The organism is Neisseria sp. RH3002v2f, from assembly GCF_014596375.1.
Taxonomy (GTDB): Bacteria; Pseudomonadota; Gammaproteobacteria; order Burkholderiales; family Neisseriaceae; genus Neisseria; species Neisseria cinerea.
In genome coordinates this window covers 1-55,468 of sequence record NZ_MAYZ01000023.1, presented here as the reverse complement: position 1 = coordinate 55,468, position 55,468 = coordinate 1, and the positions used below count along the sequence as shown (strand labels likewise).

General features: G+C 46.7%; 60 protein-coding genes, 5 tRNA genes and 7 pseudogenes. 28 read left to right on the top strand and 44 right to left on the bottom strand.

From position 1 onward, the window contains the following. Positions 1-5 precede the first annotated feature (5 nt). On the bottom strand, positions 6-458 hold the full coding sequence (gene dut / locus BBW69_RS07365) for a dUTP diphosphatase (protein ID WP_188210895.1): 453 nt from the start codon (positions 456-458) through the stop codon (positions 6-8). Positions 459-936: 478 nt separating this feature from the next. On the opposite strand from dut, the gene BBW69_RS07360 reads away from it, so the two are divergent. Together BBW69_RS07360 and BBW69_RS07355 are read left to right on the top strand one after the other, a co-directional pair. Further along, positions 937-1,647 carry an AzlC family ABC transporter permease gene (locus tag BBW69_RS07360; RefSeq protein WP_188210894.1) on the top strand — a complete coding sequence of 237 codons (711 nt, stop codon included), beginning with the start codon at positions 937-939 and terminating at the stop codon, positions 1,645-1,647. Next, positions 1,644-1,952: an AzlD family protein gene (locus BBW69_RS07355; protein WP_188210893.1), complete on the top strand. Its 309-nt coding sequence runs from the start codon at positions 1,644-1,646 to the stop codon at positions 1,950-1,952. Before BBW69_RS07360 ends, BBW69_RS07355 begins: the two co-directional genes overlap by 4 nt. Positions 1,953-2,020: 68 nt before the next feature. Here BBW69_RS07355 and BBW69_RS07350 read toward each other — a convergent pair whose 3' ends face one another. The 6 genes from BBW69_RS07350 to dnaB all read right to left on the bottom strand — a co-directional run bounded on the left by BBW69_RS07350 (position 2,021) and on the right by dnaB (position 6,843). Further along, entirely contained in the window at positions 2,021-2,494 is a 474-nt protein-coding gene (locus BBW69_RS07350) for a PilX family type IV pilin (protein WP_188210982.1), read from the bottom strand. A gap of 8 nt (positions 2,495-2,502) precedes the next feature. Then, entirely contained in the window at positions 2,503-3,078 is a 576-nt protein-coding gene (locus tag BBW69_RS07345) for a PilX N-terminal domain-containing pilus assembly protein (RefSeq protein WP_188210892.1), read from the bottom strand. Continuing rightward, positions 3,057-3,983, bottom strand: coding sequence for a PilW family protein (locus BBW69_RS07340; protein ID WP_188210891.1), 927 nt, complete (start codon positions 3,981-3,983; stop codon positions 3,057-3,059). The genes BBW69_RS07345 and BBW69_RS07340 overlap by 22 nt, the downstream gene beginning before the upstream one ends. After that, positions 3,980-4,588 carry a type IV pilus modification protein PilV gene (gene pilV / locus BBW69_RS07335; RefSeq protein ID WP_188210890.1) on the bottom strand — a complete coding sequence of 203 codons (609 nt, stop codon included), beginning with the start codon at positions 4,586-4,588 and terminating at the stop codon, positions 3,980-3,982. The genes BBW69_RS07340 and pilV overlap by 4 nt, the downstream gene beginning before the upstream one ends. Before the next feature lie 23 nt (positions 4,589-4,611). Beyond that, on the bottom strand, positions 4,612-5,280 hold the full coding sequence (locus BBW69_RS07330; RefSeq protein ID WP_188210981.1) for a Tfp pilus assembly protein FimT/FimU: 669 nt from the start codon (positions 5,278-5,280) through the stop codon (positions 4,612-4,614). A gap of 156 nt (positions 5,281-5,436) precedes the next feature. Further along, a complete protein-coding gene (gene dnaB, locus BBW69_RS07325) occupies positions 5,437-6,843 on the bottom strand; it encodes a replicative DNA helicase (RefSeq protein WP_188210889.1) in 1,407 nt (468 codons plus the stop codon). Positions 6,844-7,006: 163 nt separating this feature from the next. Here dnaB and BBW69_RS07320 point away from each other — a divergent pair, with 163 nt between their 5' ends. Then, positions 7,007-7,588: a superoxide dismutase gene (locus BBW69_RS07320; protein WP_188210888.1), complete on the top strand. Its 582-nt coding sequence runs from the start codon at positions 7,007-7,009 to the stop codon at positions 7,586-7,588. 112 nt (positions 7,589-7,700) lie between these two features. Here the strand turns inward: BBW69_RS07320 and BBW69_RS07315 are convergent, their stop codons facing one another. Continuing rightward, the gene (locus BBW69_RS07315; protein ID WP_188210887.1) at positions 7,701-8,036 is read right to left on the bottom strand and encodes a general secretion pathway protein GspG; all 336 of its coding nucleotides are present in this window, start codon (positions 8,034-8,036) and stop codon (positions 7,701-7,703) included. Positions 8,037-8,220: 184 nt separating this feature from the next. Here BBW69_RS07315 and cysT point away from each other — a divergent pair, with 184 nt between their 5' ends. The 3 genes from cysT (at position 8,221) to BBW69_RS07300 (ending at position 11,072) form a co-directional block, all read left to right on the top strand. Further along, complete coding sequence (cysT, locus tag BBW69_RS07310; protein ID WP_188210886.1) at positions 8,221-9,057, top strand: sulfate ABC transporter permease subunit CysT; 837 nt, start codon at positions 8,221-8,223, stop codon at positions 9,055-9,057. 84 nt (positions 9,058-9,141) lie between these two features. Continuing rightward, positions 9,142-10,002, top strand: coding sequence for a sulfate ABC transporter permease subunit CysW (cysW, locus tag BBW69_RS07305; RefSeq protein ID WP_188210885.1), 861 nt, complete (start codon positions 9,142-9,144; stop codon positions 10,000-10,002). Then, positions 9,999-11,072, top strand: coding sequence for a sulfate/molybdate ABC transporter ATP-binding protein (locus BBW69_RS07300; protein ID WP_188210884.1), 1,074 nt, complete (start codon positions 9,999-10,001; stop codon positions 11,070-11,072). Before cysW ends, BBW69_RS07300 begins: the two co-directional genes overlap by 4 nt. 55 nt (positions 11,073-11,127) lie before the next feature. Here BBW69_RS07300 and ilvA read toward each other — a convergent pair whose 3' ends face one another. Then, on the bottom strand, positions 11,128-12,654 hold the full coding sequence (ilvA, locus tag BBW69_RS07295) for a threonine ammonia-lyase, biosynthetic (RefSeq protein WP_003674966.1): 1,527 nt from the start codon (positions 12,652-12,654) through the stop codon (positions 11,128-11,130). Positions 12,655-12,802: 148 nt separating this feature from the next. On the opposite strand from ilvA, the gene BBW69_RS07290 reads away from it, so the two are divergent. Continuing rightward, positions 12,803-13,969 (top strand): D-alanyl-D-alanine carboxypeptidase family protein, encoded by a 1,167-nt coding sequence (locus BBW69_RS07290; protein ID WP_188210883.1) that lies wholly within the window; start codon positions 12,803-12,805, stop codon positions 13,967-13,969. A 336-nt stretch (positions 13,970-14,305) separates the two neighbouring features. Here the strand turns inward: BBW69_RS07290 and BBW69_RS07285 are convergent, their stop codons facing one another. The 24 genes from BBW69_RS07285 to BBW69_RS07170 all read right to left on the bottom strand — a co-directional run bounded on the left by BBW69_RS07285 (position 14,306) and on the right by BBW69_RS07170 (position 30,451). Next, positions 14,306-15,256 (bottom strand): transposase, encoded by a 951-nt coding sequence (locus BBW69_RS07285; RefSeq protein WP_188210882.1) that lies wholly within the window; start codon positions 15,254-15,256, stop codon positions 14,306-14,308. 563 nt (positions 15,257-15,819) lie between these two features. Beyond that, positions 15,820-16,983: a zonular occludens toxin domain-containing protein gene (locus BBW69_RS07280; RefSeq protein WP_188210881.1), complete on the bottom strand. Its 1,164-nt coding sequence runs from the start codon at positions 16,981-16,983 to the stop codon at positions 15,820-15,822. A gap of 9 nt (positions 16,984-16,992) precedes the next feature. Next, positions 16,993-17,283 (bottom strand): DUF2523 domain-containing protein, encoded by a 291-nt coding sequence (locus tag BBW69_RS07275; protein ID WP_101126030.1) that lies wholly within the window; start codon positions 17,281-17,283, stop codon positions 16,993-16,995. Continuing rightward, on the bottom strand, positions 17,283-18,779 hold the full coding sequence (locus BBW69_RS07270) for an IgG-binding virulence factor TspB family protein (protein ID WP_188210880.1): 1,497 nt from the start codon (positions 18,777-18,779) through the stop codon (positions 17,283-17,285). Before BBW69_RS07270 ends, BBW69_RS07275 begins: the two co-directional genes overlap by 1 nt. Next, a complete protein-coding gene (locus BBW69_RS07265; RefSeq protein ID WP_188210879.1) occupies positions 18,763-19,080 on the bottom strand; it encodes a DUF1132 family protein in 318 nt (105 codons plus the stop codon). Before BBW69_RS07265 ends, BBW69_RS07270 begins: the two co-directional genes overlap by 17 nt. 126 nt (positions 19,081-19,206) lie before the next feature. Beyond that, positions 19,207-19,485, bottom strand: a complete 279-nt coding sequence (locus tag BBW69_RS07260) for a hypothetical protein (protein WP_188210878.1) — start codon at positions 19,483-19,485, stop codon at positions 19,207-19,209. Positions 19,486-19,491: 6 nt separating this feature from the next. Beyond that, positions 19,492-19,710 carry a major capsid protein gene (locus BBW69_RS07255; RefSeq protein ID WP_188210877.1) on the bottom strand — a complete coding sequence of 73 codons (219 nt, stop codon included), beginning with the start codon at positions 19,708-19,710 and terminating at the stop codon, positions 19,492-19,494. Positions 19,711-19,771: 61 nt separating this feature from the next. Then, on the bottom strand, positions 19,772-19,969 hold the full coding sequence (locus BBW69_RS07250) for a hypothetical protein (protein ID WP_002231484.1): 198 nt from the start codon (positions 19,967-19,969) through the stop codon (positions 19,772-19,774). Between the two features lie 4 nt (positions 19,970-19,973). Beyond that, positions 19,974-20,264 (bottom strand): hypothetical protein, encoded by a 291-nt coding sequence (locus BBW69_RS07245; RefSeq protein WP_107996759.1) that lies wholly within the window; start codon positions 20,262-20,264, stop codon positions 19,974-19,976. A 45-nt stretch (positions 20,265-20,309) separates the two neighbouring features. Continuing rightward, on the bottom strand, positions 20,310-21,653 hold the full coding sequence (locus tag BBW69_RS07240; RefSeq protein WP_188210876.1) for a replication initiation factor domain-containing protein: 1,344 nt from the start codon (positions 21,651-21,653) through the stop codon (positions 20,310-20,312). A gap of 151 nt (positions 21,654-21,804) precedes the next feature. Then, positions 21,805-22,152, bottom strand: coding sequence for a hypothetical protein (locus BBW69_RS07235; protein ID WP_188210875.1), 348 nt, complete (start codon positions 22,150-22,152; stop codon positions 21,805-21,807). A gap of 74 nt (positions 22,153-22,226) precedes the next feature. Continuing rightward, a complete protein-coding gene (locus BBW69_RS07230) occupies positions 22,227-22,391 on the bottom strand; it encodes a hypothetical protein (protein ID WP_188210874.1) in 165 nt (54 codons plus the stop codon). A gap of 352 nt (positions 22,392-22,743) precedes the next feature. Then, on the bottom strand, positions 22,744-23,316 hold the full coding sequence (locus BBW69_RS07225; RefSeq protein ID WP_003678083.1) for a 50S ribosomal protein L25/general stress protein Ctc: 573 nt from the start codon (positions 23,314-23,316) through the stop codon (positions 22,744-22,746). 66 nt (positions 23,317-23,382) lie between these two features. Further along, positions 23,383-24,366: a ribose-phosphate pyrophosphokinase gene (locus BBW69_RS07220; RefSeq protein WP_107859805.1), complete on the bottom strand. Its 984-nt coding sequence runs from the start codon at positions 24,364-24,366 to the stop codon at positions 23,383-23,385. Positions 24,367-24,530: 164 nt separating this feature from the next. Further along, positions 24,531-24,606: transfer RNA gene (locus tag BBW69_RS07215), tRNA-Gln, on the bottom strand. 8 nt (positions 24,607-24,614) lie between these two features. Beyond that, positions 24,615-24,690, bottom strand: a tRNA-Gln gene (locus BBW69_RS07210). Positions 24,691-24,702: 12 nt separating this feature from the next. After that, positions 24,703-24,778: transfer RNA gene (locus tag BBW69_RS07205), tRNA-Gln, on the bottom strand. A 7-nt stretch (positions 24,779-24,785) separates the two neighbouring features. After that, positions 24,786-25,631 (bottom strand): 4-(cytidine 5'-diphospho)-2-C-methyl-D-erythritol kinase, encoded by an 846-nt coding sequence (gene ispE, locus BBW69_RS07200; RefSeq protein ID WP_107859804.1) that lies wholly within the window; start codon positions 25,629-25,631, stop codon positions 24,786-24,788. Between the two features lie 9 nt (positions 25,632-25,640). After that, a complete protein-coding gene (gene lolB / locus BBW69_RS07195; RefSeq protein ID WP_188210873.1) occupies positions 25,641-26,222 on the bottom strand; it encodes a lipoprotein insertase outer membrane protein LolB in 582 nt (193 codons plus the stop codon). A 154-nt stretch (positions 26,223-26,376) separates the two neighbouring features. Beyond that, positions 26,377-28,221, bottom strand: a complete 1,845-nt coding sequence (locus BBW69_RS07190) for a hypothetical protein (RefSeq protein WP_188210980.1) — start codon at positions 28,219-28,221, stop codon at positions 26,377-26,379. Positions 28,222-28,380: 159 nt separating this feature from the next. After that, positions 28,381-29,217, bottom strand: a complete 837-nt coding sequence (panC, locus tag BBW69_RS07185; RefSeq protein WP_003678092.1) for a pantoate--beta-alanine ligase — start codon at positions 29,215-29,217, stop codon at positions 28,381-28,383. A 122-nt stretch (positions 29,218-29,339) separates the two neighbouring features. Then, positions 29,340-30,131, bottom strand: coding sequence for a 3-methyl-2-oxobutanoate hydroxymethyltransferase (gene panB, locus BBW69_RS07180; protein ID WP_188210872.1), 792 nt, complete (start codon positions 30,129-30,131; stop codon positions 29,340-29,342). A 134-nt stretch (positions 30,132-30,265) separates the two neighbouring features. Continuing rightward, positions 30,266-30,341 (bottom strand) — tRNA-Thr (locus BBW69_RS07175). Between the two features lie 34 nt (positions 30,342-30,375). Further along, a tRNA-Thr gene (locus tag BBW69_RS07170) sits at positions 30,376-30,451 on the bottom strand. Between the two features lie 167 nt (positions 30,452-30,618). Here BBW69_RS07170 and BBW69_RS07165 point away from each other — a divergent pair. Both BBW69_RS07165 and BBW69_RS07160 read left to right on the top strand, forming a co-directional pair. Continuing rightward, positions 30,619-31,410 carry a polyamine aminopropyltransferase gene (locus tag BBW69_RS07165; RefSeq protein WP_188210871.1) on the top strand — a complete coding sequence of 264 codons (792 nt, stop codon included), beginning with the start codon at positions 30,619-30,621 and terminating at the stop codon, positions 31,408-31,410. A 54-nt stretch (positions 31,411-31,464) separates the two neighbouring features. Beyond that, positions 31,465-32,106 (top strand): alpha/beta hydrolase, encoded by a 642-nt coding sequence (locus BBW69_RS07160; RefSeq protein WP_188210870.1) that lies wholly within the window; start codon positions 31,465-31,467, stop codon positions 32,104-32,106. 77 nt (positions 32,107-32,183) lie between these two features. On the opposite strand, the gene BBW69_RS07155 is transcribed toward BBW69_RS07160, so the two are convergent. Then, positions 32,184-33,107 (bottom strand): RluA family pseudouridine synthase, encoded by a 924-nt coding sequence (locus tag BBW69_RS07155; protein WP_188210869.1) that lies wholly within the window; start codon positions 33,105-33,107, stop codon positions 32,184-32,186. Positions 33,108-33,124: 17 nt separating this feature from the next. On the opposite strand from BBW69_RS07155, the pseudogene BBW69_RS07150 reads away from it, so the two are divergent. After that, positions 33,125-33,196 (top strand): annotated as a pseudogene (locus BBW69_RS07150) (peptidase C39); the annotation flags it as partial. 53 nt (positions 33,197-33,249) lie between these two features. On the opposite strand, the gene BBW69_RS10005 reads toward BBW69_RS07150, so the two are convergent. The 5 genes from BBW69_RS10005 to BBW69_RS07125 form a co-directional block, all read right to left on the bottom strand. Next, positions 33,250-33,552: a TrbM/KikA/MpfK family conjugal transfer protein gene (locus BBW69_RS10005; RefSeq protein ID WP_223169974.1), complete on the bottom strand. Its 303-nt coding sequence runs from the start codon at positions 33,550-33,552 to the stop codon at positions 33,250-33,252. 114 nt (positions 33,553-33,666) lie between these two features. Next, positions 33,667-34,194: a DUF4189 domain-containing protein gene (locus tag BBW69_RS07140; RefSeq protein WP_188210868.1), complete on the bottom strand. Its 528-nt coding sequence runs from the start codon at positions 34,192-34,194 to the stop codon at positions 33,667-33,669. Between the two features lie 57 nt (positions 34,195-34,251). After that, the gene (locus tag BBW69_RS07135) at positions 34,252-35,178 is read right to left on the bottom strand and encodes a type IV secretion system protein (protein WP_308019376.1); all 927 of its coding nucleotides are present in this window, start codon (positions 35,176-35,178) and stop codon (positions 34,252-34,254) included. A 29-nt stretch (positions 35,179-35,207) separates the two neighbouring features. Then, entirely contained in the window at positions 35,208-35,435 is a 228-nt protein-coding gene (locus BBW69_RS07130; protein ID WP_188210867.1) for a hypothetical protein, read from the bottom strand. 59 nt (positions 35,436-35,494) lie between these two features. Further along, a complete protein-coding gene (locus BBW69_RS07125; protein ID WP_188210866.1) occupies positions 35,495-35,971 on the bottom strand; it encodes a hypothetical protein in 477 nt (158 codons plus the stop codon). Between the two features lie 20 nt (positions 35,972-35,991). Between BBW69_RS07125 and BBW69_RS07120 the strand changes: the two genes are divergently transcribed. From BBW69_RS07120 to dcd, 7 genes are all read left to right on the top strand, one after another. Then, a complete protein-coding gene (locus BBW69_RS07120; RefSeq protein WP_188210865.1) occupies positions 35,992-36,243 on the top strand; it encodes a hypothetical protein in 252 nt (83 codons plus the stop codon). A 35-nt stretch (positions 36,244-36,278) separates the two neighbouring features. Further along, on the top strand, positions 36,279-37,574 hold the full coding sequence (gene hisS, locus BBW69_RS07115; RefSeq protein ID WP_188210864.1) for a histidine--tRNA ligase: 1,296 nt from the start codon (positions 36,279-36,281) through the stop codon (positions 37,572-37,574). After that, complete coding sequence (locus BBW69_RS07110) at positions 37,575-38,204, top strand: YfgM family protein (protein WP_111727159.1); 630 nt, start codon at positions 37,575-37,577, stop codon at positions 38,202-38,204. Positions 38,205-38,360: 156 nt separating this feature from the next. Continuing rightward, entirely contained in the window at positions 38,361-39,818 is a 1,458-nt protein-coding gene (gene der / locus BBW69_RS07105) for a ribosome biogenesis GTPase Der (protein ID WP_111727160.1), read from the top strand. Positions 39,819-39,848: 30 nt separating this feature from the next. Beyond that, positions 39,849-40,748 (top strand): recombination-associated protein RdgC, encoded by a 900-nt coding sequence (locus BBW69_RS07100; RefSeq protein WP_188210863.1) that lies wholly within the window; start codon positions 39,849-39,851, stop codon positions 40,746-40,748. 61 nt (positions 40,749-40,809) lie between these two features. Further along, complete coding sequence (locus BBW69_RS07095; RefSeq protein ID WP_188210862.1) at positions 40,810-41,226, top strand: MORN repeat-containing protein; 417 nt, start codon at positions 40,810-40,812, stop codon at positions 41,224-41,226. A 65-nt stretch (positions 41,227-41,291) separates the two neighbouring features. After that, positions 41,292-41,858: a dCTP deaminase gene (dcd, locus tag BBW69_RS07090; protein WP_039854796.1), complete on the top strand. Its 567-nt coding sequence runs from the start codon at positions 41,292-41,294 to the stop codon at positions 41,856-41,858. A 63-nt stretch (positions 41,859-41,921) separates the two neighbouring features. On the opposite strand, the gene BBW69_RS07085 is transcribed toward dcd, so the two are convergent. Next, positions 41,922-42,626 carry an SIMPL domain-containing protein gene (locus BBW69_RS07085; RefSeq protein ID WP_107862477.1) on the bottom strand — a complete coding sequence of 235 codons (705 nt, stop codon included), beginning with the start codon at positions 42,624-42,626 and terminating at the stop codon, positions 41,922-41,924. A 143-nt stretch (positions 42,627-42,769) separates the two neighbouring features. Between BBW69_RS07085 and BBW69_RS07080 the strand changes: the two genes are divergently transcribed. Next, positions 42,770-43,966, top strand: coding sequence for a glycosyltransferase (locus tag BBW69_RS07080; protein WP_188210979.1), 1,197 nt, complete (start codon positions 42,770-42,772; stop codon positions 43,964-43,966). 38 nt (positions 43,967-44,004) lie between these two features. Continuing rightward, entirely contained in the window at positions 44,005-44,958 is a 954-nt protein-coding gene (locus BBW69_RS07075; protein WP_188210861.1) for a PhoH family protein, read from the top strand. A 542-nt stretch (positions 44,959-45,500) separates the two neighbouring features. On the opposite strand, the gene BBW69_RS07070 is transcribed toward BBW69_RS07075, so the two are convergent. Together BBW69_RS07070 and BBW69_RS07065 are read right to left on the bottom strand one after the other, a co-directional pair. Beyond that, complete coding sequence (locus tag BBW69_RS07070) at positions 45,501-46,862, bottom strand: polynucleotide adenylyltransferase PcnB (RefSeq protein WP_188210860.1); 1,362 nt, start codon at positions 46,860-46,862, stop codon at positions 45,501-45,503. Positions 46,863-47,445: 583 nt separating this feature from the next. After that, entirely contained in the window at positions 47,446-47,703 is a 258-nt protein-coding gene (locus BBW69_RS07065; protein ID WP_255489359.1) for a MarR family winged helix-turn-helix transcriptional regulator, read from the bottom strand. A 34-nt stretch (positions 47,704-47,737) separates the two neighbouring features. Between BBW69_RS07065 and BBW69_RS07060 the strand changes: the two are divergent. The 8 genes and pseudogenes from BBW69_RS07060 to BBW69_RS07025 all read left to right on the top strand — a co-directional run. Beyond that, positions 47,738-47,968 (top strand): annotated as a pseudogene (locus BBW69_RS07060) (integrase core domain-containing protein); the annotation flags it as partial. Between the two features lie 215 nt (positions 47,969-48,183). Beyond that, positions 48,184-48,459, top strand: a complete 276-nt coding sequence (locus BBW69_RS07055) for a transposase (RefSeq protein ID WP_325047942.1) — start codon at positions 48,184-48,186, stop codon at positions 48,457-48,459. Between the two features lie 188 nt (positions 48,460-48,647). After that, positions 48,648-49,452, top strand: a pseudogene (locus tag BBW69_RS07050) (CRISPR-associated endonuclease Cas3''). Between the two features lie 68 nt (positions 49,453-49,520). Beyond that, on the top strand, positions 49,521-51,245 hold the full coding sequence (locus tag BBW69_RS07045) for an ATP-dependent endonuclease (RefSeq protein WP_188210859.1): 1,725 nt from the start codon (positions 49,521-49,523) through the stop codon (positions 51,243-51,245). Further along, positions 51,232-52,107, top strand: a complete 876-nt coding sequence (locus BBW69_RS07040) for a DNA adenine methylase (RefSeq protein WP_188210858.1) — start codon at positions 51,232-51,234, stop codon at positions 52,105-52,107. Before BBW69_RS07045 ends, BBW69_RS07040 begins: the two co-directional genes overlap by 14 nt. A gap of 188 nt (positions 52,108-52,295) precedes the next feature. After that, positions 52,296-52,971 (top strand): annotated as a pseudogene (cas5c, locus tag BBW69_RS07035) (type I-C CRISPR-associated protein Cas5c). Next, positions 52,968-53,745, top strand: a pseudogene (locus tag BBW69_RS07030) (type I-C CRISPR-associated protein Cas8c/Csd1); the annotation flags it as partial. The pseudogenes cas5c and BBW69_RS07030, both read left to right, overlap by 4 nt. A 64-nt stretch (positions 53,746-53,809) precedes the next feature. Next, positions 53,810-54,446 (top strand): annotated as a pseudogene (locus BBW69_RS07025) (transposase); the annotation flags it as partial. 285 nt (positions 54,447-54,731) lie between these two features. Here BBW69_RS07025 and BBW69_RS10000 read toward each other — a convergent pair. Together BBW69_RS10000 and BBW69_RS07015 are read right to left on the bottom strand one after the other, a co-directional pair. Beyond that, positions 54,732-54,986, bottom strand: a complete 255-nt coding sequence (locus BBW69_RS10000) for a hypothetical protein (RefSeq protein WP_223169972.1) — start codon at positions 54,984-54,986, stop codon at positions 54,732-54,734. After that, positions 54,973-55,281 carry a hypothetical protein gene (locus tag BBW69_RS07015; protein ID WP_223169971.1) on the bottom strand — a complete coding sequence of 103 codons (309 nt, stop codon included), beginning with the start codon at positions 55,279-55,281 and terminating at the stop codon, positions 54,973-54,975. The genes BBW69_RS10000 and BBW69_RS07015 overlap by 14 nt, the downstream gene beginning before the upstream one ends. Between BBW69_RS07015 and BBW69_RS07010 the strand changes: the two are divergent. After that, a pseudogene (locus BBW69_RS07010) lies at positions 55,270-55,468 on the top strand (IS5/IS1182 family transposase); the annotation flags it as partial. The gene BBW69_RS07015 and the pseudogene BBW69_RS07010 overlap by 12 nt on opposite strands.

Genomic DNA, 55,468 nt, shown 5'->3' with positions numbered 1-55,468 from the left:
TATATTCAATGCAAACCCGTACTGCCGAAACCGCCTTCTCCCCGGCTGCTTCCGACAAATTCTTCGACACGTTTGAAACGCGCCTGCACAACCGGCACGACAACCATCTGCGCGATACGCTCAAACGGCTTGACGGCAAACGGTTCACTACCCCTGTTCCATAACGACACCTTCAATTCCCCTTGATAATCGGAGTCAATCAAACCGACCAAGTTACCCAAGACAATACCGTGTTTATGCCCCAATCCGGAACGGGGCAGCAAAACGGCGGCATATGCAGGATTGGCCAAATAAATTGCCAAACCTGTCGGTACAAGAAACGTTTCACCCGGCTGCAAGACAACTTCCTCATCCAAACAGGCGCGCAAGTCCAAACCGGCAGAACCCGCTGTCGCATAGGTAGGGACAAAATCCGCCATCCGTTCGTCCAATACTTTCATTTCTACTTCAATATTCATTGCCTTACTCCCGCATACGGTCGGTCTGTCTAAAGATGGTGGATTATACACAAGCCGTGTTTACACTGAAACACAGCAAATAGGTTTTGTTTTGAAATACTCCGTCTGTGTATAATGCCCGACCTTAGACCGTCTCTTAAAAATGTGCATTGTTACAGCTCAAACACGCTGGCGTTCAAAATTTGAAATCGAATTACTTGGCTTGTAATATCCTGTTATAACAAATTTTATAATATGAAATTCTTAAAAGACAATCGTGATATCATTTTGGTTTTAGTCTTTACGATAGGTATAAATTTCTTCCCCAATACTGAATATAACCCAACAGGAACGGGGCAATATTGGTATATTGATGATCCTTTGCATACATATGCAAAAACTATTTTGCCTAGTATCATGGTTATCTGTCTCATTTATAACAGGTGGAGAAAAAAGTAATTCCATTAAGAGTTCTTACAGCCCCCTATTACATATCAATATGACACACATAAGCTCGCCCCGTAACGAATTTATACGTGGCATAAAAGAAAGCTCACCCATACTTATCGGACTTCTGCCTTGGGCATTAATACTCGGTATACAGGGCGGGCAAAAAGGCATGAGTTGGCTGGAGATGTTGCTGATGACCGGTATGAACTTTGCCGGAGGCTCCGAATTTGCAACGGTCAACCTGTGGGCGGAACCTCTGCCGATACTGCTTATCGCCACCATAACCTTCATGATTAATTCGCGACATATCCTGATGGGGGCGGCACTTGCCCCGCACATGAAAGAAATACCGCTAAAAAAAGCCGTACCCGCACTGTTTTTTATGTGCGATGAAAGCTGGGCTATGGCATTCTCCGAAATCCAAAAACGGAAAGCAGCCGGCTTGCCTGCATTCAATATGCCTTTTTATATGGGCGTATGCTTTATCCTCTACATTACTTGGATAGGGTTTGCCACTTTCGGCGCGGCAGTAGGACCTATGTTCGGCAATGTGGCCGCTTGGGGATTCGGCATGGCGTTTCCTGCCGTATTTCTGGTTTTATTGAGAGGGATGTGGAAAAGTTTTTCCGCATCAAGACCTTGGTTTGTCAGCCTGTTTGTTGCATCTGCCGTTTACCTAACCGTTGACAGCGCGTGGTATGTTCCTGCCGGCACACTATCCGGCCTGTTGTCCGCTTATTTTTGGAGTGGGCGGAAATGAAAGATTTATTGTCGTTCCAGTCATTCCTATTGTTTTCCTGTATGCTTGCCGTCACCTACTCTACCCGACTGATCGGCTTTTTTGCACTGCGTAACCGAACCTTAAGCCGCCGCGCCCAAACCATTATGGAAGCCGCGCCGGGCTGCGTCCTCATTTCCGTTATTGCCCCCTATTTTGTATCCGACAAGCCGCACGAACTTATTGCCATCGCATTAACCGCCTTGGCAGCCTGCCGCTTTTCTATGTTGGTTACCGTATTGATAGGGGTCGTATCATCAGGCATCTTGGGATGGTTGATGGCATAATTCATTTCAAAATACCCATAAAAATGCCGTCTGAAAATTAATTTTCAGACGGCATCGGCAAAACAGCCCTATTTTTTACGGTTAGAGAAAACCTCACAACCGGCATCCGCAGACAAGGTTTCCAAATGAGCCCGGGCAGAAGCGGCATCACGGCATTTGTATCCGTCGCCCACGCTGTTCACCCATACCGACAAGGTATAACCCGTCCCTGCCTTTGGAACACCGACCAACCTGTATGCCCTTGATTTTGCCGCATCGACAAACTCCCCCGAAACACTATATTTTTCGGCAATTTTCGGATTCATCTTATAGGCCGGTGCAAACTTTTTCAGTTCCGTATCAAGTTTCTGATTACTTTCCCCGGGATTTTTCAAAATAATCTGCTTGAAAGCATTGTTGATACTGACCATCTCTGTATAAAGCTGGGATTGGTAACCCCTCTCGATATAATCTTGATATGAAGGTATGGCAATGACACTGATGATACCGAGTATGGCCACGACAATCATCAGCTCAACCAATGTAAACCCGTTTTGCTTCATTTTCTTACTCATTCATTACTCACATAAGACTGAAGGATAACCACGGTATTAGAGTTTTTTCCCCACGCCTTAGCGGTAACGCGGTAAATATTCCGACTATTTTCTACACCCAGATACTCGATAATGTAACGCGGCATCTTACTGACACCCTCCACCCCTTTTCCATATTCCTTTCCTTGGTCGATACAGAGGTTTGCCGAATCATTAGGGCAAAAACGCTTCCATGCTTCAACCTTAGGATTGCCTTCAACCGTAATATTACCGAATTTTTCCTTAGAATCGGTAGTCGTCCGCACATCCGGAGCAGCGCACAACCCATCCGTGCAATTCTCACTGAATGTAACTTCTTTCTCCTCTAAATCCAAAACATGAAGCTCACCATCCCTCAACGCGGCTTCTGCTAAAGTCAATGCCAATTTCCTGTCCGAATCATTGGCACTTATCCTTTGCTCGGTATTGTAAGACTGGGCGGCAATAACAACCAGGAAAGCTACTACTATCATCACCATCAAAACGATGAACAGTGCAAACCCTTTCTGTCTGCAAGGGAGTGAAACTTTCATTAAAGTGTTCTGTTTGCGCATACATTCCCCCCGCGTATTGTTGCATTGATACGGTAAGCATAAACTTCATTGTCGGCAGAGGCAGCAAGCTTACCGCTATTCAACAAAATCTCAACCTCAGCAGGTGTAACTGCCGCCTGCGAAATATCAAATGTATCCGTATATTTGAACTTCTCTACTTTTCCATCACCCTCTACCTGAGGACAATCGGAAACATAAATATACCGTATATCCATTTTATTAATCTTTTTAACCAACAACTGAGGATTACCCCACTGCCCATTATCCTTCAATTGAAAACGGAACAAACCTTCCTCATTAGAAATCTTGCCGACCGCATAGGCATTAACCTCATGTTTTTGACGGGTGATATTTCCATTTTGTGTATTGTCCGTAATCTTTAATTCACTCTTTGCTTCCCCCAAGGTAGATATTTTCTTACCCGGTTTTGCTATTGCAGAACAACTGCTAACCACAACAGTCTCGGCACTCGCATCAAGATCATCAATACCGTACTGGAAAATCAATGCCTTTCCAGACTGACTAAAGCCCGGATATTTAATATCCGTGGATTCAGCAACGGGAATCAGTTTATCCAAATTACCCTTTTTCAAGGCAAAGAAGGGATTTTTCTCAGTTTTATCGGAAATAACGGCACTTGAAGGATTTACAGCCATATTAAAACAGCCGAAATTACCCGCCATTCTTGCATCGCGAACAATCAATGTTGCCGCATTACGCAAATCCTGCTGAGCAGAAAGACGCTCGCTTGCCGCATTATTTAATCTTCGGGATGTGAAGTAACTTGAACCGACTGCCATCAAAACAATCATACTGAGCAGGGCTGCGACCAGAAATTCAACAATGGTAAAACCTTTCATGCCACTATCACAACCATTTGGTATGACTAGTATTTTACGTTTCATTCCTGACCTCCGACCCTTGCCTGATAGGTATACACAATATTGTTACCATGGGTTTTCAGATTGGTAGAGTCAATGTCCGACTGTCCTTCCGAATCTTTTACCCACAATACCTTAATCAAGGTGTCTCCATTTGCTTTATTGTCACAATTTGAAGAAAAACCTTTGCCTGACAATGTCGGGGCGGCACCCAACGAATCCTTACAGACGGCATAATAAATATTGGCAGCATCCGGCAAGGCATTTTTCAGCTCATAACTAAATCTCTTCAATTGTGCCTCTGCCAACTGCTCCTTAGTTTTTATGGCATCAATCGTAAACTCACCATCATTGGCGGAGGAAACACCTTTCTTCATATAAAGCGTGTAGGCCTTTTTACCGCTATCCGAACCAATGGTCGGATTAATCAACATTCCTTCCATCAGGTTTTGGGTAATCTGGCTGACAATCGTTTGGGTTTCCGCTTCCCGAACAGAAGTAACCGTCCGCAACTGCACAGACAGCAACGCCAAAATACCGATGGTCAGAACGAACATGGCGACCAAGACTTCTATTAACGTCATACCCGACTGGGGATTTTTCAGACGGCAGCAATCATTATTATTCATATTCATTTTTAAAACTGAAACTGTTATTTATACTGGCACATAGTACGCTGATCACCCCTAGGGCAAACTTCGACCCTGCCACTGCTGTCAATCAAGACTACGGCCGAACGGAATTTCTTATCGGCATCTGAAACTGCTCTCGCATCTGTCAGAACAATTTGAATATAACCATCGGAATAAGAAAATCTGGATTTGCTTGTAAGATTCGGGTCGTTCGTATAACCGAACGTCCCGTTTTGATTGAATATCCAAACTACATGGTCTGCAGCCGGCTTGGCTTGACCGAAAGCGACATGGTTGAAGGTGTAATTAATCCGCTTATCCTTGATATCATCATTCAATACCACACTGCGGATGAAAACATCTTTTGTATCCCCTCCGTATGCCTTATCGCCATTCTTATCGCCGAAAGCCAACATTCCCTGCTCCTTCTTGCCGAAGTCACATTTATTGTTGGCCGTACCATCTTTTTTAACCTGAACAGGACAGATATAGACAGGGACATTGAGCCGGACCGCCTCTCCCCTTGAAAAACGCAAGAGATTGGCAATCTGCTCCGCCTGACTTGCAACGCGACGCGATGCAATCCATTGACTCATACTGGGGAAAGCTATCATTGCCATAATGGTTGCAATAACCATCACAATGAGCAGCTCTATCAGCGTGAAACCTTGTTGTCTTCGTATATACATAAGCAATAACACGTTAACCGGTAATGTATTTTTCAATTATCTGCCGTCTGAATACAAAATGTCTCAAGACTGCATCTTTTATTTTATTAGGGAAATCCCTGTAAGGATTCTAAACTATTTTACACGTCTTCGCCCAATAAATTTTCATTCGGGCATTCAATCCCCTATCCCTTCAATGTCGGGAATATAGGCAGCATTGTCGAATTTGGTAAACTGCCCCATCCATGTCAGGAAAACTTTTCCGACCGGGCCGTTACGGTGTTTGCCGATAATACATTCCGCTAAACCTTTCATCTTCGATTCCTGATTATAATATTCGTCACGGTACATAAACATAATCAGGTCGGCATCTTGCTCGATAGCACCGGATTCGCGGAGGTCGGACATCATCGGGCGTTTGTCAGTACGCGATTCGACCGTCCTGCTCAACTGAGACAAAGCGATGATAGGAACCTGCAATTCTTTCGCCAACGCTTTGAGCGATCGTGAAATTTCTCCCAATTCCGAAGCACGGTTGTCCGAACGCCCCGAACCCGACATCAGTTGCAGGTAGTCGATGACGATCAATCCCAATTTTCCGTTGAACTGACGTGCAAGACGGCGGGCACGGGCGCGCAGTTCGAGCGCAGTCAAGCCCGGTGTCTCATCGATATACATAGGTGCATCGGAAAGCTTGACGACGGCCTCGTTCAACCGTCCCCAATGTTCGTCCGCCAACCTGCCTGTTTTTAAAATACTCTGATCAAGCCGTCCGACGGAACCGAGCATACGCATAACCAACTGCGCACCGCCCATCTCCATCGAGAAAACGGCAACCGGCAGCTTGCCTTCGATGGCGACATGTTCGGCAATATTGATGGAAAAGGCGGTTTTACCCATAGAAGGACGGCCGGCGACAATAATCAAATCTCCCGGCTGTAGGCCCGAGGTTTTTTTATCGAGGTCGATAAAGCCTGTTGACACGCCGGTAACTTCATCCGGGTTATCGCGCGAATAAAGCATATCGATGCGCTCGACCACTTCTTTCAAAAGCGCAGGCATCTCGAGAAATCCCTGCTTGGATTTAGCCGTGCTTTCTGCAATTTGGAATACTTTGTTTTCCGCCTCATCCAAAAGCTGACCTGCATCCCTGCCTTGCGGATTGTAGGCGCTGCGGGCGATTTCCGTTCCCACTTCGGCAAGTTGGCGCATAATGGAACGCTCGCGCACGATTTCGGCATAGCGCCGGATGTTGGCGGCAGACGGAGTATTTTGCGCTAGGGAAATCAGATATTCGAACCCCCCTGCTGCTTCCAGCTCTTCGTTCCGCTGCAAATCTTCCTGAACCGTGATGACATCGGCAGGACGGCTCTCATTGATCAGTTTGGCAATGGATCGGAAAATCAGGCGGTGTTCATGCCGGTAAAAATCCTCTCCCGAAACCACATCGGCAATCCTGTCCCATGCCGGATTTTCCAGCATCAAACCGCCCAAAACAGACTGCTCCGCCTCCATTGAGTGCGGCGGAAGCGACAATGAGCCGATTCCTCCGTCTTCAGACGGCATGGCTGTGTAATCGTTCATGGTACATCCTATCTATTGTGCCGAAATTGCAATCTTCTATTATAGCGTAAAGCAGGTTCAATTGGTTTCCGCACCGCAAAACAGGTAGAATACACGCGCTGCCGAGTTATTTGCAGCAACACTGCCAAAATACAACATTTAAAACAATATTCAGGAGTACAAAATGGAACATAAGCTGCCGCAACTGCCTTATGAACTGGACGCATTGTCCCCGCATCTGAGCAAAGAGACTTTGGAATTCCACTACGGCAAACACCATCAAACCTACATCACCAACCTAAACAATCAAATCAAAGGCACCGAATTTGAAAACCTGCCTTTGGAAGAAATTGTGAAAAAATCTTCAGGCGGCGTGTTCAACAACGCGGCCCAAACTTGGAATCACACTTTCTACTGGCTGGGTTTCACGCCCAAAGGTCAAGGTAAACCTTCCGGCGAACTGGCCGCCGCCATCGACGCCAAATGGGGCAGCTTCGAGAAATTCCAAGAAGCATTCTCCGCTTGCGCTGCCGGTACTTTCGGCTCCGGTTGGGCATGGCTGGTGAAAACCCCTGCCGGCGAATTGGATTTGGTTTCCACTTCCAACGCAGCAACTCCACTGACTACTGAAAACACTCCGCTGCTGACCTGCGACGTGTGGGAACACGCCTATTACATTGACTACCGCAACAGCCGTCCCAACTACCTGAAAGGTTTCTGGGAAATCATCAACTGGGACGAAGTCACCAAACGCTTCGCCGCCTAACCCGCCGGCTTTGCCGAACCGAACAAATGCCGTCTGAAAGTTTTCAGACGGCATTTTTCAAAGGAGTGGCAAAATCTTAAAATCCGACTCTTACGGCAAACCCGCAATGCATTTAATGCCCGCAGGCGCAGCCTCCATGATGCCCGTGCCCGCAACCCTGTGCAGCCTCATGCCATGCATCGTCGTCACCGTCAAATTCTTCCACTTCGTCAAACTCTCCGCGCTCAACCATGGCACACAATTCTTCAAGGCTTTCCGCCCCTTCTACCCAAAAACACGGAATATCGGGAGGTGTATCCGGCGCAAGCAATGCCGCCAAACCTTCGTGCCACGCAATCCAATACCCATTTGCCGATTGAACAAACTGCGCATCCCGATGAACCGACTCTCCTTCCGTTCCAACAAGCATACGCTCCGCAATACTTTCCTGAAAAGGTAAAATCTCCATAATAATTCCTTACAACATATGGTTTGATATAAAAATAGGGCGTTATTTTAGAATATACCGCCCATCTGATAAACTTCAAACGCCTTATAACAAAATTATCTTTGCGCCAAACCAATAATTCTTTCCTTTTTTCAGACGGCATCGTTAAAGTAGCCCTTCTTTTTTCTATTTTCAGCATTATTTCATGTTATTACTCAAAACGCCCAGCGTACTACCCGGCTTCAAAATCAGCCTCGGTCTGACCGTATTGTGCCTGTCACTTCTGGTGGTTTTGCCGTTTGCGATGATGGCAGCGAAGGCGGCGGAAATCGGCTGGAGCGGCTTTTGGAACACGATTGCCGAGCCGAACGTATTGGCGGCGGTGTGGCTGAGTTTGCGGATGTCGTTTTATGCGATGCTGACCAATGTCGTGTTCGGCACGCTGGTGGCGTGGGTGTTGGTGCGCTATGAATTTCCTCTCAAGGGGCTGGTGAACGCGCTGATCGATTTGCCGTTTGCGCTGCCGACGGCGGTTACCGGTATCGCGTTGGCGACCCTGTATGCGCCCAACGGTTGGATAGGCCGTTTTTTCGAGCCTTTGGGCATCAAAATTGCGTTTACGCCCGTCGGCATTTGGATTGCGCTGGTTGTCGTCAGCCTGCCCTTTATCGTCCGCGCCGTGCAGCCGGTATTGGAGGAATTGTCGGGCGAATATGAGGAAGCGGCTGCGACCTTAGGCGCAAGCCGTTGGACTACGTTCCGCCGCGTACTGCTGCCGGAAATCACGCCGGCGCTCTTAACCGGTGCGGGCATGATGTTCGCGCGGGCAACGGGGGAATACGGCTCGGTGATTTTCATCGCGGGCAACATTCCGATGGTTTCCGAAATCTTGCCGCTGATTATTACGGGCAAGCTGGAACAGTTTGACGTACAGGGCGCGTCGGCGGTGGCGTTGTTTATGCTGATGATTTCGTTTGTCATCCTGCTGATTTTAAACATCATGCAATGGACTTTAAGCCGCCGCGCCGGAGCAAAGGTTTAACAAACAACAGGCCGTCTGAAACATCAAGCCAACATTTTTCAGACGGCCAAAACGGATACAAGAATAAATAGAGACTTCACTAACATGAAAACGCATTCCACCAATCCGAACCTGACCGAACCACGCTGGCTGCGCGTGCTGCTGACCGCCGTCGCGCTGGGGTTCTTGTTGCTGATGCTGGTCGTACCGCTTGTCGCCGTGTTTTACGAAGCGCTGAAAGGCGGTTGGGATTTGTACCTGCAATCTATTACCGACCCCGAAGCGTGGGCGGCGATCAAGCTCACCCTGATTACCGCTGCGGTGGTCGTTCCCGTCAATGCCGTCTTAGGTGTGGCGATGGCGTGGCTGCTGACCCGTTTCGACTTTCGAGGCAAGCAGTTGCTGACTACCCTGCTCGACTTGCCGTTTTCCGTATCGCCCGTGGTTGCCGGTTTGATGTTCGTCTTATTGTTCGGCGCACACACGGCATTGGGCGGCTGGCTGGAAGCGCAAGGCATACAGATTATTTTCGCCATCCCCGGCATTATTCTGGCGACCTTGTTCGTTACCTTCCCCTTTGTCGCACGCGAAATCATTCCTTTAATGCAGGCGCAGGGCGACAGCGAAGAACAGGCGGCATTGATACTCGGCGCAAGCGGCTGGCAGATGTTTTGGCGCGTTACCCTGCCCAACATCAAATGGGCGCTGCTCTACGGCATCATCCTCACCAACGCCCGCGCGATGGGCGAATTCGGCGCGGTCAGCGTGGTATCGGGACACATACGCGGCGAAACCAACACCATTCCGCTTTTGGTTGAAATCTTCTACAACGAATACAACTTCACCGGCGCATTCGCCCTCTCCGGCGTATTGGCACTTTTAGCACTGGCGACGCTGGCGGTGCAGAACATCATCACAAAATTACAAGATAAAAAACTCGCCGCCGCCGAAAGGAACGCAGCATGAGCATCACCATCCAAAACTTAAACAAACACTTCGGAGCGTTCCACGCTCTGAAAAACATCAACCTCAACGTCCCCACCGGCAAACTCGTTTCCCTGCTCGGCCCTTCCGGCTGCGGCAAAACCACGCTCCTGCGCATCATCGCCGGACTGGAAAACGCCGACGGTGGCAACATCCTCTTTGACGGGCAAGACGTAACCGCCAAACATGTGCGCGAGCGCAAAGTCGGTTTTGTGTTCCAACACTACGCCCTCTTCCGCCACATGAACGTGTTTGACAACGTCGCCTTCGGTTTGACCGTATTGCCCAAGTCCGAACGCCCGTCCAAAGAACAAATCCGCGCCAAAGTCGAAGAATTGCTCAAACTCGTGCAGCTCTCCCACCTCGCCAAATCCTATCCGCACCAGCTCTCCGGCGGCCAACGCCAGCGCATCGCCCTCGCCCGCGCGCTTGCGGTCGAACCCAAACTCCTGCTCCTGGACGAACCCTTTGGCGCACTGGATGCCAAAGTGCGAAAAGAATTACGCACCTGGTTGCGCGACATCCATCACAACCTAGGTGTAACCAGCATTTTGGTCACACACGACCAAGAAGAAGCCCTTGAAGTTTCCGACGAAATCGTCGTCATGAACCACGGCAAAATCGAACAAACCGGTAGCGCCGAAGCCATTTACCGCAAACCCGAAAACGCCTTCGTTACCGAATTCCTCGGTGAAACCGACGCATTTGAAGGACGCATCGAAAAAGGCTTCTGGCATTACAACGGCTTCGCGTGGAAATTGGACGCGCACTACAAATGGCAGGAACAAACCGCTATCGGCTATATCCGCCCACACGAATGGCAGCTTGCCGCCGAAAACGAAACCCCGATGATCCGTGCCAAAATCGAAAAAATCCACGCCGTCGGGGCATTGACGCATATTTTGGTAAAACACGACAAACAAGACGTGCATATCACGCTGGCTGGCAGCGATGCCCCGCGTTACCCAATCGCCGAAGACAAAGAATTGAAGCTGATTCCGAAACAGGTTTATGTCTTTTCTCAAAACGAGCTGATTGAATATTCGATTTAACCTTGAAAGAACAATGCCGTCTGAAAGGCTTTCAGACGGCATTGTGTATTACCCATTAAGCAAGAAACAGCTTGTACGCGGCATTTTGCGTTTCCTCATGATAGCTGTATCCCAGACTTTCCAAGAAACCGTCAAATGCGGCGGCATCGTGAGGCGGCACATCGATACCGACCAAAATCCGCCCGTAATCCGCACCGTGGTTGCGGTAATGGAAGAGCGTAATATTCCACCCTCCCTGCATATGGTTCAAAAAGCGTGCCAATGCCCCCGGACGCTCCGGAAACTCAAAACTGACCAAACGCTCGTTTTCTACTTTGTCCGTCCGTCCTCCAACCATATAACGGATATGGATTTTGGCAATCTCATCATCGGTCAGGTCGACATTGGGCAATCCCGCTTCATCCAACTGGTTACCGATAACCGCCAAATCCTGCGGGCCTGCCGCTTGAAGACCGACAAAGATATGCGCTTTTTCATCATCTCCGTAACGGTAGTTGAACTCGGTAATATTCCTATTTCCCAATATATTGATAAACTTAAGAAAACTTCCACGTTCCTCTGGAATGGTAACGGCAAAAATACCTTCGTTGCCCTCGCCCAATTCACTACGCTCCGACACATGGCGCAAACGGTGAAAATTCATATTTGCACCACTTGTAACGGCAATCAAGGTCTGCCCCTTGATACCGCCGCGTGCAACATAAGCCTTCAGACCTGCCAATGCCAATGCACCGGCCGGCTCGGTAATGCTGCGTGTATCATCAAAAATATCCTTGACCGCACCGCAAACCGCATCGGTATCGACTGTAATGATTTCATCCAAAAGTTCTTTGCAGAGGCGGAAGGTTTCGTCTCCGACAACTTTGACCGCAGTGCCGTCTGAAAACAGCCCGACATCTTTCAAATGGACGATTTGACCCGCTTCGACCGATTGCTTCATACAGCAGGAATCATGCGTCTGAACGCCGATAACTTTGATTTCGGGACGGACCTGCTTAATAAATGCCGCCACGCCCGCTGCCAAACCGCCTCCCCCTATCGGTACGAATACAGCGTGAATATCATCTGGATGTTGGCTGACAATTTCCATGCCTACCGTACCTTGCCCCGCAATAACGTCAGGATCGTCAAACGGTGCGATATAGGTTAACCCTTCTTTTTCCGCTAACTCCATCGCATAATCGTATGCATCGTTGTATGAGACACCACGCAAAACCACTTCGCCGCCACGGCTCTTAACCGCATCTACTTTAATTTTCGGCGTAGTCTCTGGCATGACGATAACGGCACGGCAACCCAAACGCTGCGCGGACAATGCCACCCCTTGGGCATGGTTGCCCGCACTTGCCGCAATCACACCGCAAGTAAGCGCATCTTTCGGCAACTTGGACATTTTGTTATAAGCACCGCGTATTTTGAAAGAAAATACAGGTTGCAAATCTTCGCGTTTCAGCAAAATATTGTTTCCCGAACGTGCAGAAAGGCTGCGCGCTGATTCCAAAGGCGTTTCAACCGCCACATCATAGACAGATGCTGTCAGAATACGGATAAGGTAATCAGAATAAGAAAGAGGCGTGTTCATGATTTAATACTAAAATAATCGGTTTATTAAAATTACAAAACGTGAAACCATACCCCCATGACGGTTTGAAATCAAGAAAAATCCGCCTGAACAGACATCTCGGGCGTATAATCGGCAAACTGAAGCGATTATATGGTTGAAACCTTTCATGACTGCAAATAAAGCCCTGTCAATCTTTCTATCTGTCATTTTAGGCTCCTCTCCGGCAACAGCGGATTCATTTTTTCCAAACAGGCTGCCGGCAAACATACCATCCTCCCCTCAAACACCAGAAATCCTCACAGCGGCACACATCGTTACCGACCTTCAAAGCAAACAGACTTTATCCGCCAAAAACATCAATGCGCCCATAGAACCGGCAGCACTGACACAATTAATGACCGCCTATCTGGTTTTCAAAAACTTGAAGTCGGGAAATATCCGCCCTGAAGAAACCTTAAAAATACGCGAATCAGCATGGAAATCGGACGGCAGCAGAATGTTTGTCCGACCGGGCAACCTCATCAGGACCGACGATCTCTTGAAAGGCATGATTGCCTTATCCGCAAACGATGCAGCCCTAACCCTTGCCGAAAAGCTTGGTAATGGTTCGATAGAAAACTTTGTCAAACAAATGAATGAAGAAGCCCGACGCTTGGGCATGAAAAACACTTTATTCAAAAATCCAACAGGTCTTAGTCAAGAAAGACAAGTTTCCACTGCCCGTGACCTCGCCCTCCTTTCTGAAGCATTGATACTCGACTTTCCGGAATACTACCCGCTGTTTTCCATTAAATCGTTCAAATTTAAAAATATAGAACAAAACAACCGCAATATCCTTTTATACAGGGACTCCGGTGTAAACGGTCTGAAAGCCGGACATACGGAAAGCGGCGGCTACAACCTTGCCGTGTCATACACTGGAAACGGCAGGCATATCCTTGTCATCACACTAGGTTCAGAATCGGCAGAAATACGCGCATCAGACAACAGCAAGCTGCTGAACTGGGCATTACAATCCTTTGACACTCCGAAAATCCATTCGGCAGGCGAAATTGTTACCAAAATACAAGTCTTGGGCGGAAGCAAAAAAAACGTCCATGCGGGTTTTCCGAAAGAAGTCTATATTACCCTACCCCATACCCAAGCAAAAACGGCCGAACAAATTCTGGAAACCATACAGCCGCTCCGTGCACCAGTAAGAAAAGGGCAGGTCCTAGGAAAAATCAAAATCAGACAAAACGGATACACCATTGCCGAAAAAGAAATTGTCGCACTGGAGAACGTAGAAAAGAAAAACTGGTGGAAAAAACTCTGGGCACGCCTAACGGGGTAGGAAGCATCTATATTTCCATATCCAAAATAGGAGAATTAAAATGCCGTCTGAAACAATCTTCAGACGATATTCAAAAGACCGTTAAATCAAGTTGTACGACCAATCAAATATCATAACTCATCTACCTCTATTTGATTTGCGCTTAACGGCAACAGTTGGCTGAATAACTAAGATAGTGTATTTCACGGTCAAATAACTTTACATTTCTTGACTTTGCAAGAATACGCACCCCGACTTGTTCGGGGTGTTTGTTTCGTTTTGAATGGATTTGATGTTTTAATTTATGTTTTATTTTCAATAAATTGAAAATCGCTGGGGAAAGCCCGGTTTAATTTTTTATTTATATCTTTCCACTTGGAAATCTTGGCCGTTCTTCAAGAGCGTAAACGCTATTACCGCCAGTTTCCGCATTATGGCAATTAATATCAGCTTTATATGCTTCCCTTTATTTTTCAGACGGTCTACAAATTCAGGGAAGGCATTACAACGATATGCAACAAGTGCAGGCATATAAAGGCTTTTCCGTATTTCCGAACTTCCTATTTTTGATATTCTGCTTTTTCCGTTTACGCTTGTTCCTGATTGATATTTTCTAGGGTCTAGGCCTAGATAAGCCGTGAACTGTTTTGCATTTTTAAATTCATGTCTTTTAAAGGTTGATAGCAATACGGCTGTCGCTTGCTCGCCTATGCCTGTTATTGTTTTCAGCCTTTTGCGTAGATTGTTATAACTTGGATTGTCTTTGTAGAACTGGAGTAATTGCTTTTTGACTATCTGTATTTGTGCTGTCAGGTTTGAAATAGTTATTTGAATATGGGATTTGATATAGTCGGGTGCTTCGTGTTGTTTAGCTTTTTCTGTTGCGCGTTGCTGCTTCAGATAGTCTAAATATCGGGCGATTTCCTGTAATTGCTTCTGTTCTTTTGCCGGTGGTTTCCATGCTTTTAATTTGTGCTTTCTGTCTTGGCAATATTGAGCTATCAACTTTGCGTCTTGTTTATCTGTTTTTGATCGTTGTAGTTCTGCTATCGCATATCCTTTTATCTTTCGTGGATTCTCTACGGTAATTGTGTATCGTAAATAAAGATATTCGGCTAATGCTTCGTAATATGTGCCTGTTGCTTCGCACACGCAATGAAGCTTATCGGTTACTTTATGACTTTGTAGCCAATTTATTAATTGTTCAAATCCTCCTTTGTTGTTCTGAAACTTCTTTTGATGATTTTGACCGTCTGCAATCAAACAGCAATCTATTGTGAGCTTTGAAACGTCTATTCCTAAGTACATGGTTTAACCTTATTAATTCGGGCTTTTTGCCCTAGATAGTGTTCAAACTTAAGATGTACGAAAGCCCACGCTTCTATCTTAGTTACAAGCTGTACGCTTTGGCCGTACTTTCGAAGTCGTGGGCTTTACTTGGTGTTTCGTCAAACGCCAAGCCCTCAATGGGCTGATTTACTCATTCAGGGCTTGAAGCTTATCGTCTTTGCCGTGTCTGATTCTATTATGGTTACTGGTTTTGGTAAAAATTTCTGTTTCGACCCGAATGTCTGATTTTTTTAGGCGTATCTCAGTCTGAAATCACTCCGTTAGTGGGTTTCCGGTATTGAAAAACAGTTCAGAAAAAAGGAAAAGGGGGTATTCGTAAAGATTGGGCAAAAAGCGCGCCCAATCTTTACAAAGCTTCCCCCTTTTCCTTTTTTCTGCCCTATTTTCCTGCACCTACAACCCCCGAACGAAGCGATTCCAGACTGAGACACTTTAAAAAAAAACAGCCATTCTAGCAGTTAACCCCCTTCACTCAGCTCAAGCCATCCTGAGGGGGGTAGGGGCTGAAACCGAAAGATTTCCTAATTAATAACGCCACCGCCGATTCCCTCAAACGGTTTGCCCTTTTCTTGCCAATTATCATACATCAAGTTTTGTTGGGGCTTTCCGCCCATTACGAGAACTGGTGGCTTATCCGCTTTCGCGGACTCTGCCGCCTGTTCCGTCCTTTGCTGTTCTTCCTTGTATGGATTGAAGGGCAAGCCATTTTTCGCGTAATCCTTGCACATTGCCTTTGTGATTTCCTTCAAGGGAGTTCCCTGTTGGGAATAGCATGTGCAATCTGATTTTCCGCCATCGATACATCCTGCTATTTGCTCAAATGTCTTTACCTGCCTCACTCCGTTGTAAATTGGCTTGCTTTCTGGTTTTTCGGGTAAAGTCGGCGTAAAGTCTTCAGGTTTCAGATTGTCGGAATGCTCAAAAGGCGCTGTTTCTGATGATGCCGTCTGCTCCGTCATCGTCTGTTGCACAACGCTTTCTTTTTGTTCTTCCTGCTCAATCTGGCCACCTGTTGCCTTACTATAAATTTGAAACATGCCGTAACTTTTCCAGCTTATAAATCCTATAATCGCAATTAACGCCCAAACCGCCCAAGGAACTTTTTTCTTGAACTTTTGGTGCTGGCTTGCGGATTTATAGTATTTAAAGGCTTCTTTCGGCGGTTTCCAACTTGCGGATTCTACGCCGCTAACCCCTGCCGGGTTATCTAACGACGTTACACATTTATACCACGAGTACTGTTTCATGCCGATTGCCTTGCGTTCAAGATGTACATGCTTTGAAACAAGGTTGCGGACGAATATATCAAGTTGACTAGGGTGCTGCGTCATCAAAATCACGGTATGCCCATCATGGCGGAGTTCTGTCAGTTCCTGAATATATGGCGGAACGGGACGACCTGCCGCTCGTACCGGGTAAGTGTAATGCGCTTCGTCAACAATCAGCACCGCGCCTTCCGGTATGACATCACGAAGCGGAGCGGCCATGATTTGCTCTTCCGTCAGTTCGTGGGCTAGGAACTTACGTTTATCCAATCCATCGATGTGGCAGAAATAAAGCGGCCGATCTACCTCCGTGCCGTCTTCCAATTTCATTTTGAACAATCCGTCTTCGTTGTTCAAAATCATAGAGACGACGCGGGAGGTTTTGCCCGTCCCCATATTTCCTGTAAACAGATAAATCATGTTTCCCCCTTATCGCGGAAAGACAAACGTCAGTTTGTTCAATGTTTTCATTCCGATATAGAATGAAAACGCGCCGAACAAGTAGCCCAAACCCTGACCGAATCCTGAAATTAAAAGAAGATTCAATATGTCGGAAGGCATGGAATTAATTGCGTTTGCCGTGTAGTCCTTGAACTTGTTCAGTGCAATGAGATACCCGGCATAGGTTACAAATGTCATACCCGTTGCAATGATGATTCGTACAATCAGCATTTTCAGGAGTATGCCTAAAAGTGGAATGAGACCGGCGAGCAATGGCATTATTCTTTCCTCAAAGACCCGAACACAACGAAGGCGGACATGATGATAAAGGCGAGCAGTACGGCAAAACGGATTTTTTCCGCAAACACGCATAACGGCTCATAGCTTGCCTCATATCGCTTGCCGAACACATGAAAGGTTTTCGGCTGCGGACATACTCCGTTAGACGGTAAAAAGTCGTCTGAAGACCATGTTTTATCGTCTGTTACCTGCGGTATGGTTATGTCGTCAAACATGCCGTCAGTCGGTTTGCCCATCTCCTGACAGGCTAGTATTGTCGGAAAATACCGACACAGAAATCCGCCGTCTTTGCCGTCTTGTCCGTCTTTGCCGTCCTTTCCGTCCCTGCCGTTTGCCGGTGATGTGCCCGGTATAACCGGCGACCCAGGGCTTGTACCGGGCTTCAAGTTTGGTTCGGGATTTGTGTCCAGGTCAGGTTCGGGATTGGGACGCGTGCCGGGTTGCTCATTGGGATTCGGATTGTTTGATGGATTCGTTGCCGGTGATGTATCAGGCGACGGACGGACATTTGGAGCTTCCACGCTTCCGGGCGTGAGATCGGGACGCGGCGTTACTTGAACATCGGCTGTTGTTTTGCCTTGGGAATCGCGCCCAAAGCTAACAAGGACTTGTACGGGATTCCCGCTTTTGTCGGTTACCGGGCCGATGTTCAGTTTTGTTCCGGGTGCAACTTCAACATCTTCCTTGTAGCCGGGGAAATTTGTTAATTTGATGAACTTGTCAGGATTTTCATCTACTTTTTTTGCAATCAGATCATTAAATGAATTTGGATCGGGTTCGGACTTTTTAATTTTATGTTGCAAACCATATCTTAATAAAAGATCTCCAAAAGAACATGAAACAGAAATATCTCCATTATAAAAACAGTAATCAATTATTTTAAATCTATTAGGTTCGCCGTAATCTTTACCCAAAACATCCGCAATTCTTTCTAAATCGCTTTGAACCCTTCTAACTAATAAATCCTGAGTTTCCTTAGCGCGTTGTCCGCCTTGAGACAAAGCCAATAATTCGGATGAATCAACTCCAACACATGAAAAATAACCAGGTTCACTCCTGAATCTGCCTTTACACAATGCGTTATCGTAATATTTGACGTAATCGCCAATATCTTCTGAATATCGGAAGCCTGCTTTTTCAAGCTCTGGATTTAATTCTTTGTATATGTCGTAGGCTAAAAGAGCAGTTCCGACATAGGGAACCGCTCTTGTGCCAAGTTTTGCGCCTTGGCGGACTAATGCGCCGACGCCTGCCAAAACACCGGCGCGTGATACGCTGGCGGTTATCTTTGCGTTGATTCGGGCTTTTGCGCCCGTGGGGATATGCGTTAAATCTACCGCTTTTGTTAAATCAGATGAATAAGTATTACTTGATTTAGGCACAAACTTATGAATTTTTGCGCCTTGTCCAGTTTCAACTGAAACTGTTTCAGATATTTTTACTGCATTTGCATTTGCTTCAAACGAATAAATCATCGAAATTGCAATTATCGACAATTTCGCAAAATTCAAATTTGTACGTTTTATGACCATCTTTCAGGGATTCTTTAATTACCATTTCCGAATTATCAGGAAATGAGATTAACCAAATATCATGTTTAACTCTTCTATTCCAAAAAAAAGAGAAACAATCAATAACATTTTCAGGCTTATTAATCTTCGCAAATTCAACAAATTCAGATTGCGCTATAACCGCCATCGATTGCCCAAAATACTTGCTGGACGGCTGATATTTATAAAGTGCCAACTGCGCCTGAGTGATAAACGGCTTGTTCATGGTTCTGTCTTTCAAAGGTTGTTGAAAGCTTCGATTTTGACACCATAACTTCATGCGCTCAATCCTTAAACAGAATCGCCCCGATTAATACGGGTACTGAAACGCCTAGGTAGAAATAAAAATCCATCATTTCAAAACCTTTTTCAGCAGGGAAACAAAGTAAACGGACGCGAGGACGCCGAATACTATCCAGCCTGTTTCAAGACCACTTTTCAAATTGTCTTCCGGACTGCATTCCGCCAAGGATAGGCTTAGCGGTTGACCGTCCGACATCTTCCACAGGCTGCCGTTATATTCCGGCCTGATTATCTGTCCGTTTTCTTTGATTCTTGGTACTACCAAGCTGAAATAAAGGTTTTCAGCCTGGTGCTTCTCAAGACATTTATTTCCGACTTGGTAGTACATACCGACTTACTTCATCACTTTTTTAACGATGGCGAATACAAAAAGTGCTGCGAAAACGCCAACGACAATCCAACCGGCTTCCATACCGTCGGCTTTCGCGCTTTCCAAAGCAGTTTTTGCAGATTCTGGCAATGCTGCGTTTGCATTTGCGGCCAAAACCAAGGGAGCAGCTGCTACAACAGCCAGTTTTGCGCCGTATTTACGGCAAGTATTCATGATGTTCATGATTTTTTTCCTATCGGCGGTAATTAAAAAATTTATTCGGGCGACCGCCATCCGCCCAAATTCAGACTTTAAAAAACGTGAAAACGATAAATTCGTTTTCGTTCCCGATTTCTTCCAATCCCGCGTTTGCTGCGTCTTCGAAATTGTCGAAACAACCGGCATTCACAATAAGTTTCGTGTGCCCTATATCCCCCGTTTCAGGGGACAAATACAGAAAGTCCCCTGTTGATACGGACTGAACAACATAGACTTTCTGCATTTATTTAACCTTTCTTCACGGGAGAAAATCCCAACACGTTCACTTTCTGGGTTTTGCCGGTTGTTACGATTTCTACATCCAAATCGGCCTCAATCGGGAATTTCTGATTTTTGAAATGTTCGAAATTGGCGGACGCGCCATAGTTGTACTCAACGGCAGACATGCCTAAAGCGTTGCCCTGAGTTGCATCTAAAGGGGTAGCCACTATAATTCGGCAATAATCGAATTCCTTGCCTTCGATGTTTCCGGAGAATTTTTTAACGCCAATGATTTGGCCGCGCATATTAAGATTCATGATTTTTCCTAAAAAATAAAATTTAACGACATTAGGGCTGCCGTTTTAAGCCCATGAAATTGGTAAATCTGCGTATTTGTCATACATGAAATCGTAGTAACTTTCTTCATCGACAAAGTGTTTTTGCTGTTCAAGCTGCTTTTCAAGATTCTCGTAATATTCGTACATTCTGTAAGGGTCTTTGTACGGTTTGAATGCGGGCTGTTCATGAATGGCTTGAGCTTTCAAAAAGGCGCAGTCGTAGGCTTCGGGAGCCAAAGACTTGGGAAGCTTGTGATGACTCGGCTCAATCAGCTCAAACAGTTTTGCTTTGTCCAATTCTGGAAAAATAAATTTCAGACCGTTTGCCGCACGTCCAAACTGTTTTTTCACCCATTCAAGGTAACGGTCGGCTGAAATGACCTTATTTTCCTTAACCGCATGTATGCGCTTTGCCTTTTGTGAAAAGCTTTCACAAACAGGATATGCACCGCCGAAATATTCGCCCGGATTCTGCAAAACTTCGAAAGGTATAACGATGTCTTTTGCTTTGAATTCAATTTCAAAGCGCGTCCAAATGCTTGTTTTATCGCCAAGCTGCTTGCCTTTTTCATAGACGCGGACGTATTTGGACGATTCACGTGAGCCGATGCCGTAGGTTTTACCCCTCGTCATTTTGGTTTCGTCGTCTTCCTCCCAATCAGAGCCGATGGATTCTCCTTTTGGTTTTACGTGATGGCACGTGAACAAACCCTTATTGCGATCCTCTCTTGCCTGATTCGGACTGTACTCTCCATTAAAAAAGTCTTTTGCGATGTCAACGCGGGTTATTTTTGGGCGGATTGCATTAGTCAGGAATGCGAAAAGTCGGGATTCCCAGCCTTCTTTTGCGACGCCGCAACCGGTTCCGGTCAGTTCGAAAAGAATGGTATTGTTTTGTCCGCCAAAATGGACGCGACCGTATAGGGCGTCTTCCGAACCCATCAACCAACAGCGCTCATAGAAACGACCACCCGAACCTTTGGATTCTTTGTAGATACCGAAACCGAAAACTTCTTCAGCGAGCATTGACGCGGCTCGAATGAAATCTTCGTCTTCCAAAAGACTTACACGAACGCCGTATTTATCGAAAAAGGTTTTTTCATGAAATGAAAAGCTAATTTGATCAATGAAAGCCGAATCTGATACACCGCGCCTAAGAGGGACGCCTAACAGGTTTCCTTTGCCGTCCGTTATGTACGTTTCGTAACATTCGAAGACTTCCTGAACCCTGCCTGCCGTTTCGGTTTCTGTACCCCCCCTGTTAGATAAGGGGGGAAGATTTGAAGCGGTTGCCGGCTTCCTGCCGTCCGCTAAAGCGTCCGTCATCACGCCGGCAACCGCCTTTGTCATCCCTTGCTTATCTTCCATGGTGCGAATCCTCAAAAACGGGCAAAAAAAAGCCCTGTTACTTGTAGAAAGTAAAGGGCGTTAATTTTTGTTAATCGTCCCTTATTAGGGACGCAATATATAAGGCCGTCTGAGATATCATCTTTCAGACGGCCTTTTATTATTGATTGGTTTACTTAATCAAAGTAATTGCTACATCCGCATCTTCGGTTGCAACTGCCCCAATCACTACATCTCCGCCAAACCGCAGCACCGATCCTGCCTGGACAATATGTTTCTTAGTCTGATTCAACGTTACGTCAAAGCTTCCTTTTCCAACGGCAAAAATCAGCGTTTTAAACCCCGGATGATTGTGCGGCTTAATCTGTTCCCCTTTTTTCATGTCTTTCTTGACAACCATGTAATTTTCACCATTAAAAATCTTATCGTTTTCAGAAGAAACTTCTCCCAAGGGCGCGGCAAAAACAGCAATGGAAAATAAAGCAGACAGCAATACGACGGAAATTTTGGCAACTTTCATAACAAGCCTTTCTTAAAAACAAGGCTTCCATTCTACAAAAACCTACTTCATTATTCAATAATGATTCTTATTACTTAATATAAATTCCGTCTTAAGCCACCAATATTTTTCAGACGGTCTGAACGGCCTGCATAATATTCTCGCATTAATAAAATCACTTTATATACCATTCTATGGGAACCATCAGAAAAGATTCCCATAGCATGAATGGTTATCGCCATGCTAGATTTTCCCGCCATAAACCTCTCCATCAAAGCCAACTCAACACAATTCGGCTTTCCCAGTATAGAGCTGCTCTTTTCTGACCTCTAATCTGTTCTAGGTATCATGACCAAAGCACAAGGCAACACCTTTTCCACACCGCATTAAAACCCATCTCGACCGTAATGGAATCCTCAAAATCAGACTGACGGAACTATAGGACACTTTACCGAACATCATCTGTATCATGCCTATAATTTCCCTATTTCATTTTTTTCTATTTTCATTACCTAATTGACTAAACAAATACCGCCAATATAACTCGAACCAAACAATATAAAAACAATAAGGCGGTACGTATCATATACGTACCGCCTTATTTTCAATCAATTAGCGTTTCTTACCGGTAACAGTAGCAACAGCCAGATTTTCATTACGTTTCAAGGAAACGCTTTCTACACCTTCAGGCAATTTAATGTCTGACAAGTGCAAAATGTCGCCGGCAACCACTTCGGCACAATCCAAATCCAAGAAAGCAGGGATATTGGCAGGCAACGCAACCACTTCAACAGTCGTGTTCAGCAGAGATACGCGACCGCCTTGCAATTTAACGGCTTGAGAATTTTCAGCGTTAACAATGTGCAGGGGAACACGGATACGTACAAGTTGATCGGCTTTCACAGCTTGGAAGTCGATGTGTTGAACTTCGCGGCGGAACGGGTGCATTTGGAAATCGCGGACGATAACGTCTTTAGTTTCGCCGTTCAGAGACAATTTAATCAACGCGGTATGGAAAGATTCTTTTTCCAATGCGTAGAATACAGTTTTGTGATCCACAGCAATTGCAACGGGCTCTTGGCCTTCACCGTACAAAATACCGGGGATTTGACCTTCGCGACGCAGGCGGCGGCTCGCACCAGTGCCTTGTGCTTCACGAACAGAGGCTTGAATTTCATAAGTCATGTTAAATACTCCAATTTAAATAAAACTACCGTCATCGGCCGCGACCAGCTTAAGACGGCTTCGGGCTTATGGCAGCAACATGCTGCCTGTCATCACTTCTTCATTAAAAAGATATGAGACGGATTCTTCGTTGCTAATACGGCGAACCGTTTCAGCCAACAAACCTGCAATCGTTACCTGACGGATACGATCGCATTTTTGCGCTGCTTCAGACAAAGGAATGGTATCTGTTACAACAACTTGGTCGATTTCGGACGAGGCAATACGGCTGACCGCCTCTCCGGAGAATACGGCGTGGCTGGCATAGGCCAGAACACGTTCCGCCCCCCGCTCTTTCAGAGCGACGGCAGCTTTACACAAGGTATTCGCGGTATCAATCATATCATCCACAATCAAGCAAGTACGACCTTGAATGTCGCCGATAATATTCATGACTTCCGCCACATTAGCTTTCGGGCGGCGTTTATCGATAATCGCCAAATCAGCATTCAGGGATTTGGCAACGGCACGGGCGCGGACTACACCGCCGATATCAGGGCTGACAACAGTCAGGTTTTCAATCCGCTGCTGCTTGATATCGTTCAACAGAATCGGGGTTGCATAAATATTATCCACAGGAATATCGAAAAAACCCTGAATCTGGTCTGCGTGCAAATCAACGGTCAAAACACGGTCAATGCCTGCTGAATAGAGCATATTTGCCACTAATTTGGCAGAAATTGGAACACGGACGGAACGCGGCCGTCTATCTTGACGCGCATATCCGAAATACGGAATGGCTGCCGTGATGCGGCCTGCCGAAGCACGTTTGAGCGCATCCGCCATTGTCAGGATTTCCATCAGGTTATCATTGGTCGGTGCACAAGTAGGCTGAAGGATAAAGACATCGCGACCGCGTACGTTTTCCAACAATTCGACGGCAACTTCGCCGTCTGAGAATTTGGAAACCGAAGCATCTCCCAAGGAAATATCCAAATGTTTGACAACGCGTTGTGCCAACTCTGGATTGGCATTACCTGTAAATACCATCAAACTGTCATAAGCAGCCATATTTTCACCTGATTTTATATTTAACTTCCGCTCAGAAAACATAATGCTTCCCTCTGCCTGTACCAAGTCCGACATTATACCTGCAACACCCGACACAAACAAAGGCATTTCAATATTTTTATTTCTAAATAAAAAGCGTGTAAGCAAGCTTACACGCTTTTATCTGGCTGGGGAGGAAGGATTCGAACCTTCGCATGCTGGAATCAAAATCCAGTGTCTTAACCGCTTGACGACTCCCCAAGGAAATATGGCTGGGGAGGAAGGATTCGAACCTTCGCATGCTGGAATCAAAATCCAGTGTCTTAACCGCTTGACGACTCCCCAACTTGTTTAGCTTGGCTGGGGAGGAAGGATTCGAACCTTCGCATGCTGGAATCAAAATCCAGTGTCTTAACCGCTTGACGACTCCCCAACAATGTTTAACCAGGCAACAGAGGGTGTATTGCGAGACCCTCTGCCAAATACGCCTCATATAAACATGAAACTTGTCGGTATATATTGTATGCGCTATTCCTATCTTGACATACCGTGAATATACATGCCCCGGAACCTGTCATTAAAGCAGCCCCATATCGGGACAATTCGGAATAGGCTTTCCAAACTTCAGGGTATTCTTTAAATACAACTGCCTGCATATCATTTCTAAACGGTTGCAGGTTTTGGAAAGTCGGCATTATGCTTGAGGCAGAATCCCGTGTCAAGCATTCGTGCGTGAAAATTTTTGCAGTGGAAACGTGAACAGGCGGTTTGACAATGACATACCACTGTTTCGGAATATCCATTCCTATCAGTTTTTCACCTATCCCGCTTGCAAAAGCATTTTTTCCGAAAATAAAAAATGGTACGTCCGCGCCCAAAGCCGCGCCCAAGTCAATCAGCTGCTGCGTCGTTCGGGAACACTGCCACCAACGGTTCAATACCAGCAAAACCGTTGCAGCATCAGAACTCCCACCGCCCAAACCGGCACCGGTCGGAATTTTTTTGTCCAACCATATCTCCACGCCGGCAGGGGTACCTGCATATTTTTGCAGTAATGATGCGGCACGGTAGCTTAAATCCGCTTCCTGCGGCATTCCATCAACCGGATTGTGCAGAATGATTTTTCCGTCGTCCCTCGGTTTCAAATATACGGTATCCTGCAAATCTATCAGACAGAATATACTTTCAATATTGTGATAACCGTCCTCACGCCTGCCTGTAATCCTCAAATCGAGATTCAGTTTTGCAGGCGCGGGAAAGGCTTGCCGTCCGTCCGTAACACTCATATATCTACCTTACCGTATCCGTGCCGCACATTGTTCTTGGGTTTCAGTTTCAGACGGCATACCGATTTCGCTGAAAACCAGCCTGATATTCAATTTCCCGTTATCCAATTGCAGGATGCGGGCTTTTCCTTCGCTGTTGACGGTTCTGCTGATTATCCAACCGTATTGCTCCAGCATACCGTCCGGCAGGATGCGGTAAGGTGCGCGTGCAACCCGTCTGCCGTCTGCCCAGATATGCAGATATTGAATAGGCAGCTTGAAACCAATAAGCTGCCGGCTCAACTCTTCCGCACTTTCCGCCTGATAAACATTTCCTTTGGCATCCACTGCCAACGCACCGTCTTTGTCTTGGCACATTTGTCCGAGCGTACTGCCTAAAGGTGTATTGATATTGATGGTTTCTACAGGAGGCTGGTATGTCCAGTCGAAATTCGCATAAGAACCCCTGCCTTCCGCCTTAACCGCCAACCGTCCTTCCGCAGAAAAGCTGTCAATATATTCAGATACCTGCCACAGGTTCGAATGTTCCTGAGGCAATTGGGCGCAAGCCGATAAAAGTAGGATGGCGGATATAGATACGGTATGTTTCATCAGAATTCCTTGATGGTTATCCTTCCGACTTGGGCGACCGCCTGCCGGACAATAGATTTGGTTCGGCACGCAAAACACATATTATATGCAGGCTGTGCGCCAAACCATACGGACCTTCCGGCCACATCATGCCGTCTGAAAGGATTGACCTGCATTATTTTAGAGGTTTTCGGGAAAGTTCGGACAATGTTATTCCGTGACGCTTGAGCGTTTCGCGCCATATTTTCTTGTCTCCCGTAAGGTGTGCCGCCTGAGTCCACACGTCAACCGCCTGATCGCGTTCACCCAATGCCCACAACACCTCGCCCAGATGGGCGGCAACTTCGGGCTCAGGCTGGCTCTCAAACGAATAACGGAGATACGGCAGCGCACTTTCCGCGTCACCTTTCAGGTAATACGCCCAGCCTATGCTGTCGTTGACGGCAATATCGTCAGGGTTAATTTGATATGCCTTCTGAAGCAATACAAAACCCTCGTCCAAACGCTCGGAATCGGAAAGCAGGCTATAACCTAAATTATTCATAATCTGAGCGTTATCGGGTGCAAGCCTGAACGCCCTTTCAAGATCTGAAATCATTTTTTTCCGCTTGCCAAGCCGCTCGTAAATAACTGACCGCTGTACCAATGCCTCTGCCAATAATTCTGTATTGCTGCCGACAGGCGGTTTGTCGATAATCTTGTCCAGCTCCCTTAAAGCCTCCCGTGTATCCGGCAGTTTTGACAAGGCAAACAGCTGTACTTTAGACAAGTTGTCCGCCATAAAATAACGCCCCTGCTGCTCGGGAAGCTTCCGTACTTCCCTAATTTGCCGCAAAGCCGCCTTTGCACCATCCAGTTCGAGGGTTGCAGCAACTGCCGACACACCTTTGTCGAACAAATATTCCGGCGCGGATACTTTTGTCAGCCACTGCCTGACTTTGGCATAATCCCTGCGGTCGGCATACATCATCGCCGCCGTTAGCGCCGCCCTGCTCCGCTGTTCCTCCGTCCCCCTGCCGTATGCCTTTTCGACATAGCCGTCGATAACGGAAATATCTTCTTTCCGGTTTGCCGCCAATATTGCCGCCTGAATATACAGATCCGCATTCGGATTGGCATCCATCAACACTTTCAAGCGTTCATATGCATCATCGGGCCTACGCAGGGAAACAAGGTTCATAATTTCCATTTCCTGCCAGACGGTTGAAAGGTTTTTGGTGTCTGTTTGCTCGAAAAAGCCACTGAGTATCTCGGGATAACGGCGCGCAACCAGACGCAAGGTTACTAGGGTCGGCGGTAGTATTTCTGTATCAAGTTTTGCCAAGCGTTGCAATGCCGCGATTGCTTTATCTTTTTCCCGCACTTGCACGTTAAAAACCACATCGGCAATCGCCGCTTCCGACATATGCCCGTATTTCATTGCCGCACGGTGGACGGCTTCGGATGCTTTTTTCGCCAATCCGTCCTGCTGCACGGCGGCTTGGGCCAACAATAAAAATACCCTGCGGTTTTGCCCGTCATCTGCCTGCGCCAAGACCTCTTCCAGCCCATCCAAACGTTGATTTTCTTCTCCTTTCAGCACGCTCCGCAACCAGGCCATCCGTTTTTGCGCCTCACCCGGTATAGGCTCAATCTGCCGCCATTTCTGATAAATCATCTCAGCTTGTTCAAATGCATTCAGCGACACGGCCATTTCCAAGGCACGCTCGGCAACTTCGGGGGATTTTGTACGCTCCAACATCAGCATATAGGCGGCAAGTGCCGTTCCCGCCTGCCCCTTTTGCAAGGCGGTTTCCCCTCCCAGCAACGTAAATATCTGACTAACCCGATCACCCACAGCGGCAAGCCGTAAGCGCTTGTTTTTGATTTCTTCCTCGCTGTAACGCTGATGTTTCCTTAAAACCTTTCCAACTTCCTTCGGCTGTTTCATATCCCCCGCACTGCCTCCGGCGGCAGATACCTGTCCGGCAATCAGGGCTGCCGTCAACACAGTTAACATTTTGAAACGGTTAGGTAGCATAATCATCCTTTATCCGACATCCGTCCGAACTTTCAGACGGCATATAATCAGGCGTAACTTTATCACAAGCAGAATCGTTTGTAGATTTGCGAAACCCCGTTCAAAAAAATAAATGCCGTCTGAAATACTGCTTCAGACGGCATTACCGACGCTTGCGATTCAAGGGAGTTTTATTTCCACATTGTCAATCAGACGCGTCGCCCCCAAACGGGCCGCAGCCAAGACCACCAGCTTCCTATCTCCCGTCCGTGCCACTTCGAGCGTATCGGCGTGGCGGATTTCAACATAATCGACCGTCCAGCCGTGTTCCGTCAGAGATTGGACGGCCCGTTTTTCCAAACCTGCATAATCCAAACTGCCCTGACCCAACAATTCGGCAATTGCCTTCAATTCACGGTACAGGCGAGGAGCCTCGGCACGCTCCGCCGCACTCAAATACTGGTTGCGGCTGGACAGTGCCAACCCGTCTTCCGCGCGCCCTGTATCGACAGGCACTATTTCAACATCAAAATTCAAATCTTCGACAAAACCTTTAATCACAGCGAGCTGCTGGTAATCCTTCTTACCGAAACAGGCGATGTCTGGGGAAACGATGTGGAACAATTTGGAAACAACCGTTGCCACCCCGCGGAAATGTCCCGGACGGAACTTGCCGCACAACTCATTTTGCAGGTTGGGCGGTTCGACGTTATACCGCTGCTCCACGTTCGGATAGAGTTCTTTCTCATCGGGTGCGAATATCACGGCAACACCCTCGGCTTCCAGCTTGTCCGCATCCTGTTGCAACGTACGCGGATATTTGTCGAAATCTTCGCCCTGACCAAATTGCAAGCGGTTGACGAAAATACTGACTACAACGCTGTCCGCCCGTTTTTTCGCCTCACGCACAAGCGCGAGATGTCCTTCATGCAGATTGCCCATGGTCGGCACAAATGCCACCTTTCCCGCATTTTTACGCCACGCGCGCAGTTCTCGAATGGTATGTATGATTTGCATTACGGTAATCCTTATTTTACGGGGCTCATACCCGATGACAGATGCCAATTATACGCGCCGTATATGGCGAAACAAAATGCCGTCTGAATCGGCTTTCAGACGGCATGCTGCATGTAAACCGTTCAGTCTGTAAAGATATGTTCTGTAGCAGGAAAGGTTTTTGCTTTAACTTCTTCGACATACGCACGAACCGACGCTTGAACGCTATTATGCCCCTGCATGAAGTTTTTGACGAATTTCGCCGTCTTACCCGGAAAAATACCGAGCATATCGTGCATCACCAAAACCTGCCCGTCGCAATCCACACCCGCACCGATACCGATGGTCGGACAAGAAACGGATTCAGTTACCTTTTTTGCCAGTTCCGCAGGAACACACTCCATCAACACGACCGCCGCCCCCGCATCGTCATGCGCCTTGGCATCGTTAAGCAACGCCTGCGCCTTACTTCCGCGACCCTGAACCTTGTATCCGCCAAAGGCAAACACTGATTGCGGCGTCAGACCGATATGCGCACAAACCGGAATACCGCGCATTTGCAAGAATTCGGTAGTTTCCGCCATCCACACACCGCCTTCAAGTTTAACCATATGCGCGCCGGCAGCCATCAGTTCGGCGGCGGCAGCAAATGCCTGCTCTTTACCCTGCTGATACGAACCAAAAGGCAAATCACTGACAATCATGACATTTTTTGTACCGTTTGCCACACATTCAGTGTGATAGCACATATCGCGCAAGCTGACGGGCAGCGTCGATTTCCGCCCCTGAACCGCCATTCCCAAAGAATCCCCAACCAACAGCACATCCACGCCGGCTTCTTCCATCAAAGCCGCAAAACTGGATTCGTAAGCGGTCAACATAGCGATTTTCTCACCTGCCGCCTTCATTTTTTGCAGCGTATTCACTGTAATCATAACCAAACATTCCGTCCAACAGGACGGCCTCCCAACAGAAACTAACTATTATAAAGTTTTGCCCCGAAATGGAAAAGACCGCATACGGCATACAAAATAACAGTCCGACCGCAAAACGGTCGGACTGTTAAATTTGGTGCCGGCACCAAGAGTCGAACTCGGGACCCCCTGATTACAAGTCAGGTGCTCTACCAACTGAGCTATACCGGCATATGGGATTGCATTACTGCACCATAAATAAGAATGGTGCCGGCACCAAGAGTCGAACTCGGGACCCCCTGATTACAAGTCAGGTGCTCTACCAACTGAGCTATACCGGCAAAGAGCTGCATATTATGCATACAACTTGCCAAATTGGCAAGACATTTGTTTTAAAATATGCACAAAATTAGAATAACTATATTATTTTAAATAAGATTATTTTGAAACAGAACAAGCAGCGGCATTCTGATAAAATATCTGCCTTTCAAACTGACTGCTCACACCGATGGCAAGACATCCCTACCGCCGCCTCCGTCCTGCAAAATCCAGCTTCCCCGAAGTCGGCATTTCCGAAGAAGGCAATATCCGTTCGCTTCACTTGGGCAGCGACACCATCCAAAGCTCAATGAACCTAGACCACCCGTCCGAGCTGGTACTCTCTTACAGCCGTGCCATGATGGGATGGCTGCTGTTTACCGACGCGCTTCCGCAGCATATCACCCAAATCGGCTTGGGCGGCGGCTCGTTTGCGCGCTGGATAGATAACTACCTGCCCGATACGCGTCAAACTGCCGTAGATATCAACCCGCAGGTTATCGCCATTGCCCGCAACCTGTTTGAGTTGCCCTTCGAGGGCGAGAAATTTGAAATTATTGAAGCAGATGGTGCAGAGTACATCAAAGTCTTCCGCCACAACACCGATATCATCTTGGTGGACGGATTCGACGGCGAACAAATCATCGATACGCTGGTTGAAGAACCGTTCTTCCGAGACTGCCGAAACGCACTCTCTTCAGACGGCATATTCGTTACCAACTGGTGGAGCGGCGACAAACGCTATCAACGCTTCATCGAACGTTTATTGAGCGTTTTTGAAGGGCGCGTATTGGAACTTCCTGCCGAAAGTCACGGCAATGTCGCGGTAATGGCCTTCCAAAGCAGCCCCAAAGAGCAAAACATAGACAAACTCAAAAAACGTGCCGACAAACTGAGCAACGCTTACGGATTGGACTTCCACCGCATGCTCGCCGACCTGAAAGCATCCAACCCCAACAACGGCAAGCATTTCTACCTTTAAGCAACTATCTTCACGGCCGCATCGGAACATGCGGAAAATCAAGAGGAAATCATTATGCTGAAACCCGAAACCATACACATATCCGGTCCTGCCGGCATTTTAGAAACCATCCATATCCCGTCCGAACAAGTACCGGCACGCGGTGTTGCCGTCATCAATCATCCCAATCCCCTCCAGGGCGGAACAAACACCAACAAAGTTATCCAAACCGCCGCCAAAGCATTAAGCAAACTCGGATTCCACTGCTACCTTCCCAACCTTCGCGGCGTAGGCAACAGCGAAGGCACACACGATTACGGACGCGGCGAAACGCAAGACTGCCTCACCGTCATCGATTATGCCCGTGCCCGACATCCCGAAGCCCCCGAATTTGCCTTATCCGGCTTCTCCTTCGGCGGTTATGTCGCCACATTTGCCGCACAAGAGCGCATACCCGACCTGTTACTGCTCATGGGCGCAGCAGTCTGCCACTATACCGACCGTCCGGAACCGTCAGCCGTTCCCAACGTTGCAAAAACACTGATGATACACGGTGCGGAAGACGAAGTCGTCGAAATCGGGAAAGCACTGAAATGGGCGGAACCGCAAGATTTGCCCGTCATCACCATCGCCGGTTCCACGCATTTCTTTCACGGCAAACTCATCGTTCTGCGCGACACCATCCTCCGCTTCGCGCCCGTATGCCTGAACGGATAAAACCCCTTTCAGACGGCATCAATAATATAAAACCCGTATCGGCGGCATCTGCCGATACGGGTTTGCATTCCCTCTCATTATAGGCAAAACCTACTGTAAAACACCCTTTCCAGACCCGACAAAGGATCTGCAAATGCAATCTTTTTTGCCAATAGCTTCAAAGGGTTCCGATAATCCTCGCTTCCCGCTTCAGACGGCACGGGATAGAGCGCGTCATTCAATAACGGCATACCCAAGCCCATCATGTGTACGCGCAACTGGTGTTTCTTGCCGGTATGCGGCGTAAGGCGGTAAAGGCTGAATTCCCCCCTGTTTTCAATCAGTTCGACCGTCGTGTGCGCGTTTGGTTCGCCTTCCGCCTCTTGCGTCGTAAAAAATTTTTCACCCCTTACCAAACGCGAAACCACATCAAGCGGATACAGCAAATCCGTCCTTGTCGGCGCAAGCGCCTCATACGTTTTCCATACCGTTTTGTTTTGAAACATCGTCTGATAGGCTCCGCGCGTGGCAGGATTATGCGACAGCAGCATCACGCCTGCCGTATCCTTGTCCAAGCGGTGCAGCGGCGTAATGTCTTCAACATTCAAATGCTGCAATTCAGGGCGCAGGCGCAGACGTGTCAACAGCGTTTCCCTCAAAAAACGCCCGCTGGGGATGACGGGCAGAAAATGCGGCTTGTCCACCACAATCAAATGCTCATCAATATGCAAAATTTTTTCTTCAAACGGAATACGCGGCTCGCTCTCACGGCTGGTTTCCCGATAATAAAACATCGTCTTACCCGGCTCGAACAAAGAATGTTCATCCAACGCCGCACCATCCGAACCGACCACAAAACCGCTGTTCAACCGCCTGCGCCAATCGTCCGCGCCCACAAAAGGAAAGCGGATGCACAGAAAATGCAGCAGCGGCAGCCCGTAAAACTGCTTTTCATGCGGCAGCACCAAATAACTGGGTTTGACACCGTTCAATAACGGAAGAGGATTATTGCGTTTTTTCATGCGGCGAATTGTAACCGTTTTTCACACAACACCCCAAACGACAGACGGAGTTTGCAGTTAAACAAATCAGGCAAGGGCGTGCAGAGTAAGTCAAATGCCGTCTGAAAACTGTTTCAGACGGCATTTTTACCTTTTATATCCTTCACGGTTCAGTAGCGGGCTGCCCCATGGTTCCTGTCGTCCTCAAATCTTTTGCCAAAACCCAGCCTTCCGTATTAACCCCCGTCTTATCGTTCATAAACATTACATAAGGGCATTTTTTTAGGAAATTGCGTCGTGCGGTAATCGTATCGTGTCCATGTTTATGCTTGATAGAGTGGAACTTTTTCAAAGCAGATTGACATTCAGACGGCTGAGATGCCGGATTGACCAAGCACATAAGCGCCTCGCAAGCCAGTCGCTCATCACCACCCATCTGTGGAGGATTGAGGGGATTGGCAGCCATAGAGGTAACTTAAGAAAAGCTCATTACCAAGGCAATAACTGTTGAAATGAATTTCATAATTTACTCTGTTATTGAATGGTATTAGTAAAGGTAGATATCTGAAATTTCAGATATTTAGTATCTAGGCAATGAGCACGCCTCCTGAGTAGTAATTCTGCACTGTGTTATTCCTGAGACTGCATGACATTGATTCAATGCATTAGCTTCAGCTCGTCCAAGGTCATCTACCCCATAGAAAGTTTTCCATTTGCCTTTATGCCTACCCTGTGCGACAGCAAGACAGCCGTTTCTAACCCATACTGCAATTTCGCATGGGGCATTCCTACCTCCTTGTTCGCAGGTTTTAATAGCTTGTTTTTTGGCTGCCTCAAGAGAATCCATATCAAGTGCACCACCAGATAGACCTGTCTTCATATTGATAGCTAGTGCCAAATATTTTGAAGGAACATCGATGTTAACAATTTTCGTCTGAGCAGAACCGTTATTGGAAGATTGTGGTTTTCCAACATTATATAAAATCTGCCGACCGGAGCTGTCAATAATACGACAAGTCCCTGTTGCAGGTTGGTATTCTCCACCACAGCCATTGGCATAAATATCAAGGCTTGTCAGACCTAATAATACAAAAAGCAATTTTTTCATCTAAAGAGTCCAATCTGTCATTTTTGTCTAATCTTTGTAAGCTTTCAATATAGAAAATTAGGATGAGGTATTTCCTTTACTGGGTTGGTTGGCCTGTTTTATTGCATCAGTGCTTGTCTGACTTCCACTAGGTGTCCATATTGTTTGCTGAGGCATATTTGGTTGTGGATTATTAGGATTCTCAGCTATATTTTGTACATTATAATTAGCCTGCTGCTGTTGATTATTCATCCCCGGCGGAGTAGCAGGCTGACCCGTTCCCCAACCCTGCATTGCATTGTATCCAGAGTATGTAGACATCATGCCATTAAACCAGGCACCTGCCATAGGCGGTACGGTGATCAGCAAGGTAGAAAGCATCAGACCCAAGCCCAGCTGTTGGGTAACTGTCTTCATAATACCGCCGACGTTTCCACCGATCAGTGCCGAAGCAATATTGGATACTGCATCGGTAATGGCGATATTGCCTACTAGATCCATAGAGATTTCAGCCATGACGCCAAGCATCACGCTGGAAAAGATGGTTGCCAGTCCATAGTATAGCCATTTTTGAAACAGGGGTGCTGTTTTTTTGAACAGAAGGCATAAAATAAAGATGGGCGCAAAGCCGATAAACAAAGCCATGGCAATGCGGAACATGATTAGCATGGTACCCGCTACGATGGCAGGCCCTGCGGTACCGACGCCGACAAACCATCTTGCCTGTGTCACTTTCCCTTCGAGATATTCGCTGTCGGCAGTATCGATACCGTCAAGTATGCCCATCATACTTTGGGTTGCCGTCAGGTTTTGGTCTATTCGGCAGCCTATGATGGATTTACTGTCTTGTGTCAGACACTTACTGCCGACATCGCTGTCGCCGGTCATGATTTGTGAAATGCCGTCTGAAAGAGTATCGGTCAGAACCCGTACGCTGAAATCGCCGCCGGCCGCCACACCCAGTGCAACGGCTACAATGAGGTAGGTCTTGCCGAGACCGTACACATCGTAGCCATTATAGTTTTGATAAGCGGTTACATGATCTCCTTTGATAATAAAAAGGTCGACGGCATTTTGCCAGAAGAATGAGGGGCAGTGTGAAAGTACCGTCTTCCCTTTTTCATCACCTTTTTGCCCAAGACTGGAGAATACACAGCACCATTTCTATCTGCTGTTTTATTCAGTACCACACAATCGGAGGATGCTGCCTGAGAAAATTGCGACGCTGCCAACGCAGCGAAAAACAAGAGGATTTTCTTCATAAAACACCTCAAAAGATTTAATTGGCACTGATTCAAACCGGTTTTAAAAATCCGGCCGCTCAATCACACTTTTTCTTGGAAACAATCCGCTGATACTGCTTCCGGACACTCTCCCCGTTATTGACAATATCGTTGATAAGACAACGGCCGCCCGCACAACTGATGTCGTATTTCAGATTGTTCATCCGAGAACCGTCGGAAAAGGAAACTTGGACAATATTGCCCGATGAAGGAACGATTTTAAGTTTTCTGATTTCGGTATCGCCATTACCCAAACCCATATCGTAATGCTCGAAATAGTCACAAGCCAACTCGCCCGTCCGTTCATTAATCCTATCAATGATACGTGAAGCCTGCCTGATTGTTTTTTTAAATTCCGGCGCGGCATATTCCGAATACGTTGCGCCGACAGCATAACCTTGCGCATCCGTTTTATAGAGTTTCTTAACCAGATTGATTTTTGCAGAATCGCCCCCGTCGGCAAATAACATTGACGGCACAAGCAGTGCCGCAACCAACAGCCCTATTTTCTTCATAAATATACTCCTGAAATCAAATGGATATTTCACCCATCAAGATAAAATTGGAAACGATTGTACCTAATTTACCTGCATTCGGAAACCAACATACAGTGTTATCAGATATAGAAACTGTGGTAATTTCAAATATTGGCATACACAATCCTCACCGGACGGCAGAAAGAGGCAAAACTTTCTTGTGGCAAAAAGCGCCATATCATTTTCAGACGGCATTTTTACCCGTCCGCAAACCATCTCCATCCTCACAAGCCCTTAAAAATCCGCTATAATCGCCCGCAATTTGATTTAAGCATTCTTACTTGAAATGGCACAAAAAATCCAATCCGTCAAAGGCATGAACGACCTTCTGCCTGTCGAGCAAAAAGATTTCAAACTCACGGCTGCGTTTTGGCAGGCGTTTGAAGATACGGTCGGCCGCTGGACACGCGCTTACGGCTATCAACAAATCCGTACGCCGATTGTCGAGCAAACCGGTTTGTTTGTCCGCTCCATCGGTAAGGAAACCGATGTGGTCGGCAAGGAAATGTACACCTTTTCCGATTCAAACGATTCTTTGAGTTTGAGCCTGCGTCCCGAAGGTACGGCTTCTTGTCTGCGTGCGGTGGTCGAACACAACCTTTTGTACAACAGCCCGCAAAAGCTGTGGTATATGGGGCCGATGTTCCGCCGCGAGCGTCCGCAAAAAGGCCGTTATCGTCAATTCCATCAGGTCGGTATCGAAGCTTTGGGGTTTGAAGGGCCGGATATTGATGCGGAAATCATCGCGATGTCTGCCGATTTGTGGGAAAAATTGGGTATTCGCGAATACCTGACTTTGGAAATCAACAGCTTGGGCAACCGTGAGGAACGCGCGGCACACCGTGCGGCATTGGTTGAATATCTGACCCGTTATGAAGATAAATTGGATGAAGACAGCAAACGCCGTCTGAAAACCAATCCTTTGCGCGTTTTGGATACGAAAAACCCTGATTTGCAGGAAATCTGCAACGCGGCGCCGCGTCTGGTGGATTACTTGGGCGAGGCTTCGCAAAACCACTATGCACGCTTCAAGGCGATGTTGGATGGTTTGGGTATCCAATATATTGAAAATCCGCGCTTGGTCCGTGGTTTGGATTATTACAATCAGACAGTTTTTGAGTGGACGACCGACAAACTCGGCGCGCAGGCGACTGTGTGCGGCGGCGGCCGTTACGATGGTTTGATTGAAGAGCTTGGCGGCAAACCTGCGCCGTCTATCGGCTTTGCAATGGGTATTGAGCGCCTGCTGCTTTTGGTGAGCGAATACGGCTCTCTGGAAGTGAACGCCGCGCCTGATGTCTATGCAATGCACCAAGGCGAAGGTGCGGACTTGCAGGTGATGAAATACGCGCAAGCCTTACGCGCTCAAGGTTTCAATGTGATGCAGCATTCCGGCTATCAGAGCCTAAAAGCGCAAATGAAAAAAGCCGACAACAGCGGCGCACGCTTTGCCCTGATTGTCGCGCAAGACGAACTGGCGAACGGTACGGTTACGCTCAAAGACATGAACGGCGCACACGGTCAACAAACCGTCGCCGCCGAGGATTTAACCCCTACTTTACAACAATGGAAGAACGCATAAATGGCAGCCCATCTCGAAGAACAACAAGAGTTAGACAACTTCAAATATTTTTGGAAAACCACGGGCAAATGGCTGTTTGCCGTGCTGATTTTGGCGGCGCTCGGCTACTTGGGATACACGGTTTACCAAAACCGTAAAGTTTCCCAAAATCAAGAAGCCGCTGCCATATTGGCTGAAATCGTGGAAAAGGCGCAAAGCAAAGCCCCGCAAAACGAAATCAATGCCGAATTGACCAAACTCCAACAAAGCTACCCCCAGTCTATTTCCGCGGCACAGGCCACACTAATGGCGGCGGCAACCGAATTTGATGCACACCGTTACGATGTTGCAGAAGCCCACTTGAAATGGGTATTGTCCAATCAGCAAGACAGCCTGATTCAGGCGTTGGCGGCACAGCGCCTCGGCGTGGTACTGCTCCAGCAGAAGAAATACGATGCCGCCCTTGCCGCACTCGATACGCCGGTAGACGCAGCCTTTACCCCGCTGCTGATGGAAACCAAAGGCGATGTCTATGCTGCACAGGGAAAAAGCCAGGAAGCCTTAAAAAACTACGGACAGGCTTTGGAAAAAATGCCTCAAGATTCTGTCGGTCGCGAATTGGTTCAAATGAAACTCGATTCGCTGAAATAAATGCCGTCTGAAATGCCGTCCATTATTTATCAGACGGCATTTTACCCTCCCTCTTTATGGCCTCTTGCCGTGAAGAACCTATTTACCGTGTTCCAACGGACACCTGCTCGTGTTCAGACTCCTCCAAGCCTGCACTTGACACAGAAAGACTCAATCATGAAACCAACCATCGCACTTGTCGGCCGTCCCAATGTCGGCAAATCTACTTTATTCAACCGTTTGACGCGCACCAAAGACGCGCTCGTGCATGACCTGCCCGGCCTGACGCGTGACCGCCATTACGGTCATGGCAAAGTCGGCAGCAAACCTTATTTGGTCATCGATACCGGCGGTTTTGAGCCGGTTGTGGACAGCGGCATTTTGCACGAAATGGCAAAACAAACCTTGCAGGCTGTCGATGAAGCCGATGCGGTTGTGTTTTTGGTGGACGGCCGTACCGGTTTGACACCGCAAGACAAGATTATTGCCGACCGTTTGCGCCAAAGCCCGCGCCCTGTTTATTTGGCCGTGAATAAAGGTGAGGGGGGCAATAGGGCTGTACTTGCAGCCGAGTTCTACGAACTTGCTTTGGGCGACCCTTATGTTATTTCAGGCGCGCACGGCGATGGCGTGTATTATCTGATTGAAGATATTTTGGAAACCTTCCCTGAACCTGAAAAGGAAGAGGAAGAAGCAAAATATCCTGTTTTTGCCGTTATCGGTCGTCCGAACGTCGGCAAGTCTACGCTGGTTAACGCCATCCTCGGCGAAGAGCGCGTGATTGCTTTCGATATGGCAGGCACGACGCGCGACAGTATCCATATTGATTTTGAACGTGAAGGCAAACCGTTTACCATCATCGATACCGCAGGTGTGCGCCGTCGCGGCAAAGTGGATGAAGCAGTGGAAAAATTCTCCGTTATCAAAGCCATGCAGGCGGTTGAAGCCGCAAATGTTGCTGTTTTGGTATTGGACGCGCAACAAGATGTCGCCGACCAAGATGCGACGATTGCAGGTTTTGCTTTGGAAGCAGGCCGTGCCTTAGTAGTTGCCGTCAACAAATGGGACGGCATCAGCGAAGAGCGGCGCGAGCAAGTGAAACGCGATATCAACCGCAAACTGTATTTCCTTGATTTTGCTAAGTTCCACTTTATTTCCGCATTGAAAGAGCGCGGTATAGACGGTTTGTTTGAAAGCATTCAAGCTGCCTATAATGCAGCGATGATTAAGATGCCGACGCCGAAAATCACGCGCGTCCTGCAAAGCGCGATCGAGCGTCAGCAACCGCCGCGCGCAGGCTTGGTGCGTCCGAAAATGCGTTATGCCCACCAAGGCGGCATGAATCCGCCGGTGATTGTGGTTCACGGCAATTCGCTGCACGCGATTTCCGACAGCTATACGCGCTATCTGACCCAGACCTTCCGCAAAGCCTTCAATCTGCAAGGCACGCCGTTGCGGATTCAATACAATGTTTCGGAAAACCCGTATGAAAATGCGGAAGACAAACCGAAGAAAAAACCGCTGCGCCGTGTCAGCCTGAGCAACCGTATTGAGAAACGCGAAGGCCGCAAGGAAGAGAAAAACCGTTTTAAAAAGAAAACCAAAGTCAGCGTGAAAAAACAATTCAGCAAATAATTCCCGACATTTCAAACAACAGGAAACATTATGTGGTTCAAGCAGATTAGTTTTTATCCGCTCAACAAAGAAAAGCTGCCTGAGGCGGACGTACTTGCCGACAAACTTGCTGAAGCTGAATTTACCCATTGCCAAGGCTTAGACTGGTTCAGCGAAGGCTTTACCGCACCGGTTTCATTCTCCCCGGAACTCGTTTTCCCTGCCGACTTTACCTTGCGCGTCGCCCTGAAAAAAGAGGAAAAAGTCCTGCCTGCCGGCGTCATCCGCGATATTTTGGAAGAGAAGGTAGCGGAAATCCAAAACAATGAAGCCCGCAATGTCGGTCGCAAAGAAAAACAAGAGCTTAAAGAGCAAATTACAGACGACCTGCTGCCCAGAGCGTTTACCCGCAGCAGCCGTACAGAAGCGGTGTTTAACACCCGCCACGGCTACCTGCTCGTCAATAACGCGGCTTCCGCCAAAGCAGAAAACATCCTGACCAAGCTGCGCGAAGCTTTGGGAGGTTTGGAAGCCTCGCTGCCGAATACCAAACAATCGCCCTCTTCCCTGATGACCGGCTGGCTGTTGCAAGGACATTGCGAAGGCGGTTTTGAATTAGACAGCGATTGCGAACTCAAAGGTACGGGCGATATTGTTTCCGTCGTCAAAGTATCCAAACAAGATTTAACCGCCGACGAAGTGGTTCAACACGTCAAAAACGGTAAAACCGTAACCCAGCTCGGTTTGGTTTGGCGCGAACAAATCGCCTTTATCCTCACTCAAGACTTCACACTCAAACGCATCCAATACCTCGACGTATTGCAGGAAGAAGCCGAAAGCAACGGCGACGATACCGCCGGCCTTGCCTTCGCCTCGCAAATCCTGATGGCGGAATCCGTCAGCACCATGTTGGAAGAGCTGGTTTCCTATTTGGGCGGCTGGCAAGATTAATTTTTCAGACGGCTTTTACACGACAAAATACCGTCAACCAAAATCCAATGGAATAACCCTTATGCTTAAACATCTCGCATTCCTACTGCCCGCCATTATATTCGCCCTCCCCACTTCGGCCGCCGTTCTGACTTCCTATCAAGAACCAGGCTGCACCTACGACGGCGATGTCGGCAAAGACGGTAAACCCGCCGGCAAAGGCACATGGCGCTGTCAAGACGGGCGCAACTATACCGGTTCGTTTAAAAACGGCAAGTTCGACGGACAAGGCGTTTATACCGTTGCCGCCAACCGCGAAATATTTATCGAACCGTTCAATTCCGACAGTACCAAATTCCGCAACATGGTACTCTCGGGCACATTCAAAAAAGGCTTGGCACACGGCAGATTTACCGTCTCGCAAAACGGCGAAACCCTCTTCATTATGAAATGCGAAAACGGCATGATTAAAGAAGTGAAACTGCCCAAAAACAAATAAGCCCCGTTTTCAGACGGCATCCCCGAATGCTTTGTCCGAACATCGAAAGAAACAAGGAAAACATTATGAGCATCAAGTCCGACAAATGGATACGCCGCATGAGCGAAGAATTCGGCATGATCGATCCCTTCGAGCCGAATCAAATCAAAGAAGCCAACGGACAGCGCATCATCTCCTACGGTACGTCCAGCTACGGCTACGATATCCGCTGCGCCAATGAATTTAAAATTTTTACCAATATCAACAGCACCATCGTCGATCCCAAAAACTTCGATCCCAAAAACTTCGTTACCGTCGAAGACGACTGCTGCATCATCCCGCCCAATTCCTTCGCACTGGCGCGCACGGTCGAATATTTCCGCATCCCGCGCAACGTCCTGACCGTCTGCTTGGGCAAATCCACCTACGCCCGCTGCGGCATCATCGTCAACGTTACCCCGTTCGAGCCGGAATGGGAAGGCTACGTTACCCTCGAATTTTCTAACACCACCCCCCTGCCCGCCAAAATCTACGCCGGCGAAGGTGTGGCGCAAGTCCTCTTCTTCGAGAGCGACGAAATCTGTGAAACCTCATACAAAGACCGCAACGGCAAATATATGGGGCAAACCGGCGTTACCCTACCTAAAGCCTAAAATATAAATGCCGTCTGAACCGTATCATCCGGTTTCAGACGGCATCTGCCTGTTTATCCGTGGTTAGAACTGAACCGTTCCATTGACACTGATACTGATTTCCTCCACACCAGGTGCAACGGAATCCGTACCCTCCACGCCGTAGCTTGCCGCCATCGGCATGGCACGAAGCATTTTTGCCTGAGCAGCTCCCCCACCCGCGATATGGCTGCCGATATGTCCCAAATTTAATTTGACGATTTTATAACCGGACGTACCCAATATGCCCGACAACTTGTCGGCACGCGCCTTGAAACGCAAAATAGCATCTTTACTGACCTGATCGACAATTTCGTTTCGGCGTTCGCGCGACACATGGAAATCCGTATATTCCAATGCGGCATCTGCTTGAACATCGGCAATAAAACGGTTTAACTCATCAAAATCCCTACCTTCGACCTTAAATTCCGCACGCTCTTCCCAGCCTGTTTGAATGCGTCTGCCATTGGTATATTGATAGCGCGGCATCGCACTGCGCGATACCAATTCGGTTTTAAAGCTACCATTTTTCGATTTTCTGGTGAAATTGTTGAATTTTTTAACAAACTCAGCATTGACGGCATTTTTGTCCCGTCCTTCCGCCGTCACTTGGAAACGTGCGGACATTGTATCCTGAGCCACTTCCACACCGGCCGATTCAGAAAATTCGACAATATTGTAATTCAATGCTTCAGCCGCTGCCGGAAAAGATACCGCCAATAGGGAAGCCGCCAAAATAGAACGCAACATATCCGTATCCTTACTTATAAAACCGCCAATCTAGCATATCGCTATGCTAAATTGCGTTAGCGTAAGACAACAATTTAAATATTCGATCGGCCTGCCTTATAATAACCGTCTTTCCGATACGGAATCATATTATGTCCGAACCGTTGCACGTCCTCGTCATCCCCTCATGGTATCCGCAATCCGAACAGGATGTGGACGGAATATTTTTCCAAAATCAAGCACAGGCCCTTCAACGCAAAGGCATCAAAACCGCCATCCTCGCCCCCATGTTCCGTTATCTGCGGAAAGAAACAGCAAGCATCCTGACCGGCCCTTACGGTTTTGCCCAATACCGGCAAAAAAGTTTGGACATCTATGCATGGCGCAGCATGTATTTCTTCCCCCGTTTTCCGCTAATCGACATCGACCGCATCCGCTGGGTGCGGGCAGGATTAAAGGCCTTTGAGCGCTATATCGGAGAAAACGGCATTCCCGACATCATCCATGCCCACTGTATGAACTATGCCGGCATACTTGCCTTCAAGATTTCCCAAAAATACGGCATCCCCTATGTCGTCACGGAACACAGCAGCACCATTACGCGCGGTTTGGTGCGCCCGCACCAATGGCAGCCTATGAAAAATGCGGCGGCACACGCTTCCGCACTGCTTGCTGTCAGCCGCCGTTTCGCCCAAGTCCTGCAACATCAATACGGCACTACATGGCAATATCTGCCTAACATTCTGGGTAACATCTTTACCCGAGCCTTCCATCCCCCGCAAATCAACCGTCCGGACAAATATTTTACCTTCTGCACTGTCTCACATCTGCGCCGGCTAAAAGGACATGATGTCCTCCTGTCCGCCTTTGCCCGTGCTTTGGCAAAACACCCCAACCTCCGTTTGAATATCGGCGGCAGCGGACAAGAAGAAACAAACCTGAAACGGCAGGCACGTCAGTTGGGAATTGCCCATGCCGTTACATTTTTAGGCGCATTACAGCCCGAAGCAGTATTGGATTTGATGAGGAACAGCAATGCATTCGTCCTTGCCAGCCGCACAGAAACCTTCGGCGTGGTCTATATCGAAGCACTGTCCCAAGGATTGCCCGTCATTGCAACACGCTGCGGCGGTGCGGAATCTATTGTTTCAGACGGCAACGGATATTTGGTTCCTGTTGACGACGACGATGCCCTTGCCGACGCACTCATCAAAATGTATGAACACCACTCTGATTTTGAACCTGCCCGACTTAGGGAAAACTGTCTGAACGAATTTGGCGAAAATGCCGTTATAGGCAGGTTGATCGGCATTTTCCGACAGGCAATCGCAGAATACGGTAAGAAAATACCGGTGAAATAGATTAAAATCACACAATATCCAACTATTCGGACCTTCATATGACACATACCGTCCACCTGCATTTAGAAGAAACCGACAACTTGGCGTTGCAGCGTCTGTGCGGTTCTTTTGACAACAACCTTGATTTACTTGCCAAAGCACTCGATATCCACATCAGCCGCCGTTTTGAACATTTCACTTTCAACGGCACATTTGCACACGCCGGCAAACGCGCACTGCTCAAACTCTTGGAAACGGCGCAGACGCGCGACCTAAACGACGGCGACATCAGGCTTGCCGCCGTCGAAGCCCAAACCGAAGATGCCGGTCATCAAGAAAAAAACCATGACCACGCCTATTATTTCCGTACGAAGCGCGGCAGCATCGGCGGCAGGACACCCAGACAAAACGGCTATATCCGCGCCCTGCTCAACCACGATATCGTATTCGGGCTGGGGCCCGCAGGCACGGGCAAAACCTATCTTGCCGTTGCCGCCGCCGTTGACGCAATGGAAAAACACCAAATCGAACGCATCGTTTTAGTCCGGCCTGCCGTCGAAGCCGGTGAGAAACTAGGTTTTCTGCCCGGTGACCTGACCCAGAAAGTCGATCCCTACCTTCGTCCGCTTTATGATGCCCTCTATGACCTGATGGGCTTCGACCGTGTAACCAAGCTGATTGAAAAAGGTCTGATTGAGATTGCCCCACTCGCCTATATGCGCGGCAGGACGCTCAACGGCGCATACATCATCCTCGACGAGGCACAAAATACCACGCCCGAACAAATGAAAATGTTCCTGACCCGCATCGGATTTGGTGCGAAAGCCGTCATTACCGGCGACATCAGCCAGATTGACCTGCCCAAAAACATCAAATCAGGATTGAAAGACGCACGTGAGAAACTGCACGATGTAGAAGGCCTGTATTTCCACACCTTTACCAGTGAAGACGTCGTCCGACATCCTTTAGTGCAAAAAATCGTTGAAGCCTACGAATCGGCAGAGCACGGCTGATACGGATGCCGTCTGAACCTTGATGCACAATCAACCGCACAAACAAAAACGGATACGGAAGCAGGATTCCGTATCCGTTTTATCTGACTGCCCTCATCTGCCCGATTGTCCTTCCTGCACCTGATTGCTCCGTCCATGCAAAATTTCGCCGAAATTTCACAATTGCGCACCAACCTCACTTTCTCCACAGACGACACGCTCGCCCTGTGCGCCATCATATTTAAAGGCGGCATCGGCTATTAAACCTGTACGACCCAAACCGCTGGACGGCAAAAGACGACGCAATCCAATGCGCCCGCAACGAAAAAATAGAAAATGCCGTCTGAAAAAATCAGACGGCATCCATTTTATTGGCTCAAGAGATTAAAAACCAATCAATCATACAATTCTAATCGGCTGCTCAAACGCCTACCAAAACAAAACAACGCTGTACACAGGGCAAATTTATTAAACAGCCTGATTCTAAAGAATTTATACCGTTTCCAAGATAGGGGCATATGCAGTCGGAAACCTTTCCGGCATTACTCACCGTCCGTTAACCATTATTGTTGATTCGCACCTACAGAACCCTGATCAGGTTTACGCCTTCTGCGGCGGCGTTTTTTAGCCTGCCCTTCATTCTTGCCGTATCGGACGGACGGCTGATTTTTGGTCATATCGGCCCTCTGCTCAGGTGATGCCGTCTGAAACGCCGTCCACCAATCGACAAGCGTACGGTCCGCATCACCGACTGCCGCACGCAGTATCAGAAAATCATAAGCGGCACGGAAACGCGCTTGTGCAAACAGTTTATGCGGCCTTGTCCCCCTCCTGTTTTCAAACTGCGGCTGAAACAACCAAATTTCACGCATAGTGGCAGAAAAACGCTGGGGAACGCCCCAACCACGCTCAACCGTATCGCGCAAGGTATTCATCGCCTCCGACAAGGCGTGTGAAGGTTTCAAACCCTGTTGCAGGTTTACTTTCCAATGGCGGTTTAATTCCGGCCACATTAACGCCGCCAACACGAAGCCGACCGAAACCGATTTGTCGGCGCGCAAGCGTTCGTCGGTATTTTTAAGGGCAAGGCCTATCATTTTCCCATCCATGCCGTCTGAAATATTCAGCGCATTAAACAGGGGATGGATATCATCAGGAACATCAAATTCTTTCAAACACTTCAAGCATTCGCGCGCGTGTCCTGAAAACAACAACTTCATAATCTCATCAAACAGCCTTGCCACCGGCTCGTGTTTCAGACGGCCTATTGATTCAGCAATAGGCCCGGCGGTCGCTTGCGACAATTCGAATCCCAATTTCCCCGACAGGCGGATTGCCCTTAAAATCCTGACAGGGTCTTCCTGATACCGTTCGGCGGCATTACCGATCATCACCAGTTTCCGTTCGGCAATATCGTCCATGCCGTTGTGGAAATCCAAAATTTCTTCTTGTTCCGGATCGTAATACAACGCGTTGCAGGTAAAGTCGCGTCTCATGGCATCTTCTTCGATACTGCCGTAGGTATTGTCTTTCATAATCCTGCCGCGTGCATTCTGATGTACTTTCGCACCGCCCCGAAAAGTCGTTACCTCAATCACTTCCGCACCGTTCATCACATGAACGATTTGGAAACGCCTGCCGATAATGCGGCTGCGGCGGAAAAGTTTGTGCACCTGTTCCGGAGTGGCATCGGTCGCCACATCGAAATCTTTAGGCTCGATACCGAGCAGCAAATCCCTGACCGCCCCCCCGACAACATAAGCCTGGAAGCCTGCCTCCTTCAGACGGCATATGACTTTCTCAGCGGCAAAACTCAACATTTCGGCACGGATGTTGTGCCTTTCCAAAGGTATGACCGTTTTACCTTCCGCTTTTTTGCCACCGCGCCCGGAAGGAAGTATTTTATTCAACCATTTTTTCAACATAAACACTCTGACCCGGAAGGCAGCGTCCCCTCGGGCAACCGTTTTCAGACGGCATCAAACAGCAGTAATGCAGGATACCGAAAAAATACACACAAAAGGCGTAGAAACTACGCCGTCCGATTTACCGCTTTATACATGTGGAAATGCGTCATTATAGCAGATTGCTTATCAAAAAAATCAGACCCTGCCGTTACCGGCAGAGTCTGCAATTCAATATGCCATTCCCCGCCAGAACGGTTGTTTCTATATAACGAAAGAAATAAAACTATAATTATTTCAACTTGTTGTAATAAAATATTGATACTTTCCTTAAAAATACGTAAAAATAACCCCGACAACAGAGTAATTATGTCATGTCATTATATTTTACAATATTAACGTAAAATTTTTACACATTGCTTTCAAGAGCCAACCATTTATGTTCTCTGTTTTACTTTTTGAGAATAAAAAACAGAGAGAGGACTTCTATACTTTGGTGTAAATAATTCTCTTGAATAAATTTCTGTTCTATAGCTATGCCCTATTTTTGAATTTCAAATGTAGTATGGAGCTATCAAAATTGACAACTCCATAAATAATATTCTTATTCTTTGTTTAATCTAACAAGAAAATGCTTAAATTGTTCTTTGTCGTTATCCAACTTTCCGAAAAATAACTCATCAATTTGCTCAATTAACGGAACAGCTGTTTGTAATATTTCTTCTCCTTTTTTGTTTAAAATAACAACTTTTGCTCTTGTATCTCTTGAATGTTCTTTTCTTTTCACAAAATTATGTTTTTCCAATAAATTCAATATTTGAGACGCCATCATGACATCTATCTCTGAAAGTTTTGAAATCATAACTTGTGTAACTTCATTATCATTTTGCGATAGAACCCAAAGTAGGAGTCGCCGAGGTAACTGTTGGGATAATGCCCCAATGGAGCGTTGGTTCCGTAGTTTCAAATATGAGTGGATGCAAGAAGGCGGTTATTTAACTTTAGGGCAAGTGATGGACGATGTGAGAGATTATGTGATGTATTACAATTTTGTTCGCCCACATCGTTACAATCAAGGTTTGCCGCCTGTTTTAACAAAAACAACCTATCGGGAACTGTTGAATTAGTTGATCACTACAAAAATATGGCTGTGTTTTGATATTAGATTGACACAGGAATTTAAGAAGGAATCATGAAATACATGATTCCTTCTCGTTTGCCTACATTAAACATATAGACCGCCAACTCAATCAATAGAGTGATTTACCAGTTTTTCAATCTTCCCAGTATATCTCCTACCGAATACGATTCTTCTAATTTCTCGGTTTCAAACACCATTAAGATGATGTTGCAAGACTTGCTCTCTGCCCTGCCAAATCAATTTAGGCATTTCGCACCCCCTTACTTGACAGAAAAGGATATAAGAGAACGCAACCGATATTTGTCGAAAACCCGTTATGTGGTCGAACAAAGCTTTGGTACGTTGCACCGTAAATTCCGCTATGCGCGGTCAACCTATTTCGGGCTGCTCAAAGTGAGTGCACAAAGCCATCTGAAGGCGATGTGTTTAAACCTGTTGAAAGCAGCTAACAGGCTAAGTGCGCCTGTTGCTGCCTAAAAGGCGGTTGGATGCCTGATTATGGGGTATCCGGGGAGGATTAAGGGGGTATTTGGGTAGAGTTAGGGAGTGATTGGTGGCGAAAACAGCCGAAAACCTGTGTTGGGGTTTCGACTGTCGGGAGGGAAAGGAATTTTGCAAAGGTCTCTTAGAATATCAAAATTTAATTGTAAAAATAAGGAGTTTAGATGAAGGTTTATTATGCTCATTCCGCCCAAGGCCAATTCTGCAACCTTTTGCCTTACGAACACTGGCAAACCCTTCAATCCCACGCCCAAAATGTCGGCAATTCGGCTGCAAATTTTGCCCAAGTTTTCGACGCGCAAGACATTGCTTATCACACCGGGCAACTACACGATTTAGGAAAATACTCGCTTGAATTTCAGGATAGATTAAATGGCGGGAGTAAGCCTGCCGACCATTCTACCGCCGGGGCAAAAATCGCTTTTGAGTGTTGGGGCAGCATTGCTATCGGCAAGCTCATGGCGTTTTGCATTGCGGGGCATCATGCCGGTTTGGCAAACGGTGCGGGCGAGGGTGATAACCGCAACACCTTGAAACAACGTTTGGCGTTGCAATTCGGTAAAGATATTCCGGAACTCGATAGCGTATGGCTGCAAGAAATCAAGCTACCCAAAACTTTGCCTGTGCCGCCGCTTCCCATTCCAAACCATCGCCGACAAATTCCGCATGATTGAAAGCCATATGCAGCCGCTGATTATTCCGTTTGATGTTGATGCCGAAAGCCTCATTAACAGCCTGCACCACGCCGACCACATTGGCGGACTACTGCGTAAACTGCAACACTACACCGTCCAAATCCCCGAAAAAGCCCTCGCTGCTTTATATAAAGCAGGGCGTATCGAACCGATTAACGAGAAAAACTTCGGCAAACAGTTTTATACGCTGATTGGGCTGGATTTGTATGATGAAGTGGCGGGGCTTTCTTGGGAGGATGTGGAGTTTTTGAAGGGGGAGAGTTTGGTTTTTTAATATCACCAAGGTAAAATGCAACAATTAGAATTATTCAATAACTCAATTATTCCTTATATAGGAATTATATGACTATAAAAACACAACTAAAAAAATTAATTATTGAAAAATTTAGAGCTTTAAAGAACCTAGAGGTTGAATTTGGAGATGCTATTACTGTTATATGTGGGAAAAATGGTACATCGAAGTCTTCAATTTTAGGAATTGCTGCTCAGATTTTTAGCTTTGATAAGGATTATGTCAAAGATGAGCCAATTTCCTATAAACAAATCACAGGATTTCCATTTAAATCAAAGTATCGTGATCATTTTAGAATTTCGCAGGCATTTGATGTGCCGGGTTCAATGAAAGTTTCCATAGAACTCAAAGATGGTTATACAAATCAGGATGCAACCGCAAGATTAGAATTAATGACACGTGGGGACGTACCTAGAGCTGTTGTTAGAAATAACAGTACAGCACCTGGAGGAGCTAATACAAGTAGAAATTTTACTCATCCTGTTATCTTCTTAAGCTTAAAAAGACTTTATCCTATTACTGATCGAACTTATGAAATTAAGGATTTTGATTATCTAAATACCCATAAACAAGAGTTTATTAATCTGACAAATGAACTTTTAAATAGAAGTTCAGCTAATGCTATTGGTACAGGGGGCACGATTAGTTCTGCTGTTTCCTATGGTGATAATTATGATCAAGAATCTGTGTCGGCAGGAGAAGACAATGCTGGACAAATTGTATTAGCACTGATGTCATTTAGGAAACTTAAAGAAGAGTATACAGACTACAAAGGAGGATTGTTGTTAATAGATGAGGCGGATGCTGGGTTATTTCCAACTGCTCAAATCAATCTATTAAAGATACTGGAAAGAGAATGTAGAGACCTTAATTTACAGGTTATTATGACCTCACATTCTCCAGTTTTAATTGAATATGCTTTTGAAAAAAGTAAGCAATTTAGACAAAGATATAAAACCATCTATTTAAGCAATACGTACGGCGATATACAGGTACAACATGATTGGTCTTGGGCGCAAATTAATGCTGACTTACTGGCAACTATAACCCCTCTTAATTCAACAATAAATTTGCCAAAAATTAATGTTTATTTTGAAGATAGGGAGGCTTCTGATTTATTTGCTGCGATAATGAATAGACAACCGATTAAGAAATTTACATCTTCAATGAATGATATTACTCTTGGCTGTTCAAATTATTTTCAACTTATAAACAAAAAAGTTACAGAGTTTTCAGAGAAAAGCATCGTTTGTCTAGATGCAGATCAACAGACAAAGGTAAATAAACGTCACAAAACGATTGTTTTATTACCTGGTCATTTACCACCAGACCAGTTAATTTTTGAATATTTGTATAACTTAAGAGACGACCACCCTTATTGGCAGAATGAGCTAAATTTTTCAAGATCTGTTTTTACAAATCTTGCTAGAGAAGTGACTAGTGCATTTTCGATTACTGGTAATGAAGTGAATATAAAAGAAAGGGTAGAGAGTTATACTAGAAATAAGCGGCAAGAAGATAAATCGGCAAGAGATATTTTTAAAAATTTTTATAAGAATGAAACTATTCATAATTTATGTCATTCAAATCACAAAGCTTACAATCCATGGGTAGCTTGGATTAGTGAAAATCCTGAATTAGTAAACAAGTTTTTAAACGATTTCAAAAACACGATGTGTCATATTATGCAGAAAGGATACTCTGTTGATCCCGCAAAGCTATCAGCATTGAACGTAAAACTGAAAAGAGTAAATCATAGAGATGAAAACGAATAGATTATATAGCCCGTTACGCTATCCGGGAGGAAAAGCATCTTTTTCTCCTTTTATAGCAAAAGTAATGGAATTAAATGGCGTTTCTGGTGGGCATTATCTTGAACCGTATGCTGGAGGTGCTGGTGTCGCACTAAATTTATTATTTAATGGGCATGCGGAACATATCCATATTAATGATGCTGATCCAGCAGTTTACGCTTTTTGGAAATCAGTAACTCAATATTCTGATGAAATTTTACATTTGCTTGAATCCACTCCTATTACTATTGATGAATGGTTCAAGTGGCGTTCAATTTTACGTAATGAATGTGATGCAAATTTGGTTGAAAAAGGTTTTGCAACTTTATTCATGAATAGAACTAATCGTTCAGGTATTTTAAAGGCCGGTGTAATTGGAGGAAAGCAACAAACAGGCATATATAAACTTGATGCACGATTCAACAAAGATGATATTACATTACGCATTATTGAAATAGCCAAACGGAAAAACGATATTTCTGTTTATTGTGAAGACTCCTTATCTTTATTAAGTAATTGTTCTGAATTTCTTCCAGAAAAATCATTGATTTATTTGGATCCACCTTATTACGTAAAAGGAAAAGGATTATATCGAAATTATTACAAACATGATGACCATGTTGCTATTTCAAAGGTAATTCAACAAAGTAACTTTAAATATCCCTGGGTTGTATCCTATGACAATACAGAAGAAATTTGTTTTATGTATCAAATGAGCAAGTCTTTAAGCTATGGATTAAACTATTCAGCTCAAAGACGCTATATTGGAAATGAAATTATGTTTTTCAGCCAAGATTTACTCATTCCAGAAGAAGGAATTCCAAAAGTGAAAATGGCTAGTTAATTACAGTTCTATTTCAAATAATTATTCGTTTCTTATGGCTTAAATCAACCCGCTTCCTATTCATTTATTCAACGAGGAGCGGGTGTTTTATTATGTAACGATGCTGATGATATATGAAGTTTTGATGATTCTATCGAAGAGAAATAAAGTCGTCTGAAACCGCACTTTCCAACTCAAAGGAGAGCCAAATGAACCAAATCCGCCTACACATTTGGGGCGATTATGCCTGTTTTACCCGTCCGGAGATGAAGGTGGAGCGGGTGTCTTATGATGTCATCACGCCATCGGCGGCGCGCGGGATTTTGGCGGCGGTGCATTGGAAGCCTGCGATTCGCTGGGTGATTGACCGAATTTATGTGTTGAAGCCGATTCGGTTTGAGTCGGTGCGGCGCAATGAGTTGGGCGGCAAGATTTCAGCGGGTAAGGTCAGCGGCGCGATGAAGCGTAAGAGCGTTGCCGATTTATATACGCTGATTGAAGACGATCGCCAGCAGCGCGCGGTGACGGTGCTTAAAGACGTGGCTTATGTGATTGAAGCCCATGCGGTGCTGACGGCAAAAGCGGGGGTGAATGAGACCGTTACCAAGCATATTGAGATGTTTAAACGCCGTGTGAAAAAAGGGCAATGTTTTCAGCAGCCTTGTTTGGGCGTGCGTGAGTTTCCTGCCTATTTTGCGTTGATTAACGAGGGTGAACCGCTGCCGCCGTCGGCATTATCGGAAAGCGAGGCAAACCGCGATTTGGGTTGGATGCTGCACGACATTGATTTTGACCACGGCAACACGCCGCATTTTTTCCGCGCGGAAATGAAAAGAGGGCGCGATTGATGTGCCGCCGTTTTACGCCGAGGAGGTAAAAGCATGATTCTTGCATCCCTTGCCCGCTATTACCCGCCGTTTGACAGCAAAAACTGATGACATGGGCAACCCGAAAGTGCCGCCTTATGGTTTTAGCGAGGAAAAAATCGGCTGGATTTTGGTGTTGGATAAAGAAGGCCGTCTGAAAACCGTTGTGCCGAATCTGACCACCGATAAAAAGCCGCAGTCGAAGCTGATGAGTGTGCCGCGCCCTGAAAAACGCACATCAGGCATCAAACCGAATTTTTTGTGGGATAAAACCGCATACACGCTCGGCGTGGAAGCCAATAAAAACAAAGCCGAAGCCAAAGAAAAACCGTTTACGTCGTCTGAAAAAACTTTTGAAGCCTTTAAGCAATACCATCTCGATTTACTGCAAAACAGCGACAATGAAGGCTTGCAAGCCTTGTGCCGTTTTCTGCAAAACTGGCTACCTGAAAATTTCGCTGCCGAAAATCTGCCTGACGAAATACTGGATGCCAACATTGCATTTTCTCTTGAAAAACCGACCGCACTTATCCATGAACGCGAAGCCGCACAAACCTTGTGGGTGGGCTGCCTGAAAAGCGACGAAGCACTCGAGGGTTTGTGCCTGATTAGCGGCGACACCGCTCCGATTGCACGGCTGCATCCGGCGATTAAAGGCGTGTTTGGCGGGCAAAGTTCCGGCGGTTCGATTATTTCGTTCAACAAAGAAGCCTTTGCCTCGTTCGGTAAAGAGCAAGGCGCAAATGCACCTGTTTCCGAACAATCCGCGTTTGCCTACACCACCGCGCTGAACTGAGACCTTTGCAAAACTCCCCAAAATCCCCTAAATTCCCACCAAGACATTTAGGGGATTTCTCATGACCACCTTCTTCCAGCAAACCGCACAAGCCATGATTGCCAAACATATCGACCGCTTCCCACTATTGAAGTTGGATCAGGTGATTGATTGGCAGCCGATCGAACAATACCTGAATCGTCAAAAAACCCGTTACCTTAGAGGCCACCGCGACCGTCCCGCCATCCCCTGTTGTCCATGTTCAAAGCCGTCCTGCTCGGACAATGGCACAGCCTCTCCGATCCCGAACTCGAACACAGCCTCATCACCCGCATCGACTTCAACCTGTTTTGCCGTTTTGACGAACTGAGCATTCCCGATTACAGCACCTTATGCCGTTACCGTAACTGGCTGGCGCAAGACGACACCCTGTCCGAATTGCTGGAACTGATTAACCGCCAACTGACCGAAAAAAACCTAAAAATAGAGAAGGTATCCGCCATCGTCATTGACGCCACCATTATTCAGACCGCTGGCAGCAAACAGCGTCAGGCCATAGAAGTCGATGAAGAAGGACAAGTCAGCAGCCAAACCACACCGAGCAAAGATAAAGATGCCCGTTGAACAAAGAAAAACGGCTTCTACAAACTCGGTTACAAACAACATACCGTACCGATGAGGAAGGCTATATCGAGAAACTGCACATTACTCCCGCCAATATACCAGTTTTCTCATTAACTAACGGGGAAAAGCGTTCTCCATTTGAAAACAGGATTGTTTCTAGTCTATACATATCTACTAAATTTACAGCGTAAATATATATAAATACTAACAAAGAAGATAACAAAAGCCAAAATATGTGTAAAAAAAGAGAAACCTTGCTATATAAGGTTTCTCTGAGTTTTAATGATTTATTTTTTAAAAAATTCAAGTATATAGAATTCAGAACGGTTGTTTCTATATAATAGAAACTGTAAAAATAAAATTAAAATAGTTTCAATGTATTATAAATTAAAAGCAACATAATTATTTGAAATACGTAAAAATAGTACCTGTAATTGAATAATAATAGCCCTATATTTTACATAATTAGTGCAGGATTTGTATGAATTGCTTTCAAGAGCCAGCCCTTTATTTACTCTTATTTCAATCCTTTTTTCTGCCAACCAGTTTTCCAACACATCAGCGATTTCCACGTTATTTGCTTCGGCAAAAGCGAAATGGCTGTTGCCGCGTATGCCGATTTCAGGCAAGCACACAACGCTGGCTTCGCCACCGTGGCGGTTGACAGGCTTGCGCCATATGGATGCGCTTAATCCGACGCCGTGATGCCAATATGGGTTGTCTGCCGAAATGTAGTCGCCGTAAGTAGATGACGATGGGCATTTTGGTCAGCAGGGCGAAGCGTTCGGCACTGATAGACTGCGAGAGTGAAATGTTGGCAGCGTCGTTAGCGGAAGTGGCGACGCTCGGCAAGTCGTCTTCAGGAAAAACAAACTCGGTGCCGGGTTCGTAGTAAATCACGGCTTTCACTTTTTCGGGATTTTTCAGCACGGTTTGCCAACCGGTGCCGCCAGTCTTTTTGATGTAGCAGAATTACCAACGTGGAAATTAGATCAGGTGATTGATTGGCAACCGATCGAACAGTACCTGAATCGTCAAAGAACCCGTTACCTTAGAGACCACCGCGGCCGTCCCGCCTATCCACTGTTGTCCATGTTCAAAGCCGTCCTGCTCGGAC

Bases quoted from the DNA above. Each gene is read 5' to 3' on its own strand.
- BBW69_RS07270 (WP_188210880.1), bottom strand. From the start codon at position 18,779: ATGATTTATTCGTTTGAAGCAAATGCAAATGCAGTAAAAATATCTGAA.
- hisS (WP_188210864.1), top strand. From the start codon at position 36,279: ATGGCACAAAAAATCCAATCCGTCAAAGGCATGAACGACCTTCTGCCT.
- BBW69_RS07250 (WP_002231484.1), bottom strand. From the start codon at position 19,969: ATGCAGAAAGTCTATGTTGTTCAGTCCGTATCAACAGGGGACTTTCTG.
- BBW69_RS07340 (WP_188210891.1), bottom strand. From the start codon at position 3,983: ATGAAACGTAAAATACTAGTCATACCAAATGGTTGTGATAGTGGCATG.
- BBW69_RS07245 (WP_107996759.1), bottom strand. From the start codon at position 20,264: ATGAATCTTAATATGCGCGGCCAAATCATTGGCGTTAAAAAATTCTCC.
- BBW69_RS07165 (WP_188210871.1), top strand. From the start codon at position 30,619: ATGGCAAGACATCCCTACCGCCGCCTCCGTCCTGCAAAATCCAGCTTC.
- BBW69_RS07125 (WP_188210866.1), bottom strand. From the start codon at position 35,971: ATGAAGAAAATAGGGCTGTTGGTTGCGGCACTGCTTGTGCCGTCAATG.
- BBW69_RS07290 (WP_188210883.1), top strand. From the start codon at position 12,803: ATGACTGCAAATAAAGCCCTGTCAATCTTTCTATCTGTCATTTTAGGC.
- BBW69_RS07085 (WP_107862477.1), bottom strand. From the start codon at position 42,626: ATGTTGCGTTCTATTTTGGCGGCTTCCCTATTGGCGGTATCTTTTCCG.
- ispE (WP_107859804.1), bottom strand. From the start codon at position 25,631: ATGAGTGTTACGGACGGACGGCAAGCCTTTCCCGCGCCTGCAAAACTG.
- BBW69_RS07045 (WP_188210859.1), top strand. From the start codon at position 49,521: ATGACTATAAAAACACAACTAAAAAAATTAATTATTGAAAAATTTAGA.
- BBW69_RS07040 (WP_188210858.1), top strand. From the start codon at position 51,232: ATGAAAACGAATAGATTATATAGCCCGTTACGCTATCCGGGAGGAAAA.
- lolB (WP_188210873.1), bottom strand. From the start codon at position 26,222: ATGAAACATACCGTATCTATATCCGCCATCCTACTTTTATCGGCTTGC.
- BBW69_RS07095 (WP_188210862.1), top strand. From the start codon at position 40,810: ATGCTTAAACATCTCGCATTCCTACTGCCCGCCATTATATTCGCCCTC.
- ilvA (WP_003674966.1), bottom strand. From the start codon at position 12,654: ATGAACACGCCTCTTTCTTATTCTGATTACCTTATCCGTATTCTGACA.
- pilV (WP_188210890.1), bottom strand. From the start codon at position 4,588: ATGAATAATAATGATTGCTGCCGTCTGAAAAATCCCCAGTCGGGTATG.
- BBW69_RS07235 (WP_188210875.1), bottom strand. From the start codon at position 22,152: ATGAAAGTTGCCAAAATTTCCGTCGTATTGCTGTCTGCTTTATTTTCC.
- BBW69_RS07110 (WP_111727159.1), top strand. From the start codon at position 37,575: ATGGCAGCCCATCTCGAAGAACAACAAGAGTTAGACAACTTCAAATAT.
- panB (WP_188210872.1), bottom strand. From the start codon at position 30,131: ATGATTACAGTGAATACGCTGCAAAAAATGAAGGCGGCAGGTGAGAAA.
- BBW69_RS07240 (WP_188210876.1), bottom strand. From the start codon at position 21,653: ATGGAAGATAAGCAAGGGATGACAAAGGCGGTTGCCGGCGTGATGACG.
- BBW69_RS07285 (WP_188210882.1), bottom strand. From the start codon at position 15,256: ATGTACTTAGGAATAGACGTTTCAAAGCTCACAATAGATTGCTGTTTG.
- BBW69_RS07230 (WP_188210874.1), bottom strand. From the start codon at position 22,391: ATGGCGGGAAAATCTAGCATGGCGATAACCATTCATGCTATGGGAATC.
- BBW69_RS07225 (WP_003678083.1), bottom strand. From the start codon at position 23,316: ATGACTTATGAAATTCAAGCCTCTGTTCGTGAAGCACAAGGCACTGGT.
- BBW69_RS07315 (WP_188210887.1), bottom strand. From the start codon at position 8,036: ATGGAGATTTTACCTTTTCAGGAAAGTATTGCGGAGCGTATGCTTGTT.
- cysW (WP_188210885.1), top strand. From the start codon at position 9,142: ATGAAAACGCATTCCACCAATCCGAACCTGACCGAACCACGCTGGCTG.
- BBW69_RS07355 (WP_188210893.1), top strand. From the start codon at position 1,644: ATGAAAGATTTATTGTCGTTCCAGTCATTCCTATTGTTTTCCTGTATG.
- BBW69_RS10005 (WP_223169974.1), bottom strand. From the start codon at position 33,552: ATGGCTGCCAATCCCCTCAATCCTCCACAGATGGGTGGTGATGAGCGA.
- BBW69_RS07320 (WP_188210888.1), top strand. From the start codon at position 7,007: ATGGAACATAAGCTGCCGCAACTGCCTTATGAACTGGACGCATTGTCC.
- BBW69_RS07190 (WP_188210980.1), bottom strand. From the start codon at position 28,221: ATGCTACCTAACCGTTTCAAAATGTTAACTGTGTTGACGGCAGCCCTG.
- BBW69_RS07330 (WP_188210981.1), bottom strand. From the start codon at position 5,280: ATGTATATACGAAGACAACAAGGTTTCACGCTGATAGAGCTGCTCATT.
- BBW69_RS07055 (WP_325047942.1), top strand. From the start codon at position 48,184: ATGATGTTGCAAGACTTGCTCTCTGCCCTGCCAAATCAATTTAGGCAT.
- der (WP_111727160.1), top strand. From the start codon at position 38,361: ATGAAACCAACCATCGCACTTGTCGGCCGTCCCAATGTCGGCAAATCT.
- BBW69_RS07140 (WP_188210868.1), bottom strand. From the start codon at position 34,194: ATGAAAAAATTGCTTTTTGTATTATTAGGTCTGACAAGCCTTGATATT.
- BBW69_RS07070 (WP_188210860.1), bottom strand. From the start codon at position 46,862: ATGTTGAAAAAATGGTTGAATAAAATACTTCCTTCCGGGCGCGGTGGC.
- BBW69_RS07160 (WP_188210870.1), top strand. From the start codon at position 31,465: ATGCTGAAACCCGAAACCATACACATATCCGGTCCTGCCGGCATTTTA.
- BBW69_RS07300 (WP_188210884.1), top strand. From the start codon at position 9,999: ATGAGCATCACCATCCAAAACTTAAACAAACACTTCGGAGCGTTCCAC.
- BBW69_RS07100 (WP_188210863.1), top strand. From the start codon at position 39,849: ATGTGGTTCAAGCAGATTAGTTTTTATCCGCTCAACAAAGAAAAGCTG.
- BBW69_RS07275 (WP_101126030.1), bottom strand. From the start codon at position 17,283: ATGCCATTGCTCGCCGGTCTCATTCCACTTTTAGGCATACTCCTGAAA.
- BBW69_RS07265 (WP_188210879.1), bottom strand. From the start codon at position 19,080: ATGAACAAGCCGTTTATCACTCAGGCGCAGTTGGCACTTTATAAATAT.
- BBW69_RS07255 (WP_188210877.1), bottom strand. From the start codon at position 19,710: ATGAACATCATGAATACTTGCCGTAAATACGGCGCAAAACTGGCTGTT.
- BBW69_RS07220 (WP_107859805.1), bottom strand. From the start codon at position 24,366: ATGGCTGCTTATGACAGTTTGATGGTATTTACAGGTAATGCCAATCCA.
- BBW69_RS07350 (WP_188210982.1), bottom strand. From the start codon at position 2,494: ATGAAGCAAAACGGGTTTACATTGGTTGAGCTGATGATTGTCGTGGCC.
- BBW69_RS07075 (WP_188210861.1), top strand. From the start codon at position 44,005: ATGACACATACCGTCCACCTGCATTTAGAAGAAACCGACAACTTGGCG.
- BBW69_RS07130 (WP_188210867.1), bottom strand. From the start codon at position 35,435: ATGAAGAAAATCCTCTTGTTTTTCGCTGCGTTGGCAGCGTCGCAATTT.
- dut (WP_188210895.1), bottom strand. From the start codon at position 458: ATGAATATTGAAGTAGAAATGAAAGTATTGGACGAACGGATGGCGGAT.
- BBW69_RS07345 (WP_188210892.1), bottom strand. From the start codon at position 3,078: ATGCGCAAACAGAACACTTTAATGAAAGTTTCACTCCCTTGCAGACAG.
- BBW69_RS07120 (WP_188210865.1), top strand. From the start codon at position 35,992: ATGGATATTTCACCCATCAAGATAAAATTGGAAACGATTGTACCTAAT.
- dcd (WP_039854796.1), top strand. From the start codon at position 41,292: ATGAGCATCAAGTCCGACAAATGGATACGCCGCATGAGCGAAGAATTC.
- BBW69_RS07260 (WP_188210878.1), bottom strand. From the start codon at position 19,485: ATGTACTACCAAGTCGGAAATAAATGTCTTGAGAAGCACCAGGCTGAA.
- BBW69_RS07280 (WP_188210881.1), bottom strand. From the start codon at position 16,983: ATGATTTATCTGTTTACAGGAAATATGGGGACGGGCAAAACCTCCCGC.
- BBW69_RS07360 (WP_188210894.1), top strand. From the start codon at position 937: ATGACACACATAAGCTCGCCCCGTAACGAATTTATACGTGGCATAAAA.
- BBW69_RS07155 (WP_188210869.1), bottom strand. From the start codon at position 33,107: ATGAAAAAACGCAATAATCCTCTTCCGTTATTGAACGGTGTCAAACCC.
- cysT (WP_188210886.1), top strand. From the start codon at position 8,221: ATGTTATTACTCAAAACGCCCAGCGTACTACCCGGCTTCAAAATCAGC.
- BBW69_RS07065 (WP_255489359.1), bottom strand. From the start codon at position 47,703: ATGATTTCAAAACTTTCAGAGATAGATGTCATGATGGCGTCTCAAATA.
- dnaB (WP_188210889.1), bottom strand. From the start codon at position 6,843: ATGAACGATTACACAGCCATGCCGTCTGAAGACGGAGGAATCGGCTCA.
- panC (WP_003678092.1), bottom strand. From the start codon at position 29,217: ATGCAAATCATACATACCATTCGAGAACTGCGCGCGTGGCGTAAAAAT.